Genomic DNA, 57,671 nt, shown 5'->3' with positions numbered 1-57,671 from the left:
GGCCTTGCCGAGGTGCATGCGTTACATCCCGACGTGCTGGTTGTTGTGGTTACTGCGCAGGAAGATTGCGATGTTATGGCTAAGTCGTTTGCGCTAGGTGCAAGCGGTTTTATTCCTAAGTCAGCTTCTGTCGATTGCATTATTGACGCGGTTAATACCGTACTTGATGGTGAGACTTGGGTTCCTGCCACATCACAAATGTCATCAGGCGGGCTGAATACGTCCGCGGGTCTTGATGATAATAGTAGTAGCGGCGACGATGATTTTACTCGACGATTGAAGCAACTCACGCCTCATCAGCTTAAAGTACTTCGCATGGTTTCAGACGGTTTGCTTAATAAGCAGATTGCCTACGAGCTAGCAATTTCAGAGTCCACTGTTAAACAACACGTGTCAGCCGTGTTAAGAAAGCTTGGCGTGATCAATAGAACCAAGGCTGGCATAGCGTTTAAAAATGCAATGCATTTGAATTAAGAGTGTGTGGCTTTCACGTAGTTAAAGCCTCGATAAAATGAGGTGTTAGCTGAATGTACTATAACCGCTTTAGCTAAGCTTATTTTCGAGAGCCTCTTTCTCGATGATTCTCAAAATTTAAAAATGGGGACAGTGTAAATTCGACCTATTTTTATTCTTGTGATAACGTAATGACGAAGGAATAAAATATAAAAATACAAAGGGATATTATGAAGCATTTTCTATTCTTTATTACTTTTCTCGTTACCTCTCACAATGCATTCAGTGCTGTTACGCAGTGGACTGATTTTACGTTAGACAACGGCCATGTATTTCTTCCAATTACCATTGAGGGTATAGAATCGCGGGTAATGCTGGATTCTGGAGCGCAAATAAATAGCATTAATCGCGCGTTTATTGGAAAGCACAATTTAGACTTACATAAAGGCCGACCTGTAAATGTAAGAGGTGTTTACGGCGTTGAAAAAAGAACAGCCTATAACAATGTCGATGTTGAAATTTTTGGTACTACTTTTGAGTTAGATTCATTAGTGGAAACAAACCTTGGCCATCATTCAAATGGTTTACTTCTAGGGGCCGGCTTTTTCAATAGTTTCGTTGTTCAACTAGACTACCCACAAAGAAAAATTCGCCTTGTGACCCGAGATTCGGTCGATATGAGTGAGGTAGCAAACGTGCCTGCAACCACACAAAAAGGGTCAGGTATGCCCATTGCGCAGGTGGATATTAACGGTGTATCCCTATGGCTTCTAATAGATACAGGAAACGCTGGTACGATCCTTATTGACCGTCGCGCTGCATCAAAAGCGGGGTTGCTTGAAAAAGTAGAAGGGGCGAGTACATCATTTGGTGCAAATAGCTCAGGCGTGAACGAATTTGCTATGTCTGATGTAGTAAAATTTGGACCGTTTGAAATTAGTGACGTTAAAGTAAGCTTTCCCGCAGAAGGGCAAACCACTAACTTAGAAAGTCAGTACGAGAGAACGGGCAGTCGAATCGGTGGCAAGCGAGTGGTTGGGCTAATTGGTTATGACCTGCTAAAAGATTTTATTGTGACATTGGATTATCGCTACGGAAAACTTCACATTGACTTGCCTCAATAGCTAAAGCTAAAGCTAAAGCTAAAGCTAAAGCTAAAGCTAAAGCTAAAGACAAACGTTTGGCTACTTATAAAAACTACGGCAAACGACATCGTTTAGTAAACCCTTTTATTGAGTAGCCAATGTCTCTAGACATAATCAACCCCATCGCTCTGCGTTTTTAGCCCGGTAATCTACCAGTGCTCACGAGTAAGAGACTGTTTTAGTAGTCGCTTCAGTGCCGCTGGCTTTAAGGGTTTAGGCAGATAGTTAAATTGATGAGCTGTTGCTTCTTCTCTTATTTCGTTGCTTCTATTTGCGGTAACCAATACCTTTAATGCAAAGCTCACTTCGGCGCGAGACAATGATGTTGCCACATCAAAACCGGTTTCCCCAAAGTTCAGATGATAGTCGGCAATAAGTGCGTCATAGTGTTTTTGTGCAAGGTTCAAGACATCTTTTCTGCAAGTGATTAATGTTGTTCTTGCTCCCCAATCCTTAAGGAGTGTGCACATTGCATTTGCTACTTGCTCATCATTTTCAACAAGAAGAAAGTGGGTGTCAGCTAAAAATAGTTCAGAACTTCTTTTCACGGTACTAAAAGAATATGGCTGAACTAGGCCCGCATGATCAACGCGCGGGTGCGCGTCTATCGTTTTAGCTTTAACGTCCGCTAGGCTACTTTCCTCATTTTCTGCACCAGAAACTACGTGCGTATTATCTTCAGTGCTACTTGCTAAGCCATGGTTGTTAGCATTAATCGAAAAGTTACGAAGGCAAGGCGTTTGCGCTCCACCGGGAGATGGGTTCTTCTGGGGGTGATGCACTCTAGGTACAGTAACGCTAAAACAACTACCTTTATTTGGCGATGATAAAAGCGCCACTTCATGTTCTAGCAATCTGCATATCTTATCGACAATGGTGAGGCCCAACCCGATCCCTTCACCTTTATTATTGCTATCGAGTTGGTGAAACTCACTGAAAATCTCTTGCTGATGATGCTCAGCGATCCCTGAACCCGTATCGTAAACACAAAGCTTTATTGCACGTTTTGTATATGCTAAGTCACTGCGCCTGACCCCAACTAAAACAGAGCCCTTCGTAGTATACCGTACAGCATTAGACAGCAAGTTTTGTATTACTCGACGCAGCAAAGTTTTATCTGAGTACACATACACGTCGCTTTTAACATACCTGAGCGCAACACTTTTTTGATTAGCAATCACGCTAAACTCCTGAACTAACGAAGACAGCATGTCGTCGATAGGGAATATGGTCTTTTGCGGTGTTAATACACCAGCATCTAACTTGGTAATATCAAGCAGCATCGAAAGTAAACATTGCGCATTATCCAGCGAATTTACGACGCCCTCTGATAGCACAGCCAGCTCGCTGCCTTGCGTTTTTTTACTTAGCATACTGGCAAACAGTGTTGCGGCATTGAAGGGCTGCATGAGGTCGTGCCCGGCCGCTGCCAAAAATTTGGTTTTACTCTCATTAGCTTTATCAGCTTGGCTTTTTGCGTCTTCTAATTCGGCAGTGCGTAGCGCAACCCTTTCTTCTAAGTCTTCTTTTGCGCTTTCTAGTTCTTTTTGTATTGCCATGTACTCAGTAATATCGCTATAAGTGGTTACATAGCCGCCGCCAGGAAGCGGGGCACCATTTAGCTCTATAACTTTTCCGTCAGGCTGCTTGCGAATATGCTTGTGGCGGGTACCCTCACGCATATAGCTCACCCGTTTATTAATAGATGAGGGGCTGAATAACCCTCGCTTGGCGTTGAAGTTGAGTATTTCAGTGATAGACATGCCTGCTTTGAGAAATCCCTTGGGATAGGCAAAAAGCTCTACGTATCTGTCATTCCATGCCAGCAACTGTAGTTTGTCATCAAGTACACTTATACCTTGCTCGATATTTTGCACAGACGATTGAAGTACTTCATGGTTGAATTGAAACGATTGGGACGCTTCTTCTACCCAATCAACCAGTTCAGGCAAGCTATCACTGCCGGTATCAGCTATCGCGCCCAATAATATTCGCGCACTCGGTGCTCCTACCTGGGCGGCAAGGAGTTTGTTCACTCTGTTAATAAGAGCCTGACTGGCATATCCGCTGCTTGCGGCGCGGTTAACATCCACAGAAAGTTGCTGCACAAGTTGACTGTGAGTACCGGTATCGAGAACACGCTCGGTAAGCGCTATTAAGTCACGGACTTTTACCAGTAGATGAGGAGCACCGTCATGTGGTGTTTCTACATTATTCTCGTTAGCGCCTCGTTTTGATGTGATCAGCGCTACTGCAATAAAGGTTATGCAGTTGGCCATTAATGAATAAGCAAATCCAAGGCCTAAAGCTTGGTCAGTAGGTACTGGGTTAAAATAGTAGCTAGACATTAAACTGGGGTAGAGCAGAAATACAGCCCAACAAATAAAGCCTACTACCAATGCGCAAATAGCTGCAGCTTTCGTACTCCGTTGCCAGTAAATACCAAACATAAGTGCAGGCATAGATTGCCCCAATAAAGCAATGGCAATTACGCCGCTTTTCACCAAAGGCGCAGCTTGGCTAATATTTAAGTGATACCACAGTGCGATGCTAAGTACGATTAAAACGGTAAGCCGCCGGATTGAAAGAATGTTGCTCGGCTCCATAGAGCGGTTAGGTGATGTTTTCAGTCGCGCCTTTAGCCAAAGTGGCGTGACCACATTATTGGAAATCATGATCCCTAGGGCTAAGGTAGCTACAATTACCATGCTGGTGGTAGCCGATAACCCCCCAATAAAAGCAAAGCCGGAAAGAGCAATGTTGTCGGTCGATAGGGGCAGGGCAAGTACGTAGGCATCTGAACTTGTTGTTGATGGAAGCAGCATTTTGCCGGCAAGGGCGATGGGGATAACAAACAACGTCATACCGAGTAGATAGAGTGGGAACAACCACCTTGCAGTACGAAGCTCGCTCTCACCGTTTTGCTCGACAAAATTCATATGAAACTGCCTAGGTAGTACGAACATGGAACAAACGCCAAGAACTACATGTGATGCATAAACCCAGGGTGCGCTATCAGCGTAAATGACATCCCTGGCACTGTCATTTGACGAGGCGTTAGAAACTAAATCTAAGACGCCATCGAATAAAAAGAAGCAAACAAAAACGCCTACTGCCAAAAGCGCCACAAGCTTTATCACCGACTCGAAAGCAATGGTTAGAAGTAATCCAGGATGCTTTTCCGTCAAGTTTAGCGTACGCGTACCAAAAGTTATGGCAAATATGGCCAGTAAACTTGCTACGTAAATACTCAACCAAGGTGTGCTTGATTGTGGCTCTGCGGTAAGCAAATTTATTGATTTCGTAATGGCGTCTAACTGCAATGCTATATAGGGCACAACACCAAAAAAGCATAGCAACGTGATAAGTGCGGCGATTAGATGAGAGTGTTGGTACTTGAGTGAGATGAGGTCTGCTAGCGAACTAATGTTGTGCTGCTGACATAATCGACTTATATGAAGCACTACAGGAAAGGCAAATGCCATGGTGAGCATAATGCCTAAATAGGTGGGAATAACTGCCCAGCCATATTGGGCAGCCTGCGACGTGGTGCCGAAAAAAGCCCAAGATGTACAGTGTACGCCAAGTCCTAGGCTATAAAGCACAGGGTGCTGCCGATTATCGCGTAAATGCCTGTCGCCCCAAAATGCTAAAGCGAAAAGCGCGAGAAGGTAAAAACCGACAATAGTGCCAACCGTCCAGATACTCAGCATAGGTATTCCGTGTAATAGATAGTCCGTGTAGCTGCACGCATTTATTATCGTGCGATAAAGGGCGTTTTTTTAATAGTTTACATTAACATGGAATTTACAGGCGTCACATCTTCATTTATGAATCACGATTTACTAGACCTAAAGCGTCACTTTCAAAGATTTTAAAAAATCATCCACAAAAAATGTGTGGATACCCTTGATCACCTTAAAACTAGCCCCATAACTAAGCGCAACAAAGTTATTCCCAGTAATTTTAGTGTTATTGGGCATCGCCTAATTTAGAAAAACGTTTGGAGGTAGGCATGAGCGATAATCGCGACGTGCAGGCAGAACAAGAAAATACAGTAGATGAAACTGTAATTAATGCTGATGAAGCGCAGGTAGAAGCATCAGAAACAGAAGGTTTGGAGCTAGACGAAAATGCGCAGCGCATTTACGAACTAGAAACCGCACTTTCTGAGGCGCAAGCAACCATTAAAGAACAGCAGGATGGTGTACTTCGAGCGCGCGCAGATGCTGATAACGCACGTCGTCGCGCTGAAGGCGAAGTAGAAAAAGCTCGTAAATTTGCGCTTGAACGTTTTGCTGGCGAACTGCTTCCGGTTATCGATAACTTAGAGCGCGCCATCGAAATGACCGATGGTGACAATGAAGCTGTGAAGCCGCTATTAGAAGGTGTGGAAATGACCCACAAAACTTTCTTAAGCACTATTGAGAAATTTGGATTAAGCCTTATTAATCCGCAGGGCGAAACCTTTAACCCTGATTTACATCAGGCCATGTCTATGCAAGAAAGTGCAGATCACGAGCCAAATACAGTAATGGCGGTTATGCAGAAAGGTTATCAAATTAATGGTCGTTTGCTACGTCCTGCCATGGTTATGGTATCGCGTGCGCCAAGCGGCGGTGTGGATACGCAGGCCTAAAACGCTTTTTGCGACGAACACACAAAAATGCCAGTTTTTTTACTGGCATCTATTGAAAATACGGGGAATAACCCCACTAAAAGTACAGTATTAAGAAAATCATTCGGAGACACGAAATGGGTAGAATCATTGGTATCGATTTAGGTACAACGAATTCATGTGTCGCAGTTCTAGACGGCGACAAACCTCGCGTAATTGAAAACGCGGAAGGCGATCGTACAACCCCTTCAATCATCGCTTACACAAACGATGGTGAAACACTTGTAGGTCAATCAGCGAAGCGTCAGGCGGTAACTAACCCGACCAACACTTTATTCGCAATTAAGCGTCTAATTGGTCGTCGCTTCCAAGACAAAGAAGTACAGCGCGACATCGACATCATGCCTTTCAAAATTGTAGGTGCTGATAATGGTGATGCGTGGGTAGAAGCAAAAGGCGAAAAAATGGCGCCTCCTCAGATTTCTGCTGAAGTACTTAAGAAAATGAAAAAGACCGCTGAAGACTACCTTGGCGAAGAAGTAACTGGCGCAGTTATTACTGTTCCTGCTTACTTCAACGATTCTCAGCGTCAAGCAACAAAAGACGCGGGCCGCATCGCAGGTCTGGAAGTTAAGCGTATCATCAACGAGCCTACTGCTGCTGCTCTTGCCTATGGTATGGACAAGAAGCAAGGCGACAACGTTGTTGCAGTTTACGATTTAGGTGGTGGTACCTTCGATATCTCTATCATCGAAATCGATGAAGTAGACGGCGAGCACACGTTTGAAGTATTAGCGACTAACGGTGACACACACCTTGGTGGTGAAGACTTCGACAACCGTGTTATTAATTACTTGGTTGAAGAGTTTAAGAAAGACCAAGGCATCGATCTTCGTAAAGACCCGCTTGCTATGCAGCGTCTTAAAGAAGCCGGTGAAAAAGCGAAGATTGAACTTTCTTCTTCACAACAGACTGAAGTTAACCTGCCTTACATCACTGCTGATGCAACAGGTCCTAAGCACTTAGCGATTAAGCTTACTCGTGCAAAACTTGAGTCATTAGTTGAAGATCTAGTTAAGAACTCGCTTAACCCACTTAAGCAAGCACTAGCTGACTCAGATCTATCTGTAGGCGACATCAACGACATCATCCTTGTTGGTGGTCAAACGCGTATGCCGCTTGTACAGAAGTATGTAACTGAGTTCTTCGGCAAAGAGCCACGCAAAGACGTTAACCCTGATGAAGCGGTAGCAGTAGGTGCAGCAATCCAAGGTGGTGTACTTTCTGGAGATGTTAAAGATGTACTACTTCTGGACGTTACGCCTCTGTCTCTAGGTATCGAGACAATGGGTGGCGTAATGACTGCGCTAATCGAGAAAAACACGACGATTCCAACGAAGAAGTCACAAACCTTCTCGACGGCAGAAGACAATCAGTCTGCGGTGACAGTACACGTACTACAGGGTGAGCGTAAACAGTCAAGCGGTAACAAGTCTCTTGGTCAGTTCAACCTTGAAGGAATTCGTCCAGCAGCGCGCGGTGTACCGCAAATCGAAGTAACCTTCGACCTAGATGCTGACGGTATCCTACACGTGTCTGCGAAAGATAAAGACACAGGTAAAGAGCAGAAGATCACTATCAAAGCTTCTTCAGGCCTAAGCGATGAAGAAGTAGAAAAAATGGTAGCTGACGCGGAAGCGAATAAAGAAGCTGATAAGAAGTTTGAAGAGCTAATTCAAGCGCGTAACCAAGCTGATGGTATGGTTCATGCCACACGTAAACAGCTTGAAGAAGTTGGCGATGCACTAAGTGCAGAAGATAAAGCTCCAATTGAAGAAGCACTTACTGCACTTGAAACTGCAGTTAAAGGCGAAGACAAAGCAGAAATCGAAGCAAAAACGCAAGAACTTATTCAAGCGTCTAGCAAGCTGATGGAAGCGGCGCAAGCTCAACAAGCAGCAACTGGTGGCGCGGAAGGTGCTGAGCAGCAAGCTTCTGGTAAAGCTGACGACGACGTTGTTGACGCAGAATTTGAAGAAGTGAAAGACGACGATAAAAAATAAACTGTTGTGATTAGCCCGGCGCGCCGGGCTGTGTAAGCAGTTCAGGCGCAACAGGACATTCTTGTTGCGCCTTTGTTGTGTAAATAACTTGGTGTAAATAGCCTAGGGTTATTGAGAACTTAATCAGGTTATTTTCACAACAGTCAGATGTAGATTCGACAAGCATTATAAGCTTGTCGACAAAAAGTAGGATATGTAAACGATATGTCGAAACGAGACTACTACGAAGTACTCGGGGTAGATAAAAGCGCAGGCGAACGCGAAATTAAAAAAGCGTACAAAAAGCTCGCGATGAAGTATCACCCTGACCGTACGCAAGGCGATAAAGGCCTGGAAGATAAATTTAAAGAAATCCAGGAAGCCTACGAAATTCTGTCAGATTCGCAGAAGCGTGCTGCATACGACCAATACGGCCACGCGGGTGTTGATCCAAACCGCGGTGGTGGCGGCTTCGGTGGTGGTGCCGACTTCGGCGATATTTTTGGTGATGTATTTGGCGACATTTTTGGCGGTGGCGGTCGCGGTGGACGTCAGTCTCGCGCGCGTCAAGGTTCAGACCTTCGCTATAACTTAGAACTAAGTCTTGAAGAAGCGGTTCGCGGTAAGAGCGTAGATATTCGCGTACCGACTTTGGTTGAGTGTGACGTGTGCGATGGCTCTGGTGCGAAAAAAGGCTCTTCACCTAAGACCTGTCCAACCTGTCATGGCAACGGCCAAGTTCAAATGCGCCAAGGTTTCTTTGCTGTGCAGCAAACCTGTCCGACATGTTCGGGCAAGGGCAAGATTATTGAAGACCCTTGTAACAGCTGTCACGGTCATGGTCGTAAAGAAAAGACCAAAACCCTTAACGTTAAGATTCCAGCAGGCGTAGACACAGGCGACCGTATCCGTCTTTCTGGTGAAGGCGAAGCGGGTGAAAACGGTGCGCCGGCAGGCGACTTGTACGTTCAGGTTCACGTGCGTGAGCATGAGATCTTTAAGCGCGACGGCAACAACCTATACTGCGAAGTTCCTTTAAGCTTTACGACAGCTGCACTAGGCGGTGAGCTAGAAGTACCAACGTTAGATGGTAAGGTGAAGCTGAAGATTAGCGCCGAAACGCAGACTGGCCGTATGTTCCGTTTACGCGGCAAAGGCGTTAAGTCTGTTCGAAGCGGCGCCATGGGCGACTTAATGTGTAAAGTTGTGGTTGAAACGCCAGTAAACTTGTCATCGCGCCAAAAAGAGCTATTGCAAGAGTTAGAAGAGTCTATGGGCAAAGCGTCAAGCAAGCACAGCCCTAAAGCGCAAGGCTTCTTCGACGGCGTCAAAAAATTCTTTGATGACTTAACTAACTAATTAGATATGCGATTATCATTGGTTCTATTTTAAAGCCCTCATTCAGAGGGCTTTTTTATGCCTACAAAGTCGTTCACCAAGCTAAAATTTTGTTGCGAGCAAATACGAATGACTGTCCGAAACTGCCCTTCGATTTGATGGGTAAGTGTCTGTCCAGAACTGCGCTGCACCAAGCTAAAACTTTGTTGCGAGCAAATTTGAATGACTGTCCGAAACTGTCTGAATGACTGTCCGAAACTGTCCTTCGATTTAATGGGGAAGTGTCTGTCCGAAACTTCGCTGTGGTGGGACTTTGCAGATGTTCTTTATGTGTCTTAGATTGGGATTAATCTCTCCACTACGTCAATTCACCGTTATATTTCTTGCGCTGGCACAAACTATTCGTCACGATAGACTTATAAGTAAAAGATTAGATATTTGCATACGAATTTTGTAGATATAACCAACTCAAACAAAGGGAACAGGCATGAAATTTTTCAATAAAGCGATTATCGCTGTGGCAACGGCGGGTGTGGTAGTGTCAACATCAGTAGCAGCTGATGTGACAGAGGCGTCTTCAGAAAAACACGCTAAAGCGGCTACGCAGTACCGTCAAGCAGTGTTTCAGCTGGTACGCAGCAATATGGGGCCGCTTGGTGGAATGGCAAAAGGCGCGCTACCGTTTGATGAAAGCGTTATGGAAACCAACGCAGTACGTCTAGAGCAGCTTGCTGATATGATGGGTGATTACCTTTCCGTTGATACACGTAAGTTTGACGTTGAAACCGGTGCGAAAGATACAATTTGGGACAATTTCTCAGATGTTGAAACAAAAGTGATGGCGCTTAAAACTGCAGCACAAGGCTTACAAGCGGCAGTTAAAGCGGGCGATGAAAGTGCGTATCGCGGTGCTATTGGAAAAATAGGCGCAAGCTGTAAATCGTGTCACGACGATTATAAAAAAGATTAAGCAATCAAATATCTTAAAGGCGCTTCTTTTTTCCATTTCATTTTTTCTCTTATAGCGTGGAACAGTGGAGCGCCTTTTCAGTAAATAGTCCTTACTTCTTCTCTTAATAACTTCGCCTAATGTCTGAGCATTTATTTACGTGAAATTGCTGGAATAATATACGGTAGTTGGCTATATTTCAGAACATGTCAACACTTCGCTTGTCACTAAAAACAGTTAATGTAGCAATTAGAATTTTGATAAAACCTTTCATAAAGGTGAATTAAAACATACGCTACACAGGTAAATAGAAGGTACACAAGGAATGCTGCCTTTACTCTACTAACATCATGTGATGTCACTATTTTTAAATTAATGGATTATTAAAAGGCTTGCTTAGATGGATTTACGCAGTGAACGCATGTTATCGACAGTACGAACCACGCAGCACAACTTCGCTGCGCTTCTCACTGAGAACAAAACCAAAGCGCATGCCCTTTGCATTTTATTAGCTTCAATAAATCAAAATAGCGGTCGAGCTACGATTGTCGCAAGCGATACAAATCATTCATTAGATGATGCCCAAAGCATTGTGTTTCCCTCTCACGTTTTGCTTATGCTTCCACTTACGCACTTGAGTGCGCCTATTCCATGCAGCGAATTTGAGTTACCAGACTCCCTTAAGCAATATTGCAACCACCATATTGTGGTGGCAATGATACGTGATGTTCAAGGTGAGGTGATAGGCGTTTTACTTACCTTTGTGCAGCACAATGTGCTGAATGCCCGACAACACGCGCTTATTGATATCACGCGGCAAAAAGTAGAGGTGAGTTATCAGTATGAGCTAGTAAGACACCCTTACTCCGATAAACTGTCTGAGCAGCTGTCCCTTTTAGAAAAAGTGAGTTCAATCTCTAAGGTGGGCGCGTGGGAGATTGATAGGTTTGCAGGGAATTTTTCCTCAACTGCGGTCATGAAACAGTTCTTGGGCTTGCCACAGATTAGAAATGTCAGCCTCCGTGAAGTCCTTTCGATGATAGCGCCGAGCGATAAGGTAACGCTAAAGCGTAAAATAATAAAAGCGTTGAAGGGTGACCGTCAGTTTTCCATGCACTTTAACTTCCGAGATAACCAAGGCCAAACAAAAAGTATTAAGCTTTCTGTATTTCTACAAATTGAAAAAAGTAAACGCCAAGGCTTAAAGATAGCACGCATCTATGGCACGGCCCAGGATGAAACTGATATTCAACGACTTTCGGAGTCGCAACATAACTATACGAATTACCTGGCCACATTGTTAAACAGTGTTGATAGCGTAGTGTTATGTATAGATGAAAATGGGACTATTTTGTCAGCCAATGATCATCTTTCTAGCGTTTTAGGTTTCGAACCTGACGAGTTGATAGGGCAAGACGTAAGATTGATTTCCACAAAAGTGCAAAATAGCGATAGCCTCTCTTTGTTTTCGAATCTTAGTGCAGTTTTTAAAACCTGTGCTGAAAAACGAGATGTAAGGGAATGCTTGCGGCATAAGAGTGGCAAGCGCGTTTCATGTGAGGTGAGCTTAAAGCCTTGTATCATTGATGGGCAGCGGCTTATGGTGGCTTCCATTAGAGATGTGTCATCCCATTACCTCGAGTTGGAGCACTTTAAGCAACTTGCGCTAACAGACGCGGTAACAGGTCTTCCTAATCAACATCAATTTGAGCGTTATCTTGGCGAGAAAGGGCGCCTAACTAGTTCATCTGAGCCTCTTTCGTTGTTTATGTGCGTAAATATTTGCAACTTTAACGAGTATGAAGAAGCATTTGGAGAGCCAACTATTGATTACATATCACGTATTTTAGCCAGCCGTTTCGTTCGAGTATTCGAAGATAAAGGCTGTTATAAAGCGCGTGTATTCAAATGCAGTAGGGGCGCATTTTTTCTTCACATCGACCAGTGTTTCAGCGAAGAAGCAGATGCGATAAGGGTTGCAAAAAGCTACGCCAACCAGCTGCAAGAGCACGTTCTGCTGCCAATCACGCTTCACAACAGCCTTCTAACAATAGAAACTCAAACAATTAGCTGTACTTTGCCTACTACGCATTTTTCGTTTAAAAAAATACGTGAGACGTTGGCGCATAAACCTCGGCGCGTAATTAGCGACCAACCACCGAGTGCAAATGATTATATTCATATCAAAGCAAGCGATGTCGAACGTTACAGCTACGTGAAGCGTTCATTGGGAAGAGCGATCTCCAATGACGAGCTATTTATCGAGTTACAACCTCAATATGATGGGCTAAATAATGTTATCAGCTCTGAAGTACTATTAAGGTGGAACCACCCACATCTCGGCGTAGTTAACCCCGCTGAATTCATTCCAATTGCAGAAGAGAATGAATACATTGCTGAATTTGGCTTATGGGTTTGCAATGAAGCATGTAAGTTATTAAAAGATTGTCAATCCCAGCACATCGACACCAAGTTATCCATTAATATCAGCGCTAAGCATTTGGCGAGAGCTGATTTCGTCGGCAAGTTTTTAGCGATCGTAAACAAATGGCAAGTACCGCACGAAAGTTTAACGCTGGAATTGACAGAAGGCGCGCTAATAAGGGGGGTAAGTATCATTCAGTATCGTGTAAGAGAGCTTGCTGAACAAGGTTTTTCCCTATCAATCGACGATTTTGGAATAGGAGAATCAAACCTTAATTATCTTCAAGATTTACCTATTAAAGAGTTGAAGGTTGATAAGGTGTTTATTGAAGCGATGGAAGGTTCAGAACAGAAAACACTTTTAGTAACAAGTATTTGCAATATGGCCAAAGCACTCCATTTAAATACAGTAGCAGAGGGCATTGAAACTACTCAGCAACTCGACCAAGCTAAAGCGTGCGGTTGCAGTGCTTTTCAAGGTTTTTATCTTGACAAGCCCATGAGCATTAGCGATTGGCGTGACAAGTTAGGGCATAATTCGCAATAGCGTTATATGTAAATATTTCGCGCTCAGTTTGAAAGTAAAATTTTAATATTATGTAAATCATGTGGTTATGAAGTCTACGCCTGAAGTCTTATAACCATATTGTCGTGAACTGAAGTAGGTTGAACATAAACCCTACTCAGGACATGGTTATGACTTATAAAAATGAATACATTGCCTCTACACAGCATCCCGATGAGTTTTGGTTACAACAGGCTAGCAACATTGCTTGGTTCGAGCCTCCCTCAAAAGGCTGCCAAGCGACAGATAATGGCTATTATGACTGGTTTCGGGGAGGTCAACTCAACACATCGTACCTAGCGCTAGATCATCATGTAAAAAATGGGCGAGGTGAAAAGACGGCCCTGATATATGATTCGCCGGTCACACAGACAACGCAATACTTTACTTACAATGAATTACTTTCACAGGTTACTGCATTCGCGGGCGGACTTTCGACCTTGGGTGTGTCAAAGGGAGATAGGGTCATTATTTATATGCCTATGATCCCTCAAGCAGCAATTGCCATGCTAGCTTGTGCCCGTCTTGGTGCAATTCACTCGGTTGTCTTTGGCGGTTTTGCCGCGAATGAACTTGCCGTGCGAATTGATGATGCAAAACCCAAAGTCATTGTAACCGCATCTTGTGGCATCGAAGGAACTAAAATACTTCCTTACAAACCTCTTGTTGATGAAGCCGTATCGTTAGCCAGCCATAAGCCTAGCGCTTGTGTTTTGTTTCAGCGAGAGCAGCTAACGGCAAAAGTAGACGAGGAGACCGACCATGACTGGAATACATTGGTAGAAAATAGTACACCAGCCGCGCCCGTCGCGGTTGACGCCACCGACCCACTTTATGTGCTTTATACCTCGGGAACTACCGGCAAGCCAAAAGGTGTGGTGAGGGATAATGGCGGGCATGCTGTCGCGCTTCACTATTCTATGGGATCTATCTACGGCATTAGTGAGGACGATGTATTTTGGGCAGCGTCAGATGTAGGCTGGGTTGTGGGCCATTCCTACATTGTTTACGCACCGCTGATTAAAGGCGCTACTACTGTGCTTTATGAGGGAAAACCTGTGGGCACACCTGATGCTGGTGCGTTTTGGCGTATGATTGAAAACCATAAAATCAATGTGCTTTTTGCTGCCCCCACAGCGTTTAGAGCAATCAGGAAAGTAGATCCAGATGCTGAGTTTTTTTCCAAATATGATACATCTAGCCTACGAACATTGTTTATGGCAGGTGAGCGACTAGATCCTCCTACCTATTATTGGGCACTTGAAAAAATAGGTGTACCAGTCATCGATCACTGGTGGCAGACAGAAACCGGTTGGCCCATTTGTTCTAACCCAATGGGGTTGGAACCCATGGACACCAAGCCCGGTTCTTCAAGTGTTCCTACGCCTGGCTTTAATGTAAAAGTTTTAAAAGGCCCCAATGAAGAACAAACAACGGGAGAAAAGGGGGCGATAGCAATCAAATTACCGCTACCTCCGGGCTGCTTATCAACAATCTGGCAAGATCATCAGCGTTTTAAGGACGGCTATTTACGTGAGTTTGATGGGTACTACAGCACTGGCGATAATGGCTATGTGGACGAAGATGGTTATGTGTTCATAATGGGGCGCACTGATGACGTCATTAACGTCGCAGGGCACCGGCTTTCAACAGGAGAGATGGAAGAGGTGTTAGCTGCACACCCTGCCGTCGCCGAGTGCAGTGTGATTGGTGTTAACGATGCACTCAAAGGTCAACTACCAGTTGGGTTAGTATTGTTAAAAGATGGGGTTTCAGTTGATGAAAAAGAATTGGAGAAAGCCCTAGTTCAGCGTGTACGTGACGCCATTGGCCCTGTAGCGTGCTTTAAACGAGCTATTGTTGTGGAGCGACTACCTAAAACTCGCTCAGGTAAAATTCTACGAAAATTGCTCCGTCAAATTGCAGCGAACGAGACAGTATCTGTGCCATCGACGATTGATGATCCCGCCAGCGTAAAAGAAATTGAATCCTTAATGCGTCAAAAAGGTTTGGTTGAAGTACCAAACTCACTTAATTGTGAAGCTTAGTTTTTAACTGCTGAAGTGGGGATGGCTTGGGCCTGTGGACGCTATGTCTGAGGCCCTTGAACGCCAAGCTAATAATATTCTTCTATTTCTGGAGTTGGCGGATAAACTTCAATTGCTACATATACAATAGCTGCGGCGAGTAATGCGACGACAAGTGCGCTAATTAATCGAGAGCCAGTAATGCCCACTGTTTTTGATACCTTTTTCCCATGTACCATAGCAGGCACTAATTTTTGCTTTTTATAAATGCCGTAAAAAACGACTGCAGCAATGTGCAGAGTAATAACATAAAGCAATAAGTCGAAAGTAAGGTGGTGAAGAGAATTCATCAGCGCTAGTGTTTGTTCATCTGCCAGCGGTCGATAGGGGCCATCTAGAAATATATCGTCCGTCATAAACAAGCCAGAAATTGCTTGAACCGCTACTAAAACGAGCATTATGACAACAAACCAGCCTCCTAGTGGATTGTGCCCGATTGAAGGCATTGAGTCTTTATCAAACAAGGTTTTCATGTAGCGGATTACTTTTCGCGGACCTGTAACAAAGCTGCTGAATCTAGCGTACTGCGTTCCTACAAAACCCCATATAATCCTGAAGATAACCAGGAATAGGGTGAAATATCCAATATAGAAATGCCACTGGATTGCATTTTCTAACCACTCGGCTGTTGCATACTGGGCCAAGAGACTTGAAACAAGAAGCCAATGAAAAACGCGGGTGGGAATATCCCAAACGAGTACTTTCTGCATAGTATTTTTATTTACGTTGAAAATAGTAATAAGTGACTACAGCGTCACTCAACTAGGCTAAGAAAACAAGCCTGATGAGCGTTGAAGCGAGTAGGTTTATCGAAAGTATCTATCGAGTCTGGGGAGAATGAGTTTTAGTGTGTGAAGAGTGCAAACAGTGCATAAACTTCATCGAATTGTCTTTAGAACGATGTTATCTGAGCCTATACCCACGCTTTTCCGTGAATTAACACTGGACTGTATAAAAGCCAAGGGTTTACTACGTTTGTTGTTATGCGTATTTATTATGAAACTCGCATTGCAATAGTGGGGGTATTTGGCAAAATGCGTGCTAGTTGAAGGCAAATAAAAGTGTAATACAAATAATGAAAGTAGGATTGTTTGGCGCCAATGGGCGCATGGGGCGTGTTCTTATTGAAGCACTTGATTTAATTGATGATGCAGAACTTAGTGTTGCAACAGTGCGTGACGATTCTCCATGGGTCGGTTTAAACGTAGGCGAGCTCGCAGGTATTGGTAAGAAAAACATCGATTGCTCGGCGCTATCTGACTTAAGCGGAAATGACGCCGACGTGATGATCGATTTCACATTACCTTCTGTTATTGAAAGCAATTTAGCGTGGTGTGTCGACAACAACATGCCTGTCGTTATTGGGACCACTGGTCTCAACGACAGTCAACTTAATGCGTTAGATGAGGCGGCTAAACATATCCCAATTGTTTTTGCGGCAAATTATAGCGTTGGCGTAAATCTTATGTTGTCACTCGTTCGACAGGCGGCGAGCGTACTGGGTGAAACCGCAGATATCGAAATTACTGAAGCGCATCACCGATTTAAACAAGATGCGCCATCAGGTACGGCAATGGCAATAGGCGAAGCAATTGCCGATGAATTGGGCAGAGATTTAAAGTCATGTGCAGTTTATGGACGTGAAGGCAAAGAGCCAGAGCGAGACCAGGGGACCATTGGTTTTGCGACAATTAGAGCTGGTGACATTGTAGGTGAGCATACCGCGCTATTTGCAGACATAGGTGAGCGATTAGAGATAACGCATAAAGCGTCAAGCCGCTTAACCTTCGCTAAAGGTGCAGTGCATGCAGCAAAATGGTTGTATGGTAAGCAACCTGGTCTATACTCCATGGTTGATGTACTAGAATTGAAGCTTTAGATGGCCCTCTGTTACCTTGTAAAAAGCAAGCTAACGTTAGGGCGTTACTAAAGTGTTAAACTAAAGTTGCATTATAAATGAGCAATAAGCCGTACTTTCGGTGGTTCTGCGCAAAAAAGGTGGTATAAGCGTTATTTTAGTAAATTATTACAAATAAATTTGCCATTTTCGGTCAGTAATGTATACTCGCCGGAATTTGCCAGAATTTCGTATTCTGAAGCTGTCAAACCGGCTGAAGAGTGCGGTTTTATTAGCTGCAAAGATCGTAAAACGGGATGTATTGTTATCAATAACTCCCGTTTTTTGTGGGGTTTGTGCAAAAAAATGCGCAAACACATAGTTATCCTTAATCTGGAGGTTGACTTGGCTAATTCTGCCCTTTTGGTGTTAGAGGATGGTTCTGTTTTTAAAGGTACGGCGATAGGCGCTACTGGCTCCGCCGTCGGGGAAGTTGTTTTCAATACTTCCATGACCGGCTATCAAGAAATTCTCACCGACCCATCCTACGCTGAACAACTCATCACCCTTACTTATCCACATATTGGCAACACCGGAACTAACGAAGAAGACGTCGAAGCAGATAAAATCTGGTCGAAGGGTTTGATAATTCGTGATTTACCTCTTGTTGCTAGCAACTTTCGTCAACAGCAAACACTGTCTGAATACCTTAAAGCGAAAGGCGTTGTGGGTATTGCTGACATTGATACACGTCGCTTGACGCGTATCTTGCGAGACAAAGGTGCACAAAACGGCTGCATTATTTGCTCTGATGAATTAGACGAGTCTAGCGCCTTAGCGCAAGCAAAAGCTTTCCCAGGTCTTAAAGGCATGGATTTAGCAAAAGTCGTAAGCATCACTGAACCAAAAACATGGACAGAAGGTAGTTGGGAACTTGGCAAAGGTTACGTAACGCCAAGTGAAACTAAGTACCATGTCGTAGCATACGATTACGGTGTGAAAAACAATATTCTTCGCATGCTAGCTGACCGCGGTTGTAAAGTGACTTTGGTTCCAGCGCAAACGCCTGCCGAAGACGTGCTAGCCATGAATCCTGACGGTGTATTTTTGTCAAATGGACCAGGCGATCCCGAGCCATGTGACTACGCAGTTAGCGCAATTAAAACCATCGTCGAAACCGGTACGCCAGTATTCGGTATTTGTTTAGGTCACCAGTTACTTGCTATTGCAAGCGGTGCTAAAACAGTGAAGATGAAGTTTGGTCACCACGGCGCAAATCACCCGGTTAAAGACCTAAAGCGCAATGTAGTTATGATCACCAGCCAAAACCACGGTTTTGCTGTGGATGAGTCTAGCTTGCCAGATAACCTAGAAGTAACTCACATTTCGTTGTTCGACAAGTCGTTGCAAGGTATCCATCGCACCGACAAGCCTGCGTTTAGTTTCCAGGGTCACCCTGAAGCCAGCCCAGGTCCTCATGAAGCGGCGCCGTTATTCGACCACTTCATTGAACTTATTGAACAACACAAGCAGTAGGAATTAGCCCGCTATGCCAAAACGTACCGACATAAAAAGTATTCTTATCATTGGTGCTGGCCCTATTGTTATCGGCCAGGCTTGTGAATTCGACTATTCAGGCGCGCAAGCGTGTAAAGCCCTTCGCGAAGAAGGCTACCGTGTTATTTTGGTTAACTCTAACCCAGCAACCATCATGACCGACCCAGAAATGGCAGATGCAACCTACATCGAGCCTATCCACTGGGAAGTAGTTCGCAAGATCATCGAAAAAGAACGCCCAGATGCCATCTTACCTACAATGGGTGGTCAAACTGCACTTAACTGCGCACTGGAGCTCGATAAGCACGGCGTACTTGACGAGTTCGGCTGCGAGCTTATCGGTGCAACGGCAGACGCTATCGATAAAGCGGAAAACCGCGAACGCTTTGACAAAGCAATGAAAAACATTGGCCTTGAATGTCCACGTGCAGAAATTGCGCACACTATGGATGAAGCGCACGATGTGTTAAGCCGTATCGGCTTTCCTTGTATTATTCGTCCGTCTTTCACCATGGGTGGAACCGGTGGCGGTATCGCGTACAACATTGACGAGTTCAATGAAATTTGTACCCGCGGTCTCGACCTTTCTCCAACCAACGAACTACTCATCGATGAATCGTTACTAGGTTGGAAAGAATACGAAATGGAAGTAGTACGCGATAAAGCAGACAACTGCATCATCGTATGTACTATCGAAAACTTCGACCCTATGGGTGTTCACACCGGCGACTCAATCACTGTTGCACCGGCACAAACGTTGACCGATAAAGAATTCCAAATAATGCGTAATGCAGCCATGGCTGTACTTCGTGAAATTGGCGTTGAAACCGGTGGTTCAAATGTACAGTTCGGTGTAGATCCGAAAACGGGCCGTATGGTCATCATCGAGATGAACCCACGTGTATCTCGTTCTTCTGCGCTTGCTTCAAAAGCAACGGGTTTCCCTATTGCGAAAGTAGCGGCGAAACTTGCGGTAGGTTACACGTTAGATGAATTAGCGAATGACATTACAGGTGGCTTAACGCCAGCGTCGTTCGAGCCGTCTATCGACTACGTCGTGACTAAGATCCCACGCTTTAATTTTGAAAAGTTTGCCGGTGCTAACGACCGCCTGACTACCCAAATGAAGTCAGTGGGGGAAGTAATGGCGATTGGTCGTAACCAGCAGGAATCACTGCAAAAAGCCCTTCGCGGTCTTGAAGTTGGTGCGACAGGCCTTAATCCAATGGTTGATCTTGAAGACCCTGAATCACGCAATAAAGTGGTTTATGAACTTCGCCAACCGGGTGCAGAGCGTATTTGGTACATCGGTGATGCATTCCGTATGGGTATGTCTGTTGATGAGGTATTTAACCTTACGAATATCGACCGCTGGTATCTTGTTCAGCTTGAAGATCTTATTCTTCTTGAAGCAAAAGTAGCTGAGCTTGGCTTACCTGGTATTGATGCTGACTTTATGCGTGCCCTTAAGCGTAAAGGCTTCTCAGATGCGCGTCTTGCTGAATTAACAAAAGTGGCTGAGAGCGATATTCGTGAAACCCGTCGTGATTTTGGTATCTCTCCAGTCTACAAGCGTGTAGATACCTGCGCCGCAGAATTTTCTACCAGTACAGCCTACATGTACTCTACGTATGACGAAGAGTGTGAGGCTGCGCCAACTGATAGAGATAAGATTATGGTATTGGGCGGTGGCCCTAACCGTATCGGTCAAGGTATTGAATTCGATTATTGCTGCGTTCACGCTGCGCTTTCAATGCGTGAAGACGGTTACGAAACTATTATGGTTAACTGTAACCCTGAGACGGTGTCCACCGACTATGACACGTCAGATCGCCTATACTTCGAACCTGTAACTCTTGAAGATGTGCTTGAAATCGTTGCTAAGGAGCAGCCAAAAGGCGTTATCGTGCAGTATGGTGGTCAAACGCCACTTAAGCTTGCCCGTGCTCTCGAAGCCGCTGGCGTTCCAATCATGGGTACATCGCCAGAGGCGATTGACCGTGCGGAAGACCGCGAGCGTTTCCAGCAAATGGTTAACAAGCTTAATCTTAAGCAGCCAGCGAATGCTACGGTAACTAACGTTGAGCAAGCGCTAACTATGGCCGAAGAGATTGGCTTCCCGCTGGTTGTTCGTCCAAGTTACGTGCTTGGTGGTCGCGCGATGGAAATCGTTTACGACATCAAAGACCTTAAGCGTTACTTGAACGAAGCGGTAAAAGTGTCTAACGACGCGCCAGTATTGCTAGACCGATTCCTTGACGATGCTATCGAAGTTGATATCGACGCTATCTGCGATGGCAAAGAGGTTGTGATTGGCGGCATCATGGAACACATTGAACAAGCGGGTGTTCACTCTGGTGACTCTGCCTGTTCATTACCTCCGCACTCGCTTTCAAAAGAAATTCAGGATGTAATGCGCGAACAGGTAAAAGCCATGGCCCTTGAACTTGGCGTTGTGGGCTTGATGAATACCCAGTTTGCGATTAAAGACGGTGAAGTATACCTTATCGAGGTTAACCCTCGTGCAGCGCGTACGGTGCCATTCGTGTCTAAGGCAACGGGTGTTCCATTAGCGAAAGTCGCAGCACGCGCCATGGCTGGCGTTAGCCTTGCTGAACAGGGTGTAACGGAAGAAATTATTCCTCCTTTTTACTCTGTGAAAGAAGTTGTACTTCCGTTTGCTAAGTTCCAAGGTGTTGACCCACTGTTAGGCCCAGAAATGCGCTCTACTGGTGAAGTTATGGGGGTTGGTGATACTTTCGAAGAGGCATATGCTAAAGCGAATTTAGGCGCCGGTGCACCTTTGCCTAAAGAAGGTAAAGCGCTTATCTCGGTGCGTGAAACCGACAAGCCTAAAATCATTGAACTTGCTAAGGCCCTGGTTGCCGCTGGCTTCAGCATTGAAGCAACGCGCGGTACGGCAACTACTTTGTACGATGCAGGTATAATGAGCACGGTGGTTAATAAACTATCGGAAGGCCGTCCTAACATTGTTGACGCCATTAAGAACGGCGAATACGCCTACTTGATTAATACAACAGAAGGTCGTCAAGCTATTACCGATTCGGTTTATATTCGTCGTGAAGCCTTGGTGAATAAGGTAACTTACACCACCACGATGAATGCAGCATTCGCTACTATTCGAGCTAAGTCTGCCGATGACCGTAATAAAGTAGCTTCAGTTCAAGAACTGCACGCTAGACTTAAACACTAATGACATAAGCTAGGATACGAGGTATCCTAGCAATATTACATTTGTGTGAACGAATAAAAAGTGCGCCTTCGCGGCGCACTTTTCTGTTTAAATTACTAGCTAAGTGAGACAGTATTCATGAGTCAGTATCCAATGACAGCGCGCGGCGCTCAAATGCTGCGTGACGAATTAAATGAGCTAAAAACTAAAACACGCCCACGTATTATCGAGTCTATCGCCGAAGCGCGTGAGCATGGTGATTTGAAGGAAAATGCGGAATATCACGCGGCCCGTGAACAGCAAAGCTTCTGTGAAGGTCGTATCCAAGATATCGAAGGCAAACTTTCAAATGCACAAATCATCGACGTCACAAAAATGGAAAACACCGGAAAAGTGATTTTCGGTACTACGGTTACAATTCTTAATATTGCTAGTGATGAAGAAACGACCTATCGCATTGTGGGTGACGACGAAGCTGATATCAAGAACAACCTGATTTCGGTGAACTCACCTATCGCTCGAGGGCTAATAGGTAAAGAGCTTGATGACACAGTGACTATTCAAACGCCAGCGGGCGCAGTTGAAGTGGAAATCATAGAAGTCGAGTACATTTAGATTATTTCGCAATTTAAGTGAAAAACTAAAAAAATAGCAATTCGAAGTACCCCCAAATAATTGGATATTCCAATATTTGGGGTTTTTTCATACTTAAAAATAACAAAGTCTCTTAATCACTTTCCCACATCATTTCTCGAATGGTTTATAGACCTCAGTTTTTCAAAGGCGCGTGCTCCACGTTAAATTTGCAAAAATAGTGACAATCACTCGAAGTTTCTGCTTCGACCTACTATATTATTTATTAAACAATTTTAATAAGTGTGCTTTCAACTAGCACCACCGCTGCTTCGTGGCCCTGATGCTTTGAAATTTAAACTTCGTTGAATGTAGTCAAGGTGAAGTCATGAAGTCGATTCCTTATATTCAAAATGTATTGATACTCACTAGTGTTATTACCATATCGGGTTGTGGGGCGGATAAAGCGGTTACTGTCGAAGAAAGTTCGTTGTCTACGCAATTAATGACAACATTGAACGAGCAATTAGATGGCGGCGCGGTAGGGCTACTATTGCCTCAGTCTACAGATTTCTCAAGTATTCCCGCTGATCCAAATAACACCCTTACTGAAGAGAAGGTTTTTCTCGGTATGATGCTCTTTCATGAAACCGCCGTTGCAACGGAAGGTGTTCATGAGCAACTGGTCAACACTTGGTCATGCGCAAGTTGTCACCATGCCGCTGCTGGCTTTAAATCTGGTGTTGTGCAGGGAATTGGAGAAGGCGGAACAGGTTTTGGTGTTGCTGGAAAAATGCGTGTCTTAGCCGAGGGCTTTGATAAATCGAGCACCGATCCTAGTCTAGTTCCCGATGTTCAACCGCTAACTTCACCCAGTATTCTAAATACGGCTTATCAAGAAGTAATGCTTTGGAACGGTCAGTTTGGTAATCAGCATGGAGGGCTAGTTAATGCTAAATTACCTGATGAGATATTAGCTACGCCTGGTACGCCAAAAGCTGAAAATACTCGTGGTTTAGGAGGCTTAGAAACCCAAGCAATTGCTGGTACAAAAGTACATAGACTCAACACCTTCAACAACTCACTCGTCCAGCAAAATATGGAATATCAATTGTTGTATGAAGCTGCATTTCCAGAGGGGGGCGACGATATTCTTGAAAATATGGGTAAGGCAATTGCCGCATATGAGAGAACGGTACTAGCAAATCGAGCGCCTTTCCAGCGTTGGTTACAAGGCGAAGACGCAGCGCTCACTGACCAAGAAAAGCGAGGCGCTTTACTTTTCTTTGGCAAAGCGGGTTGCGCAAGCTGTCATACTGGCCCCGCGTTGAGCTCGAAAATAGGGGCTGCTAACGAAGAAATGTTTATGGCCATTGGCTTTGCCGACCTCGATACATCAAGCCCCACAATAACTGGTGTAGTAACTGAAAATGATGCCAAGGGTAGGGGCGGTTTTACTGGCAGAACAGAAGATAACTATAAGTTTAAGGTACCACAACTCTACAACTTAAAAGATTCAAATGTGTTTGGTCACGGTGGAAGTTTCACGAGTGTTAAACAGGTGGTGTTATACAAGAACGCCGGTGTGCCACAAAAAAGACTGGCGGATGGCATTATAGATGATCGTTTTGTGCCTTTGAATCTCAGTGACGACGAAATTGATGATTTAGTCACATTTTTGGAAGAAGGACTTTATGACCCGCATCTGGAAAGATATATACCCGATGCTTTGCCATCAGGAGCATGTTTTCCTGTAGCAGATGAGCAATCTAAGATAGACCTAAACTGCGCACTCTAGATAGAAATAGGCGCCAACCGGCGACGCAAAGCAAAGGAAAACAAACTAAGAACTTAGGTTCGTTACTTTTTGTCTTTTCATTACGATTTTTTGTGTAAGTCATATTCCCCATGACTGCATTAGATTTGTCTTTATTTGCCGCATAAAACACCGGTTAGATAATGGATTTGCGCTTATTCTAATGTTTCCTATACTGAGATGAACTGCCTATTTTTACGGCAATTGTAGGAGATATATCTTTCCTTATCCATCTTGTTGAGCAGTACTGTTTTACATGGAGTCTTTATTAGTGCGCTTGCTACAACGATTTTCTATTCTTCGGCTGTCTGTATTGGGTGCGGGCATACTATTAATTAGTGTTGCATACTTAGCTTTCAAAGATATCAAACGGTCGTTAGACGACACTCGAGCGGCTTCAGCCGATATTGAAATGATAGCGCTAATTGCCACTGTGGAGTCTGTGGCGCACCATCATGCAGTTGAACGAGGGTTAACGGCCGGCTACTTGGGTAACCCAACCCCTAAAGGGCGAGATAACGTTGAGGCTCAGCGAAAACAGGCGGATCACGCAGCAGCGCTGTTAACCTCATTACTGCAAAATGATAGTGCGTACGGCGATAGGGTAACCAAAATTCTTAACCCACTACTTGGTTACTTAGGTGATAAACAGGCGCTCAGACGAGAGGTGGATAGTCAACAAGGTACGCGGGCATTTAGGTTCTACAGTTCTCTTAACGCATCGGCGCTGAATGCCGCCACGGCATTAACGATGTACGTTAACAACTTAGCGTCAAAAGAACAGTTGTCCAGCGCCATTCTTTTAGCGCAGTTAAAAGAGCGATTGGGGCAACAACGGGGGAAAGTGAATGGCGCAATAGCGCGACAAGAGGCCAGCGATACCGTAATTAGTGAGCTAAAGCGTTATCAACAAGAAGTACAATATATTTCAGGAAAACTGGAAAACAGTTTACCTAACGACAGTGTTGAGATGTTCACGAGATCAATGACATCAGATGAAGCAACGTTGATAAACCGAACACTTAAAAACCTCAATTCAGGGAAAGTCGACGTTACTGTGCTTCCTACTAACAGCGAATGGTTTGGGGCAGCGACATCACAAATCAATGATGTTAAGTCGATACTTGACAATATTTGGGTACAAGTAAACAAAAATGCAAAAGACATGCACAGTGAAGCCTCGTTTGCACTGATACTTACACTCATCATTATTTTTGTTGGCATTGTGGTTATTACCCTCATCTATCGCGCGCTCTTATACATACTCAACACGCAACTCACCCGCCTTACACAAAATCTTTCAAAGATTGCCGAGAAAGGAGATTTGACGGTTGACGTAAAAATGCAGGTACAGAATGAACTTGGCACCGTGTCTATTGCGATTAATAAAACGATATTGGCACTTAAAGATTTAATCAGAGGGCTAGAGCAGTCTATTGACGCGAGTTCTCGCTTATCATCAGAATTAGAAGCCTCCTGTACGGAAATGGTACAGGATGCGGGAAAAACGCAACAACGCTCCCTTAATATCGCATCAGCGTTAGAAGAAATATCGGTAACGAGTACCGACATTGCTAAATCGGCCTTTGATACCCTAGCTGCGAGTAAATCACTGGATCAACTGGCAATCGAAGCTTTCGATATTAACGAGTCGGTCAGAACAGCGATGAAACAGTTAGAAGACGACATGAAAGATGTTAAGGATAATGCTGCGGCTATGGAAAAGCAGGTGACCGATATCAGCAGCATACTTGAAACAATCAACACTCTCTCAGATCAGACAAACTTATTGGCGCTTAATGCAGCTATAGAGGCTGCCCGCGCAGGAGAGCACGGCAGAGGATTTGCCGTTGTTGCCGATGAGGTGCGCAAACTCGCACAGAGCAGTCGAGATGCTTCAGCTCAAATAGCCACGCTGCTTACGGCGCTTCAGCAAGCAAGTTTGGTGGTTGTGCAGGACGTTAATAAAAATGCGTTGGCAGTGAATAAGTCAGTTGAAATTACCGGAAGGGGGCGAGAAACAGCTAGAAAGGTAAAAGACGCCGCATCTAACGTTGAGCTAATGGCCAACAGCATGTCTGCGGCGGCAGAACAACAGTCAGTTACCACACAAGAAGTAGCAAAAGACATTGTTGACGTTGAAGCTGCAGCAAAGCATGAAGTCGAGTTAGCCCAAGCGTTATCAAAACTATCTCATTCAATGAAAGAGAACAATTTAGTACTCAGTCGAACTATCGCTAATTTCACAATTGACTGAGTAATCTCCATCGCCCACTATGTCAGTCGAGTAACGTTATTAAAGCACTTGAGTGCACTGATAAGGACGACAATGGCAGACATTGAAACACTTCATTCACAAATAGTATATGAGAACAAATGGCTTCGGGTAAGGGAAGACAAGATACGTCGAGCTAGCGGGAATGAAGGTATATACGGTGTGGTGGAGAAGCCAGATTTCGCCATTATCTTACCTATCCAAGGCGATACGGTTTTCATGGTTGAGCAATACCGCTATACCATTAAACAGCGTCAGCTTGAGCTACCGCAGGGCGCTTGGGAGGCGAATCCGGACGCCGATCCTATTGAACTCGCAAAGGGTGAACTTGAGGAAGAGACTGGGTTAATCGCAGATTCAATGGAATACGTAGGCTTCCAATACTTAGCTTATGGGTTTTGCGACCAAGGTTATCATATTTATGTAGCGAGGGGACTCACTCAAGGTAAACAGAAACTCGACGAAGAGGAAGAAGACCTGCGAGTTGTGCCTATTACGTTTACCGAGCTAAAAGAAAAAATAATCAGCGGTGATATTAAAGATGCGAGCACTTGCAACGCAGTGGGTTTAGCAATGCTTAAAGGGCTTATATAAACACTCTGTTACAATTTGCTGGCTGTTTTATTGTGACTGACAAGCTAGGGTTTACCGACTTAAGTTTACTAACAATTATAAAGAGAACGCCATGGCCTTCGAGGGAAGCTTTTCCATTTTAAAATGGAATGAAGAAACACTTAAAGAAAAGTCAGAAGGGATAAAAACATCTCATGCAAGCATCGAGCAGTCGTATACAGGCGGCATGGTTGGAGAATCAACCATTGAGTTTTTGATGTCTTATCAGGCGCCTACGTCTGCACAATTCACAGGCTTTGAAAGTTTTATTGGTGTTATAAATGGTTTAAGAGGAACTGTAACTTTTCAACATATTGGTAGGTTCGACAATGGTGTTGCGAGTAGTGAATTCGCTTCCATAGACGGCTCGGCTACCGGTGAGTTAGTTGGGAAATCAATTACGGGTCACTTTAAGTCGGGAGAGTCTGGTAAAGCAGAATATGTCATCGAACTGAATGAAACGTAGGTTCTTAAAAGCGATATTAAATGAATACCCATGCTGACTTCTTAGTTGGCCAATCCTATCGATGTGAAAACAACGAAATGTATCAATTTCAAACACAAAAAAACGGCGCCGTAAGGCGCCGCTAAAAGTTGGGAAACAAACCAAGAAGTTAATTACTGATTTTCAAGTAGGCGAGAGCCAATCTCTATTTGACGCGGCTTCTTGGCTTCAGGTATGACTCGCTCCATATCGATATGAAGTAGGCCGTTTTCCATGTCTGCAGCTAACACTTTCACGTGATCACCAAGCTGGAATTTACGCTCAAAGTTACGCTCTGAAATGCCTTTGTGTAAGAACTTACGTTCTTTGCTTTCTTTGTCTTCCGTTTCCGCTTTCTTCGTGCCAGTAATGGTTAACGTATTCTCTTCAACTTGAATTGAAACGTCATCTTTACTGAAACCTGCAATTGCCATGGTTACGCGGTATTTATCATCACCGAGCAACTCGATATTGTATGGCGGATAAGTGCTCTGTTTCTCTGCTCGAGATGCTGCATCGATAAGTGATGCTAAGTGGTCAGAGCCAATGAATGAACGGTAAAGTGGAGATAGATCGATAGTACGCATAGTCATATCCTCAAAATTAAGCAATATGTTTAAAGTTTAAATGCCCCGACTTTGCGGCGGCGGTTTTGTCGACCTGACCTTTCAGCGCCGACAAAACATACATAGGAATGGCCGAAATACTTTTCAAGCAAAAAATTTAAAAAAATTTCAAATTAACTTCTTTTCAATGGTTAAGTTTCAGATTTTATTGACTAATTTTTTGGCTTTTATTAATGGGCGCATCGGTAAACCTGTTTTTAGCTTTAATCAAGCGAAAGTCGCGTAGGTAAAACAAATATTCGAAAGTTTTTATAAAACATTTAGCATTACTTTAACTAACTAAAATGTTTATAAATGCTACAGTTAGCGCTAATAGAAGTTTACCACTTACATTTGTAAAATTTGAACATGAAGAAAGAAGTTATAGTTTTAAATTGCGGAAGTTCATCCGTTAAGTTTGCAATTATTGACGCTGAAACTGGCGAAGCAGGACTGTCGGGTATTGCCGAAGCACTGGGCAACAGCGACGCAAGTTTGTCATATAAGCTAAACGGTAAAAAAGAAAAGCAGGCGCTGCCAGAAAAAGCGGGCCATACCGAAGCGCTTGATGCAATTTCTAAAGTTATCGCTAGTACTGGCGTTCAGCCTATAGCCATTGGGCATAGGGTGGTACATGGCGGTGAAAAATTCAAGCAAGCAGCACTGGTTGATGACAGCGTCCTCGAGGCAATCGAAGACTATGCGAGCATGGCGCCGCTTCACAATATGGCGAATTTAAAAGGTATCTTCACTGCACAAGCGGCATACCCAGATTTACCTCACGTGGTTGTGTTTGATACTTCTTTCTTTCAAACCTTGCCGAAGAAAGCCTTTATTTATGCTTTACCTATGTCGCTTTATCGCGAATATGGCATCAGGCGCTATGGCTTCCACGGCACGAGTCATAAGTTTATCCTCGATAGCATGGCGAAAATTCTTGATAAGCCTGTGTCAGACACCAGCATCATCAGTGCGCACTTAGGTAATGGTTGCAGTGTGTCGGCTATCGAAAAAGGTCAAGCAGTAGATACAAGTCTTGGCTTTATCCCACTTGAAGGTTTAGTCATGGGGACTCGCTGTGGCGATCTCGATCCAAGTTTACCTGGCACGTTACAGAAAAAGTTAGGTAAAACGGCAGATGAGATCAGCGATCTTCTTAATAAGCAGTCAGGATTGTTGGGTATTTCAGAGCTAAGTAATGATTGCAGAACGCTAGAAGATGCAGCGTTAGAAGGGCATGAGGGCGCACAGTTAGCAATAGAAATCTTTTGTTATCGTCTAGCAAAATATATTGCGGGTTATATGGTTGCAGTACCAACATTAGATGCCATTGTATTTACAGGCGGTATAGGCGAAAACTCTTCGCTTATTAGAGAAACGACCATGGGATATTTTGCTCACTTTGGCATTACTTTAGATGAGCAAAAAAATACCGTTGCGCGATTTGGTCAGGGCGGCAAAATATCAACAGAAAATGCATCTACAGCCGTTTACGTAGTACCTACTAACGAAGAGTGGGTTATCGCCGCAGAAGCTGCAACCTTCGCCTAAACTAAATGCGCTAGCGCATTGAATAAGTAAAACCAGGAGTAACTATGTCTCGCAGAATTATGTTGATCCCCGTAGGCACTAGTGTGGGCCTCACTACGGTCAGCATGGGCCTTGTTCGAGCAATTGAAGAGCAGGGTATAAAGCTAAATTTCTTCAAGCCTGTGGCTCAGCCACGAAGAGGCGATAACGGTGAAGAGCGTTCAACCGCCATCATCGCTCATCACGCTAGCGTGTCGCCTATTACGCCATTTGAGCTTGACTACGTTGAACGTATGATAAGTAATGACAGTATCGATGAATTACTTGAAGAAATCATTGAACGCTTCGAAGAAAATAGCGAGCAAGAGGCGGTAACCGTCATTGAAGGTTTAGTGACAACGCGACACCATCCTTACGCCGAGCGTTTGAATCTAGAAATAAGCCGTGCTCTTGATGCTGACATTGTATTTGTCGCCGTACCTGGAAACGATACCATCACTGATATCAATCATCGTTTGGAAATCGTGGTCGACACTTACGGCGGTCATAAAGGGCAGAAGGTAGTGGGTTGTATCTTCAATAAAGTCAATGCACCGTTTGATGAGCATGGAAGGCTTCGTGCCGATATCGGCGCAATAGAAGCGCCCGAACATGACGAAGAGCGTACGCAAGCACTTCGCAAACTCCCCATCTTCAGAAAAGGCTTAAGTTTACTCGGTACCATCGATTGGAGCGCTGATTTAGTATCTCCTCGTGCGACTGATGTAGCTAAACACCTCAAAGCGACACTGCTTAATGAAGGTGAGCTTTCTGAGCGTCGTTTAAGCAGTGTAACCTTTTGCGCGCGCGAAATTCACAACATGACCCATACCCTCAAACCAGGTGCGTTATTGGTGATGTCGGGTGATCGCGGTGACGTGTTTGTATCCTGTTGTCTTGCGGCGCTAAACGGTACCAAGTTAGGCGCACTACTGCTTACGGGTGGCTACCAGCCGGATGAAAATATTATGGCCTTATGCAGCCAAGCCATGGAGACGGGCCTGCCTGTAATGCTAGTAAACTCTAATACGTGGCAAACAGCACAAGCGCTTCACGCTTTTAACCAAGAAGTGCCAGTTGATGACAGTCAACGCATAGAAAAGGTAATGGTTCACACAGCGGAAAGTCTGGACGCTAGTTGGGTAAATTCGCTTACCCAAAAAGTATCTCGTCAGAAAAAGCTTTCTCCCTCGGCGTTTCGCTTTTATCTCACCAACCGTGCAAGACAGGTTAACAAGCGCATTGTACTGCCTGAGGGAAATGAACCGAGAACCGTTGTTGCAGCGTCTATTTGCGCAAAGCGTGGGTTGGCTAGACCTGTTTTACTTGGTGATGAAACTGAGATAAGGCGCGTAGCTGAACAGCAAGGTGTTGTACTTAGCGATGGCGTGGAAATTTTGTCGCCTAGCGCCATTAAGAACGATTATGTGAATGGTTTGGTTGCGCTGCGTGGTCACAAAGGGGTGACTGAGGTGGTTGCGCAAGAGCTTCTAGAAGACAACGTGACTTTAGGCACGATGATGCTTCAGCAAGACGATGTAGACGGTTTGGTTTCTGGAGCGGTTAATACTACGGCCAATACGATTCGCCCGGCGCTTCAGCTAATTAAGACTGCTGAAAACGCGTCTTTGGTGTCGTCAGTATTTTTCATGCTATTGCCTGATCAAGTTTTGGTTTACGGTGATTGTGCGATTAATCCTGATCCTGATGCAAAACAACTTGCAGACATTGCTATACAGTCTGCTGAATCAGCGCAGATGTTTGGCATAGAGCCAAGGGTTGCTATGATTAGCTACAGTACAGGCTCGTCAGGTGCAGGTAGTGACGTAGAGAAAGTGCGTGAGGCAACCAAAATTGCGCAAGAACTGCGCCCTGATTTACTGATTGATGGTCCGCTTCAATACGATGCGGCGGCCATTGAAAGCGTAGGTAAGAGTAAAGCGCCAAATAGCCCGGTTGCCGGTAAAGCAAACGTGTTTGTTTTCCCAGACCTAAACACGGGTAACACCACGTATAAAGCGGTACAGCGTAGCTTCGACTTGGTGTGTATTGGCCCAATGCTGCAGGGCATGAGAAAGCCAGTCAACGATTTAAGCCGAGGTGCGTTAGTGGATGACATTGTATTTACCATAGCTCTTACCGCTATTCAGGCGGCGGGTAATCAACGGTAATTTGTGTATCTAATCCATATATATAAAATGATAGCGGCGCCCTATGTCAGGCGCCGTTTTTTTGACAGCAATATAACCACTACAAATGCTTATTCAACCGTTGGTACGAGTTAGGCAAATTTATGTCGTATTCTAATGTATGGAGCTTGAATTGATGTTTGTTGCGTTGACCACATTGCAACGATTGCAAGTTGTTATTGAACAAAATAGCTAATTTGGCTATTTTGTCTTATCCAAATCTAAAGTGGGGAATCAGGTCTATGAAAGTCATTTCAGCAACTGAAGCTAAAAATTCATTCGGGGAGCTCCTAATGAGTGCGCAATCTGAGCCTGTCTCAATTACCAGAAACGGTAAAGAGCAAGGCGTATTATTGTCCAGTAGAGAATACGCAGCGCTAAAGCGTCAAGCGCTAGTATTGGCTGTCCAAGAAGGTAGGAAGAGCGGTAGCGCAGGGGCTTTAGACATCGAGGTGATAAAAAATGAGGCCAAGCAACGAGCTGATTGTTGATGCAAATTACGATATCAAATCTTGCAAAAGAGGATTTAATCGATATCTGGCTTTATGGTCATAAAGTGTGGGGTGAGTCATTAGCCGATAGATACCTAGATGACCTATACGGTGCAATTTCTTCACTTTCCTCAAGTCCTTTCCGTTACCCAGAATATAAAGATGAAAATGTTGCTCCGTTTAGACTTATGCCGATATAAAATCACTTGGTAGCCTATGAAGTGAGTGGTTCAAATATCTTCATCGTGCGCATATTACACGAAAGTATGGATACGGTTTCCAGATTGTCGGTGAGCCCTCAGTCATCAAAGTGACTAGAAATAAGTCATTGTTTAACCACATCGCACTTTATTAGCGGACACGTCTGTTCACTAAATAACAATTCTCCAACTCAGAGCAGCAAATGCTTTAGCTCATATGTTTTCAGTTTTCCGTAACCCCTTCATATCATGCTGTATAGCTCTAGTTTCGGTTTATATGTGACCTCTTAAGTATTATCGCAGAAGCTAAAAGAAGTAACGTCAATAGCCAAACACCCAACTCCTGTAAATGGTAATAGGGAGTGAAACCGCGAGTTACAACAACTGGCGCTGAAATATTACCTGCTATGAATTGTGGCAACCGCGCCGTAATGTGACCTTTATGATCGATAAAAGCAGTAATACCATTGTTGGTCGCTCTCACAACCGGTCGCCCCAGCTCAAGTGCGCGCATTTGCGCAATTTGTAAATGCTGAGCGGGGCCATGGGAGTGCCCAAACCACGCGTCGTTACTTACGGTAATGATCATGTCTGTATCTTCATATACATTTGCCATCACTTGGTGAGGAAACGCAATTTCAAAACAGATAGCGGGCGCTAAGTGAATGCCGTTAGCTTCGAGGTTGGCTTGCTGATAATCACCGCGAGAGAATGATGACATGGGTAAATCAAACAGCGGGGCGAGGGGGCGCAGCCAGTCTTCAAAAGGTACAAACTCACCAACCGGTAGAAGATGGTGTTTTGAAAAGCGGTTATTGTGAAAATACTGGTAATCGGGGTAGGCGGCATCGGGTGTTCGCTTGCCCAATACAATTAGGTTGTTCCAAGCCTCGTCGGTTTCCCAATTATAATTTACGATGCCGCTGATAAGCGCTGTGTTTTCCTGAAATGCTCTTTCGTTAACTTTAGCAAGATAGGGCTGTGCTAATGGTTCTAGTTTCGGTACGGCAGCTTCGGGCCAAATTATAAGGTCGTTATCCCATAGACTTTCGGTTAGCTTCCAGTATGTATCCATAGTAGGACCATCTTGCTCAGGCACCCATCGTAAGCTTTGTGCAATATTGCCCTGGGCCATGCCTACCGAGTAGGTCTTTTCTGGCGTAACCCAAGTGTGCTGCTTTAAAATGTAACCGCTTATAAACAGGCAAAGTACAACAAGTGTAGCGTTTGCAAGGCTTCGCTTATTGTTTATTAATGCAAATAAGGTGGCGCTAATAATGATAAGCGCACTTATTCCCGTTTCCCCGATAATGGGTGCAAAGCCAGACAATGGGCTTTCTAGCTGGCTATAGCCCAGCGATAACCATGGAAACCCGCTTAACATCCAGCTTCTAAGCCACTCGGCTACAACCCAGAAAAAGGGAAGTGCCATCGGCCATAATCGGGGCGAAAAATATTTTGCGGTGAGTTTAGTGGCAAGGGCAGGGTACAAGGCTAAATAACCGCAAAGCAGCGCCATTAAACCAATTGAAGCAACAAGCGGTAAGCCACCAAAATCAGCAATGCTTACGTGAACCCAACTTATGCCTGCGCCAAACCATCCCGCGCCAAATAGCCAACCAGCAAGAAATGGGCGGTGCCTAAGCTTTATGACCTGGCGAATAGCAAGTGCAAATGCAGGAATAGTCAAAAGCCACATGTTAAAGGGAGCAAATGCCAGCGTTAAGCTCGCACCGCTTAGAACAAGAATAAGGTGGGGGAAAAACCGTTTCAGCATAGGTGTCATCTGATTGTGGTTAATGGGTTCGTAGCTTCAGCACAAGAATACGGGTTTGAAGCTGCGTAGCCTTGTGCTGAAACAAGATGGGTCTCGCTGATTTACTATTCCAGCGAAGGTACTGAAACCTTTAGTTGAATAAGACGGCGTTTATCAGAGTTAGTGACTTTAAACAGAATATCGCCAATGGTGATCTCATCATTAGTTTCAGGCATATGACCAAACGCTTTTAGCACAATACCACCAATGGTGTCGGCTTCTTCTTCGCTAAACTTTGTTTCAAAAAATTCATTAAAGTCATCTACAGGAGTCAGCGCTTTTACTGTGTAGGTCGACTTATTTAACGGGCGAATATCGTCAGTACCATCTTCTTCGGTATCGTATTCATCTTCAATTTCACCCACGATAATTTCGAGAATGTCTTCAATAGTAACTAGGCCAGACACACCGCCGTATTCGTCCACAACAATGGCCATGTGATAGCGCTGCTGACGAAACTCTTTTAATAGAACATCAACACGTTTGCTTTCAGGCACGATAACTGCCGGGCGTAAAATATCTTTTAAATTGAATTCTTTCTCTGCGTTAAAGGCAAACGCGAGTAGGTCTTTAGCAAGTAAAATACCTTCAATGTGGTCTTTATCTTCGCTAATTACGGGAAAACGGGAGTGGGCAGATTCAAGCATGAGAGGTAGAAACTCTTCTACCTTTTTCTCAACATCTATGGTGGTCATTTGAGCGCGGGGGATCATAATATCCCTCACTCGCATTTCATTTACCCCAATTACCCCTTCAATCATTTCGCGGGTTTGTGGGTCTATGATTTCGTTATGTTCTGCATCAGTTATAACCGATACTAACTCTTCTTTACTTCTCGGCTCGCCAGAAATTGAATTTTTTAGTTTATCTAACCAACTCTTGCCTGAGGAGCCGTTGGTAGAGTGAGGATTATCGTCGCTCATAATGTCCGTTTAATTGTTAGTTCAACGCCAACGTTAAAATGGTTCGTGCTGGTCGTCAATGGTTTATTATTGTTAACTGTAAAATTTCATATTTAACAACCGCTTGTGATAGAAATTAATTGTTAATTTCGTAGGGGTTATCTATGCCAAGGCTCGCAAGAATATCTATCTCTTTGCCTTCCATTTCCTCGGCATCAGCATCATCAATATGGTCATAACCCATTAAATGCAATAGCCCATGAACAGTCATATGCGCATAGTGATCGCTCACTGCTTTTTGCTGCTCTTCTGCCTCGCGGCTTATAACGGGGGCACAAATTACCAAGTCGCCTAACAAATTAATTTCTATACCAGGAGGCGCTTCAAAAGGAAAAGATAACACATTGGTAGGTTTATCCTTTCCTCTGTACTCATGATTAAGACTTTGGCTTTCTGCTTCATCCGTGAAGCGAATAGTCACTTCCTGCTCATCTAAGCCTTCGTAATCGAGCACGGCATTAGCCCAAAGCTCAAGTTGTGAAGGTGAGGGGATGGCTGATAAAATCGTCTCGTCACCTTCAAATGCTTGTTGTACATCAATTATGGCAGTCACGATGCGTTGTCGTCTCTCGTTTGCGTTGCGTTATCGATGTTTGCTCGCTCAGGGCTGTTATTTACTCGCTCAGGGCTGTTGTCTTGAGCGGCTTGATCACGCTGAAGTTGCAATGCTTCTTCTTTACGCGCTTTGCGTAAACGCTCTTGTTCTGCGTCGTGCACCTCATAGGCTCTTACAATGCGCGCCACTACTGGGTGTCGAACTACATCTTCTGCATGAAAGAAGTTAAATGAAATATCATCCACTTCACTTAGTACTTCAATAGCGTGGCGAAGACCTGATTTTGCACCACGGGGCAAATCGACCTGCGTAATGTCACCGGTAATTACCGCCTTTGAATTAAAGCCAATACGGGTTAGGAACATTTTCATTTGCTCTACCGTGGTATTTTGGCTTTCGTCCAAAATAATAAACGCGTCGTTAAGCGTTCTTCCGCGCATGTAGGCTAGCGGCGCAACTTCAATGACGTTGCGCTCCATTAGTTTTTCAACTTTTTCGAAGCCCAGCATTTCAAAAAGAGCGTCGTAAAGAGGGCGCAAATATGGGTCGACTTTTTGTGAAAGGTCGCCAGGCAAGAAGCCTAGTTTTTCACCTGCTTCTACAGCAGGGCGAGTAAGCAATATACGGCGTATTTCTTGACGCTCAAGTGCGTCAACAGCCGCAGCAACAGCGAGGTAGGTTTTACCTGTGCCTGCAGGGCCTATACCAAACGTAATATCGTGGTTGATGATATTGGCCACGTATTGCGCTTGGTTCGGGTTACGCGGCTTAATTACACCGCGTTTAGTTTTAATATTCACTTCTTTGCCATAACCGCCCGTCGCATCTTTTTCGATAACGCGGGCTTCTTGTATAGCAAGGTGAACCTGTTCGGCTTCTAGATCAGGAATACGGCCCTTAATAGGCTGTGTTTCTATGTAAAGAAGCTTAAGTAATTCGCTAGCGCTTTTTATTTGCTGCGGTTCACCCAACACCTTGAACGCATTATTTCGGTAGGTAATTTCTACACCCAGCCTACGCTCAATTTGCTTAATGTTGTCATCAAAGGGGCCACATAAACTCGACAAACGTTTGCTATCTGCCGGTTCTAAATCAAATTCGTTACTAACCAATGTACTCAAGCTACTTTTTTCCTCGCTTTAAAATGTATTTAGGCTGGGTTAAATTGACCCACGCCAAGTTCATCAGGCAGATCTGCCTGATGCTTTGCCATGATAGATTGGGGCGAAACGGCAACACGCAAGCCCATTTCACTTTCTCTGCGCACAACTTCACCACGAAGTGAGTTCGTAAACACGTCTGTGATATTTACATCAACGAACTCGCCAATCATATCTGGGGTACCCTCAAAATTCACCACACGGTTATTTTCAGTACGCCCTGAAAGTTCCATTGGGTTTTTCTTTGATGGGCCTTCAACCAAAATTCGTTGCTCTGTACCGACCATGTGGCGAGCAATACGAAGTGCTTGCTGCGTAATACGCTGTTGGAGTAGGTGAAGGCGTTGTTTTTTGGTTTCTTCACTTACATCATCTACCGCATCAGCAGCTGGTGTACCCGGGCGAGCACTATAAATGAAGCTGAAGCTTAAGTCGTAATCTACGGCCTGAATCAAATCCATTGTGGCTTCAAAGTCAGCATCGGTTTCACCCGGAAAGCCAATGATAAAGTCGCTAGACAAACTAATGTTAGGGCGAATCTTTTTCAGCTTACGCATTTTAGATTTGTACTCTAACGCCGTATGACCACGCTTCATTAGATTCAAGATACGATCAGAGCCACTTTGAACAGGTAAATGCAGGTGGTCTACCAACTCAGGGATAGATGCGTACGCATCTATGATGTCGTCAGTGAATTCAACTGGGTGTGATGTAGTGTAGCGAATGCGGTCAATACCATCTATTGCTGCAACGAGTTCAAGCAACTCAGAAAAACGACATACTGTACCGTCGTAATTTTCACCGCGGTATGCATTTACGTTCTGACCGAGCAGGTTTACTTCTCGTACACCTTGACCTGCAAGTTGCGCAATTTCAAGCAGCACGTCGTCAACAGGGCGGCTTACTTCTTCACCACGGGTGTAAGGTACTACGCAGAACGTACAATATTTTGAACAGCCTTCCATAATTGAAACGAACGCCGTTGGACCTTCCGCACGTGGCTCTGGCAAGCGATCAAACTTTTCAATTTCAGGGAAGCTTACGTCAATCACTGACTTTGCACCGCCTTGAAGTTGATTAATCATTTCAGGCAAACGATGCAGTGTTTGCGGGCCGAAAACCAAGTCAACAAATGGCGCGCGCTGACGAATAGTATCGCCTTCTTGAGAGGCCACACAGCCTCCAACGCCAATAATAAGTTCAGGTTTATCTTGCTTAAGGTTTTTCCACCGACCAAGCTGGTGGAAGACTTTTTCTTGTGCTTTTTCGCGAATAGAGCACGTGTTAAGCAAAATAATATCGGCTTCTTCAGCGCTTTCTGCAGCACTGTAGCCATGCGTTGAGTCTAGTAAGTCTGCCATTTTCTCCGAGTCATACTCGTTCATTTGGCAGCCCCAGGTTTTGATATACAGCTTTTTAGTCATAACAACTATTCGATAACCTGTTAGTGTTCCTGTAAGTGAAAGTAGACTCGCCTCGGTGTAATTAAGGTGTCTACCGTAAAGTGAATTTACATGCTGCGTTTAAACCGCCCACATGTAGAAACACGGGAAATGTCAGTTACAAGAAGATGTTCAAAATAGCCGCATATTTTACCTGTTATACAACCATATTCCCAGTGTATTACGACGATTCATTTATATTTGATCTAGCGCTATGTATTTATACGTTTCACTTCACATGACTTTGCATTTTGCGACATAATGCAAATGCGTGTTTTAAGGAAAGTAAATGATTGATTTTTGTATAAACGGTGGCGGAATGGTGGGTGCTGCGCTGGCATTAGGGCTAGCACAGCAGCAATACAAAGTAGTAGTTGTAGAGCCGCATTTGCCAAAACCTTTTAGCCAGACAGATGGTCCGGATTTAAGGGTTTCCGCAATAAGCGATGCCTCAGTTACTCTTTTGAAAGCACTTGGCGCGTGGGAATACATTGCTGCTATGCGCGCTAAACCTTATACCGGGCTTAGCGTGTGGGACGACCCAGCTCATAGAACAGACTTTACTGCACAAAGCATCGGTATGCCGCAACTGGGTTTTTTTGTGGAAAATCGACTACTACAGCTGGGATGTCATCAGGCACTAATGCAGTTTGACAATGTAGAGCTTATCAGTGGTCAAACGGTGCAGGGCATCAATCTGGATACTACTGCTACGGTTACACTATCGAACGGCAGAGCAATAAAGGCAAAGTGGCTAATTGGCGCAGATGGTGCGAACTCTCAGGTAAGAAACGCTATTGGTATTGGCACCACAGGTTGGCAGTATGCACAACAGGCAATGGGTATCACCATTAAAATGGACGAGCCCGTCGATCCTGTAACCTGGCAGCAGTTTACCTCAAGCGGCCCAAAAGCGTTTTTGCCTATGTTCGACGATTACGCGTCGCTTGTGTGGTACGACTCGCCTGACGAACTTAAACGTCTGAAAAGTTTAAAAGCGAGCCAACTTGAAAGTGAAATCCTTAAAACGTTCCCAGATGAACTGACTAAAAATAACAATAGCTTTTCGATTATTGATAAAGCAATTTTCCCACTCACGCGTTCTCATGCTAACCATTATGTAAAAGGCTGTTGCGCGCTAGTTGGTGATGCCGCACACACTATAAATCCGCTTGCCGGGCAGGGCGTTAACTTGGGTTTTAAAGACGTAGAAACGTTTCTTTCTGTAAGTGCAGCATTCAAGCCTAGTGGTAACGACAGCCCATTGTCGATAACCGATAAAGTATTTTCGCAAAAGCTTATCAGCAGCTATGAAAGGCCGCGAAAGCGAGACAATTTGATGATGATGACGGCAATGGACGGGTTTTATACCTTGTTTAGCAATGACGTTGCCCCCATAAAATGGATAAGAAATCAGCTACTTTCTGTGGCGCAGCGCATAGAGCCTGCCAAACAAGAAGTACTTAAATATGCGATAGGGATACGGTAATGGAAGTGTTAATTTTGCTTGCGGTGTTGTTCGGTGCTCTGGCACTGATAGTGCCGCTAATCGAGCGCTCTAAAATGCGTATAAGTAATGAAGATGCGGCCAAATGGGCCAAGTGGATTTGGCCGTTAATGGGTATTTTACTCATAGCGCAATTGTTGCGGTTGCTGTTCTCTTAACCGCAACGCATCAATGTGTTTCTTGCGGCCATTGCCCTTTTAAATCGGCCATTACTTTGCCGATCATTTGAATGGTTGCTGTGTTTTCATCTTGCATAAGGGCGAACGCTCGTAAACCCACGAACTGGTTTTGAAGCCACTCTGCGGCCAGTTTCGTTGGCGTATGTTCAGGCAGCTCACCTTTTTCTATACAAGCTTCTATTATGTCTTTAAAACCAGCCTTGAGAGTTTGCATACTTTCGATCACTGCTTTTCTGGCAATATCACCAATAAGTTCTAATTCAGCAATAGACTTTACCAGTAAGCACTGACGCATATAGCGCTGTTCATCAGGGCCAGTTAATGCCGTTTCAAAAAAGTTGTAAAGCGCATTTAAAGGCGATTCGGCCTCTGCTACTTGCTTTAAACGGACTGCGCTATTTTGTGCATAGTGTTCTACAACAAGCTTGAATAAACCTTCTTTACTTTGAAAGCGAGCATAGATACTGCCTGGGCGCATATCCAATGCTTGTTGGATATCACGCATACCCGCTGCATGAAAGCCTCGTTGCCAAAAAAGTGTGGTGGCTTTTTCAATAATGTCATCATGGTCATATTTCATCGCAGCATACCTTATACGTGAATGTTTTGAACACACGTTCAATTATCACTTGAACGATCGTTCAAGTAAACCTATTATTGTTCACACACTACAGAGATAAGGGTAATCAAAGGGGTTACTTGAATTTCTAGTCACATCAACAGGAGAGTGATATGAGCGATTTCAAATTACATACAAAAAACACAGCACCAGAAGCCGCAAAGCCTTTGCTTGACAATTCTCAAGCAGCGTTTGGCATGATACCTAACCTACACGCGGTAATGGCAGAAGCGCCAACATTACTTGACGGCTATCAAGTACTTCACAAGCTGGCTCAAGAAACTTCGTTCAATGCGGAAGAGTTAACGGTGGTCTGGCAAGCGGTGAACGTCGAACACGCCTGCCACTATTGTGTACCAGCCCACACCGGTATAGCGAAAAGTATGAAGGTGCGTGATGATTTGATTGAAGAATTGCGCAATGATGAAACATTGTCTGACAGTAAATTAAATACGCTGAAAGAAACAGTACTAGCGATTACCCGTGGTCGAGGCAATATTGAACAAGTTCAGCTAGATGCTTTCTACGAAGCTGGATATAAGCATCAGCAACTTTTGGAGATCATACTAATTCTGGCGCAAAAGGTGATGAGTAATTACACCAACCATCTCGCTGATACACCGGTGGATGAGCCTTTCAAAAAATTTGAGTGGTCACCCAAATAAAAAGAATTAATGATAAAGAAACAAGAGTACGCCTCTTGTTTCTTTTTATGCGTGTACGAACACTACTTTTTATACAAGTACAGGCATTGCAAGGCAGCGAGTAACCCTGCACTAAAAAATATATAAATTAGAATTGCAGACAGCATCGTTTTTTCCTCTACTGCATTTTTCCAAGTTTGACTGCGCTAGCTGAATGGTGTTGATTAACCAACGTTTTGCTGCAATTGTGTCGTTAAACACTTCAACGTTATCTCCAGCTTGTTGATAAATACTGCTGAAATGTTGCGTAGCGAAACTGGGCGAGTTTGACTTTTCGACAATGAGCGACGTGCCGACTCTACCGTTTTCTATATCTTTTTTCACAAGCTGAATCAGATGTGCCTCTGCATCGGGCACATGAATGGGTTCACCATAAATGCTTGCCATCACTCCCCAAGGGCCGCTAAGTTCTTGTAGTATAGGTTGTGCCTTGTCAGTTGAATGTTGAAGTGCCTCAACATTCCAAGGGCCATGTCCTTCCAGAACGAGTATGCGACCTTCCCGGTGAACACGCACTTCACCATGGGGTATAAAACGGGTCATTTTAACCAGCTGTTTTATGAAGCGATTGGCAACTGTGGCTCTAACTCTTCAGCAGTATTAAGAGCAACTATTTCTTCATAACCTTTTTGTTGAAGCAGGGCTTGTAAGTCATCGCGTGATACACATTTGGTGTACTTAGCAAGCGCGATGGCTTCAATGAAACAAGAAAGGTGAGTTGTTGATTGTGCTTGTGTCATATACTTCTCATTGTGTTACGTTGACAGTGAAACTTTGTCGAATACTCAAGTCACTCGTGTGACGTTTATGTGACTTTTTTATGAAAAAAATCAATAAAAGTTCACTATCACCCTTGAAATGTATATACATTGGATATACTTTAATTGTTCGGATTGGTGTTTCTTACCTTTTAAAGCAGTCGAGATGTCTGAAAATAACAACAAAAAGAAGAAAAAGAATAGTCAGATGATTATTCGAATTAATGACGAAGAAAGAGCGCAGTTTATTGCGCTTTGCGATTCTTTGGATACGTCTGCGGCTCGTGAAGTAAGGCGCTTTATTCGTGAATTCATTGAAGAACACAATGAAAAATAGATGCTGGCAGACAGCAAAACACTACAGAAAATATTAAGGATATAAAAAATGGCTAAGAAAAAAGAAATCAAAAAAGAGATGAAAGTAGCTAAAGCAAAAATCGCTAAGCAAGAAAGCAAACTAAAAAAGCTTAAGAAAAAGCTTAAAAAAGCATAACGCTATGTAATGCTTGAGAAGGTGGCTACGGCCACCTTTTTTCATTGCAAAAGCAGAAAACCTTGTTCAATATTTTGTCCCTTAAAACCCACCTGTCATCGATATTTCTAAATTATTACAACTTTAGTATTGTGCGGTGGAATATTTTTGTGATTTACTCACCCCACAGCATATTTGCTTACCACTTCTAATAATTATAAGTCTAGTCAGACAATTCGGCGCTTAGCAGTACCCCAACAACAGAAAAAGAAAATGTATCTGTAAGTCTTTTTTCTACTCGGTAGAGTAAGAAGCACAGTTTTCAATGCATTAAACACATAAAATTCAGGAACACCACAATGCAACAGGCAAAATTTAACGCTTCTGTTTTTAAGCTTTCCTTAATCGCTTCTGCAATAGCAGGCATGCAATTTTCTACTTCAACACTTGCACAAGAACAAACTACAGTTGATGAGCAGGATGTTGAACAAATTCAAATCGTAGGTTCTCGCCGTGTAGGCCGGACTATCAATGATTCTCCAGTACCTATCGATATTATCGACGCTTCTTCTATTGAAGCGACGGGCCTTACTGAAACCAACATGATTTTAAATCAGTTACTGCCTAGCTTTAACTTCCCGCAGCCTTCGATTACTGACGGTACAGATCACGTTCGTCCGGCCCAACTTCGCGGTTTAGCGCCAGATCACACGCTGGTGCTGGTAAACGGTAAGCGTCGTCATACTTCGGCGCTACTTAATCTTAACGGCTCAGTGGGGCGCGGTTCTTCTGCAGTAGATTTAAATGCAATTCCAGCAAACGCTATAAAAAGAATTGAAGTATTGCGTGACGGTGCAGCGGCTCAATACGGTTCTGACGCTATTGCCGGTGTGATTAACATTGTTCTTAAAGATGCCGCAGAAGGCGGTGAAGTATCGGCAACGTACGGTGCCAACGTTACCACCATGGACGGTGTGCCGAATCTTGAGAGCGTAGGCATTGGTACCGATGGTAATTTAGCATTTGAAGAGGGCAGTGACAGAGAGTTAACCGATGGTCAAACTCTTACCCTTCGAGGCAACGTGGGTTTTGAATGGGGCGACGATGGCTTTATAAATGTTTCTGGTGAATATCGCGACCGCGGTCAAGCAAATCGTGCAGACTACGACCAGCGTGAAAACTATGCACGGGACGCCGACGGTAACTTAGATCCTCGTGAACTTACCGTTAACCGTTACAACCACGTTTACGGCAACGGTGAAGTAGAAGACTACGCATTATTTATAAATGCAGGTAAAGCGCTTACCGATAGCGTAGAGTTTTACACTACAGCAGGCTATAGCACGCGAGACTCTCTGGGTAGTGGCTTCTATCGCCGTGCACAAGACTCGCGCAACATTGTCGAAATATACCCAGATGGTTTCTTACCTGCCATTCAAACCGATATAACAGATATGTCGCTTATCGCTGGCATTAAAGGCTACGGCGATGTCTGGAATTACGACCTATCGTTAACTCACGGTGGTAACGAACTAGAATACGGCGTAGTTAACACACTAAATACGTCACTTGGCCCAACAAGCCAGACCGAATTCGACGCGGGTACCCTTGAATACGACACGACTATAATCAACGCAGACGCGTCTCGTCTTGTCGATACAGGGTTGTTTTACAGCGAAATGAACTTTGCAATGGGCGCAGAATATCGCCACGAGGGATATGAAATTACTGCGGGTGAAGAGAATTCTTATATCCAAGGTTCCTTTGGTCCAGGTGGTGTTGTGACTGATCCGGTTAACGGCCCGTTTGGCGCCGCTGGATCACAAGTGTTCCCAGGTTTTACACCAGAATCTGCAGGTGACAATAGCCGTCACAACTACAGCTTTTATGTTGATTTAGAAGCTGATGTCGTTGAAAACTGGAACGTGGCTGTTGCTGGGCGCTTTGAGGATTATTCTGACTTTGGCAGCACGTTTAACTGGAAAATGTCGCACCGTGTAACGCTAAGTGATACTTTTGCACTTCGTGCGTCGGTATCAACAGGCTTTAGAGCGCCGTCATTGCAGCAGCAGTTCTTTACGTCTATTGCCACTGTTTTTGTTGATGGAGAACCGACAGAAACCGGTACGTTCGCACCATCAAGCGATGTAGCGCAAGCCTTAGGTAGCCCAGGGCTAGATGCGGAAGAGTCTAATAACTACAGCGCAGGTTTCACTTACTCACCAAATGCCGACTTCAACTTGACCGTAGATTTCTACCGCATTGATATCGACGATCGTATTGTGTTGTCAAATAACCTATCTGGTGACGCGATTGAAACCTTGCTAGAGGGCACCGGGGCTAACCAAGCACGTTTCTTCTTAAATGCGATTGATTCACGTACACAGGGTGTGGATATTGTTTCTACCTATACGCTAAATACTGCAGATTACGGTGCGTTTAACTTTAACGCTGGCGCTAACTTTAATGATAACGAAGTAACAAATATCATTGATGCTCCTGACGTGCTGCAAAACGCTGGGTTCGACCAAGACAACCTGTTCAGTGATGTGGAGCTTCGTCGTTTTGAAACAGCTTCACCTGACAGCAAACTGAACTTAGGTGTTACGTGGAATTACGACCGTTACACAACAACATTACGTACCACGCGTTACGGTGAAGTGGAAGACCCGTCATCTATTGAAGCACGCAACGAAATTATTCCTTCAGAATGGATCACAGATCTGGACGTTCGCATTGCGCTAACAGAAGGGCTTACTGTTTCTGTAGGTGCTAACAATATCTTTGATGTATACCCAGAACCAACCCGAGATTTGGTGGATGATGTAACTACATTCTCTCGCTTATTCTCATATTCTGGCTTCTCGCCTTACGGTTTTACTGGCCGTTTTGTTTACGGAAAAGTGTCTTATAGCTTTTAATTAAGGCGTAACAATACGGCTTAAAAAAGAAGTAAACTGCAATGAAAAAGCCCCTGATAGGTGGATACATCATCTATCAGGGGCTTGTTGTATCAATACTTAAAACGTTTATTTTTCAGACAACGCAACATAGTCAAAATCAAAACCGAAGGCCCTGGGCGAAACCGCCGCAAGGGCTCGTTCCGATTTGTAAAACGCTGGGCATTCTACGGCAATAATTGCTACCCGTTGTCCGTATTTTATGCGTTCAGCATTAATAGGTTCGCTAGTTTCAATATCTACAAGTACGATCAAGTCGGGTACACTTGCTAACACCTTGTCGCTTTGTTTTGCAATCAGATATTCATTTTTGATGTTTACGGTCACGGGAGGTTCGCCATTAAAGCCCGCTACAGTAAGCTCACCAACGTCGTACCCTCCAACAATAGCTACGCTTTTATCGGTTATTTTACCTTCAAATAGCAGTTCGCACTGTCCGTAAACTGAGTTCTTAAAACACGCTTTTAAATGTGGCATCATTTGTCGAACGTGACCGCGGTGTTGCATAAGCACCTTACCTAAACTAATGGCGAACGACACCGTATGTGGGATGATAGCGGTTTTAATGAAGTCTCCCGACATTGGGTGTTCCGCTGTCGTAATCATGCCGCCAGCCGCCATAGCAAAACTTCTTATATGTCGCTCATAAGTTGTTGTATCTGATGTCGAAAACGCAGCTGTGTTTCCTGCGTAATCTCGTGCTACCGCGGGGGTCGGCTTTGCGCCAGCAATAGCATAGGTCATCATTTGCGCTTCGGGTAAAGCGCGGCCCATGCCATCGCCATCTATCATGGGTATACCAGCACCGGCAGCGGCCACTAAAGGTAAAAGCGAGTTACCACCGCCAATTTCAAACGATGCAATGGCATCTACTTTTTTGCCCGTGTGTTTTTCAAATGCTAGAAGTGTATCGCCAGCCTCATCAATAGAGGGTAGAAGCTCTAGACTGACCGTGGGCGCACCAACGGCGCCAAGTGCTACCACGTAGTCTTCGCTGTTTAACTTATCAGGCGCGACAAGGGCCACCGGGCCGTATTCTAATAAAGCTTGCTTAGCTAAGAGCATGGGCAAGTAGGGGTCACCACCGCCACCCGTTGCCAGAAAAACTGAGCCCATACTTAGCGCCTCTAAATCGTCTATCGTTACGTATGAATTGCGCTGCATGTTAGTAGGCTCCTGTCTGTCGTTCAGAGGTTTTGGCACTTGGTTTAACAGTGGCGATGTCACCCACCACTTTCACTCTTACACGTCGCATATCACCTTCCATGTAAGGCACCTCTATTTCTTCTATATCGATAGTACGTACTGTGGTTTTGTCGGCACCAGCGGTAACGGCTTTGTCTATGGCAAGCTGAGTTACACCTTTTATCGCGTCGTCGCGTGACATCGCGCGGTACGACAACATGCTTTCAGCTTCCCCGCCAATTTGCGCAATAGCAGCGCCGATGGCATTAGCTACACCAGCGTTTACGGGCCGAATAACGTCGCTGGCAGCAGGTAAGTCGCCTTGTATCAACACGGCTCCTCCACCCACTAAAATTACCGGTACTGGTTTGTCGTCGGGCTTCATCATTTCAATGTGGTAATTCAAGGTATCACGCATGGTTGTTATGGCGCTTTGGATGACGTCACTGGATACATGCTTCACTTTCTCACTATCACCAATGTCTGCATGGCCACTGGCAACAATAATGTCTGTGGTAGTTAAGGTGTTGCCGTTAAATATCAATGCCTCGTCTACCAACTTGTGCCCACAGGAATCTGGCCCAATGCGCTTGCCTTCATCACGTACAATACTCCCACCACCAAGTCCAACAGCATTAATATCAGGCATGCGAAAATTCGTTCGCACCCCGCCTACTTTTATAATTCGGTTTGACTCCCTCGGGAACCCGTTTTGTAGAACACCAATATCTGATGTGGTGCCGCCAATATCTACGACGATAGCGTTTTCTTTGCCGGTAAGTTTGTAGGCGCCTCTGAGTGAGTTTGTGGGCCCAGATGCAAAAGTAAGGGCCGGATACGCTCGCACGAAGTCGGCATTCATGAGTGTTCCGTCGTTCTGGCTAATAAAAAATGGGCAGTTAAAGGCATGCTTCGTCAACGCGTTTTCAAATGCATTAACCACAGATTGAGCAAATGGGCGTAACGTCGCATTTAAGATGGCGGCATTTTCTCGTTCAAGCAGGCCAATGCTACCAATTTGGTGAGACAAAGTGATTTCACAGTCGGGAATTACCGTGCGTATAAGGTTGGCTACCAGCAATTCCGGCTCAGCATTCATGGTTGAAAATGCGGAGGCAATCGCAACCGACTTAATCTCTTTTTGTTTAATATCAGCAATGACGGCTTCTATTTCTTGAATATTGATATCCGCAACAGGGTAGCCGTCGTACAAGTAGCCACCATGACATTCGTAAATACTGGGGTTTATGACGTTGACCAAATCTTCAGGCCACTCAATCATAGGAGGGCAGCCTTTTCCGCTAGGAAGGGCTAAGCGAATAACAGCAATGTTAGATAACTGGCGACGTTCTACGATAGCGTTAGTAAATTGCGTTGTACCAATCATTACCGCATTAATATTGTTTGCAGATACCGATGCCTTGTTAAGAAGGGCGTTAAGGCTATCTATAATTCCGCTTGCCACGTCTGCAGTCGTTAATGACTTGTTAGTGGCTAAAATCGTCTCATTGTCGAGTAGTACAGCATCAGTATGTGTACCGCCAACATCAATGCCTATACGCATAAGTGTGCCTCAAAATGGTAAGATGAAGTAGTAAGAAAGCAGATAATTACAGGTTGTGTTATGTCATCTAAATTCATATTTGAACTCGTCTAACTGCAAGCAAGCGTAAGCCTGAACAAACGGCAAAGTGTAATATCGCACTGACTAAAATTGTGTCTAACGCGGCAATCCCTGTAACAAGGGAGATCGGCTCTAACAAGTCATAGCCGGCAATTCCCGCACCTACTGCCCAAGCTATTAACGCGCTTTTGTGGCTGGAATGGTTAAGGTTTTGCGCATCGGATGACATTTGTTCAGAAGAAAGAGAGGTAGAATGGTGTGACTCAGAATTTAGTTTCACAAAATACGCGCTTTTATTTAGCACAAAAAAGTCTACGGCGATTATACCGGCCACAGGAATAAACACGGCTGTTAGAACGGATAAGAACAACACGAATATTTCGAGAATATTAGCAAAAGCGGCGAACATGCCCACCACACCTAAACCAATAGCCACAAGATTTTGTTTTAAGCGGGGCAAGCTTGCATTGACTGCAAGCTCCGCGCTGTAAAGGTTCAGCGCATTTAAAATCCAGCTGCCTGCGACAATGATAAGCAGTGACCAGCTGCCTATTCCTAGAGCCAGCAATACATCAAGTATATTGTTCGCTTCAAGCGCATAAGCGGCGAAGCCGGCAATAACAATTACGGCGCTTTGAGCAATTAAATATGACCAAAATGCGGTATAAACACCGCCTCTACGCTGACGACTAAAGCGAGTAATATCAGGCAATATAATGGCACCAATAATAATCACTCCGACAATAAGGCTGACCCCTTGACTAATAGAGCTTTGGGCTTGGCTCATATCATTGGTAAAGTGCTCAAAAGAGGTAATTGTAAGAGACTGATACAAAAGAATGGCACTTACGGCCATCATGATAGGCACCAGAACTACCGACAAACGGTTGATGACGTTAAATCCATACATGGTGGTAAGTATCATCAGTATGCCAACAATAGCTTCCGTGCCTATGGTAAGGGGGAGCTCTGAAGTGTCGTACTTTAAAATGGCGGCAACAGACGATGAAAATAAGTCTAAATTTAAGCCAAACCAGCCCACCAGTGAAACGGCAAAAAGTAAATTGAGGATTTGAGCCCCCAAACTGCCAAAGGCTACCCGAACAAGCATGTAAGAGTTTTTACGCGTTATAGCGCCGATAGAACCCATTAACCCGCCAACAAGGGTGAGCAGCAAACCTCCTATAAGCAGTGTTATTATAGTTTGTTGCCAAGAAAGTAATGCGAATAACTCTATGCCAGTCATAAATGTCGGTATTGAAAATGACACCATAGCTGACACGGCAGCAACTCTTGGCCATGAAACTAATGCGTCGCCTTCAATGTCTTGTTGTGATGTGTCGTATGGTGGTTCCATATCTTCTGCTCAGATGAAAAGAAAACCTAGTGTAAGTGAGTTAACAGTGAATTTCTGACGGATGTTTAGCGCTTTTCAAAAACTTTCTTTTTAAGTACAGTCGCAAAACAAAAGATAAATTTGGTAGGAGACATCGCATCGCCAAAAAGACCATTAAGCTAGATGAGTACAATAAAAAAATTCTAGCTACCATTCATAAATACGCAGATATTTCTAATCAAGAATTAGCAGATCGTGTTGGCTTGTCGGCAAGCGCATGCTTTCAACGAAAGAAAGCACTGCAGGAAGCAGGGTACTTTTTTAATTTTCATACTGAGATGGATTTAGATCGTATCTGTGAGCATGTGTTGGCATACGTAGAGTTTTATCTTAAAAGCAATACAGCGCAGCAGCGGCGACAGTTTGAAAACGCATTGCAAGGCATTCCTGAATTTATGGACTGCTTAAGAATGAGCGGTGATGTTGATTATATTTCATTCACCTGTTTCCCTAACTACAACGCACTTAAGCAAATGTGTGACAGTTTATCTGACGATCCAAATTTGGGGATAAACCGAATTGTTATCCGTCCAGTGCTAGAGCGTACTAAGTGGTACTTAGGGTACCCTCTGGAAAAACTGAAATGGATTGACTAACGATTTCCGCCCGCAAGATATAACGCTATTAATGCCTAAGTAGTAACTCGCCCGTGTTCTTATATGCCTTTTAACGGCTATGTAACTTACCTAAACGGGCGCCCGAGTTATCTCTTTACTTTCCTTCATATTGAGAATTGGTTTTATCAAAAGCGCTATCTCTTTCAAAACTAATTGTACATCGGTGGGCATCTACAAGCGCAAAATCCTCTTTGGGAATGAAAGCGTCGTAATCACGTTGAAGCTTGACCTGTGCTTCTTTGCGGATTTTACTTCGGCGAATAGCGGTCACAAAGTTTCGCATCTCGTGGTGGTTCGTGAGCTCTAGTTCAGGCACAGTAACCGGCGTGCCGCTGTCATCTTTGGCTACCATGGTAAAAAAGCTATTGTTGGTGTGCTTAACTTCATTCGTTTTAATGTTTTCCGTTGTGACTTTTATTCCCACAACCAACGATGTATTACCCACGTAATGAACCGTTGCATCTAGATGAAGTAAATCGCCAACCTCAACAGGCTGTAAGAACTCAACCCCATCAACCGTGACGGTCACGCAATAAGCGCCAGCGTGCTTACTTGCACACGCGTACGCAACTTTATCCATTAGGGATAAAATAACACCACCATGCACCTTGCCGCCAAAGTTAGCGAAAGAAGGCACCATTAACTCAGTGAGTCTTGTTCTTGAAAACGCAACACTACGTGCAGTCATAAACAACCTTTAATTTTTAGCACTTGAAAAGAGCCATTTAAGCGTTCATATCAGTATTAGTTTCACCCTACCATAAAAAATAAGGAATGGTTTTGTCACAAACGCATTTTTATCAACCAAAAGAAGGTCATGGTCTGGCTCACGACCCGTTTAACGCCATTATTGCGCCTCGACCAATTGGATGGATATCTACTCAGTCGAAAGCGGGCGTGTTAAACCTTGCTCCTTACAGCTTCTTTAACGCGTTGAACTATACACCGCCTATTATTGGCTTTTCTGTAGTGGGCAGTAAAAAAGATTCTTTGGTAAACGTGCAGCAAACCGGAGAGTTTTGCTGGAATCTGGTATCGGAAGATTTGGTTGACGCAATGAATTCAACAAGTAAGCCTCTAGCACCAGAGGAAAGCGAGTTCGACCATGCTGGGCTGCAGACTGTAGACAGTGAGATAGTTCGGGTTCCCCGTGTAAAAGCGAGTAAGGTGAGCATGGAGTGTAAGCTTACCGACGTTGTGCAGCTAAAGTCAGCCTCAGGCGATGAGGTGAATAGCTGGTTTATCATGGGCGAAGTGGTAGGTGTGCACATCGATAAATCGCTGATTGAAAATGGCGTTTACAGTACGCTAAAAAGCGCACCTGTAAGTCGTGGGGGCGGGAGAGGCGATTACTACACCATCTCTCAGCAAAACTTCTTTGAAATGCTAAGACCTGAGTAACGGTCTATTGCAAAATAGCGATAAAGCTCGAATATCAATCGGTGATCAGAATGTTAAATATGAACTTTGATGAACGCTTAGCCATTAATACACAAACACAAGAATGGCAGCCGTCGCCGTCTGCCACGGTTTGGCGCAAGCCATTGGAGCGAGAAGCAAAGGAGTCGGGACACACAACTAGCGTTGTGAGGTACGAGCCGGGCGCCAGCTTTAAAGAGCACGGCCACCCTTATGGTGAAGAAATCTTTGTGTTAGAGGGCGTTTTTTCCGACGAGCACGGAGACTATCCGGCAGGGACATACCTGCGTAATCCACCAGGCAGTAAACACAGCCCGTTCAGTAAAGAAGGTTGTGTGATCTTGGTCAAACTGAATCAGTTTGATAAGCGCGATTTGGCTGAGGTGAGGGTAAATACAAATACAGCAGAATGGCTACAAGGGCAGGGTGGTTTAAAAGTGATGCCCTTACATAATTTTGAACACGAACACGTAGCCCTAGTGAAATGGCCAGTTGGAGAAGTTTTTAAACCTCACAGGCATTTTGGCGGAGAAGAAATTTTCGTACTGTCGGGTACGTTCAAAGACGAACACGGCGAATACCCTAAAGGTACATGGATAAGAAGCCCACACATGAGTCAGCATCATCCCTACGTTGATGAAGAAACAATAATTTGGGTTAAGACAGGGCATTTGCCAGTGGCGTTGTAAATACAATGATAAAATAGGACTTGAAAAGAGGGGGATTACTGTTTAACTTTTCGCGTTGATTATCAGCAGAAAATTCGAGCATTCTTACCGTTTAAAAACATGGATAGTTTTAGTTGTCGCGTTTTGGATAAAGTTAAATAAGTTTACCACTCTAAAGCATTGCCTCTTCTATTTTTTCCGATGTTCTTATAAAGCATGCTCATAATTACGAGTGTAATATGAACAGCATAGTTAACCTTATCAAACATAGTGCGGCTGCCGTCGTCACTTTATCGGTATTATCAGCATGCGGAGGGGGAGGCGGAGGTTCCTCATCCCCTTCACCTACCCCTGTAACACCTACTACACCTGCGCCCGCCCCAAGCGGACTTTTTAGCAAGTATGAGGGGCTTAAGAATGAAGCGGTAGTAGACAGCACGTCGGCCTATGATATTGCTTATTATGTAACATCGGCTCTGGATACATCCGTCATGTTAGTGCATTCAGACGAATTCCCTTATGCCCGCTTCGATCGCGTATTAACCGACCACGAACAACCTACAGGAGAGGATTGTGATTCTGGACAGTTAATTGTTGGTGAGTTAAAGAATGATACCTCTGACGTTGAATACATAAACTGCGCTTTGGGGCCTTATACCTTCAATGGTAAAGGTACGTTGTCTGTATCGTCTGTGTCTTCTAATGGCGAGTCGTTTGAGGGGACTCTGTCATTTGATAGCCTAACCATCGACAATTCACGAATGGTTGCAAACTTCGAGGGTACGATTGAAGCATCTGTTGGTGAACAATACACAGAGTCAGCCATAGTAAACGGACTGCTTACCTACGCGTCATCAGGTGTTACGGTGTTTATTGATGACGTAGACATAGACACCACGATTTCCGAAAATAACCCTGTGTTAGTGCCTGAAGGAAGAATCTACATTTCTCCTTATGGTTATGTTGATATTACAACTATGCGGCCAGGCTCATTCACCTCACCGTCTCTAGCCCTAGCTATCGCGGGTTCAAGCACACTTATAATCAAAGAAAAAGAAGAAGGGCTTGTCTCTGTTGGCCTTTTCAGCGACATCAATAGTGCTGAAGAGCCTATGCTAGTTATTCCTTTTTCTTTTATCGGTAATCAAAACTATTTAGATACTGAAAATACGGCGCCGCTTGTGAGTATGGCTTCTACGTCACTTGAAGCTGACCGCAACGAGTTTGTGTTATTAGATGCAAGCGAAAGTAGTGATGCTGATAACGACCTTCTTACTTTCCAGTGGAGCGTTCTATCGGCCCCTGAAGGTGCTAACGTTACATTTCAAAATAACGGCTTTAACAATACTCGCGTAAGCTTTACTCAGTCTGGCCAATATCAGCTTCAAGTTATCGCTTTTGATGGAAAGGTAGAATCAGACCCTGTAACGGTGTCGGTTTATGTTAAACAAAGCCTGCCACAAATAGAGCTTGCAAGTTTATCGTCTAATCTTCAGGTGGGAGAAGTATATTCAAATAATATTGAGATATTAAATCCAGAGGGCAACGGACCTTTTGAATTTAGGTTAGTTACCTCGCCGTTAGATATGCAAATAACCAATGACGGTAGCATTGAATGGAAAGCCTTTGTGCCTAATTTGGGTTATCCGTTAGATGTTAATTTTGAAATAGAAGTGAGCAATCGCGATTATGCAACAAGGCTCAAACACACCCTTACAGTGGCTACTAACAGCACAGCTGACCCAGTAGTAGAAAATTTAACTTCAGACGCAGACTATTACGAGGTGTTGGGAAACATTGCTGCCACAAGTGACGGCTATGCGGTGGGGAGTTTGAAAGGGGTATTTAGTTTAAATGAAGATAGAAGTTCCTCATTCACTGAAAAAGCGGCTGCTGAACTAGAGCCTACCTTTATTTCTTTGTCGACCACATCTCTTGATACTTACGGTTGGGAAATATTTGACTCTACGTTAGTGAGAAAGAGTTTTAATAGCAATGCAGTGTCAGAATATGTAATTGGTGTAAATGGCGGTCCTCCAGAATTTAAGTTTGTTAACGTGGCTGGTGTTGACTATATCCTTGTAAAGATGAGCCGAGAGCTGTTCATTGTTGAACAAGACAGCATGCAGGAAGAGGCACAATTAACCTTATGGGGCCTTGAGGGGAGCGGACCAGTCCGCGGGCTGAGTAGTTATACTTGGCAAGAGAAACACTATATTGCAATTATTGTCGACGATCATCTCGTTATTTTACAAAAGACACCTGAAGGCTTTGAAGTCTTTAGGAAAGTTAAATACCCAACGGATGAAGAGTTGTATCTTGTGGAAGACGAGCCCGCTATTGTGAACACGACGTTTGATGATACTCCGTTCATATCTATCATGGTTAGGGAAAGAATTAACGTTAACAGTACCAACCCACAAGAGCTTCTTTTTAATCATATTTATAATGTTGTCGATGATAGCTTCGTTTCTGTTTACTCTGATTCAAGCATTGAGACCTCTAGAATTACATCAGCACTTCGCCTTGACTACTGTAGCGAGTTCTCCGATACAAAAGCCCATGGGGTGACATATGTCATTACCCCAGAGTTTAACCTAACGGATGATTTGCAATATGATTCTAGGCAAGCTAAATCAAAAGTATACGCATTAGATATGCGTTCAGGTGAACTTATATGGGAGTCTGACTTTTTAATGGCAGACTCAGAATTAGAAGCTAGTTTGAATAATAATATTTACTGTGACGAAGATAGTGAAGGCAATGTCAGGTTAACCTTTGCTACCGGAAAGGTACTTTATCAAACCCATTAAAATTGCTTTATAGAAACAGGAAGGGGCATCAATGATGCCCCTTTTTTTAAACTTAAAATGTTGGGTTAATCCCACACACCATCTTCAGACTTCCCTTGTATATCACAGTCACCAACCTTGTACTCTACTGTTTGGCCACTGTCTTTTTTCTTAAAGTAATCTTTGCTAATAGACACAATAGTTGGCGTCATCCATACAATAGCGATGATATTAATAACGGTCATTAAACCTAACGCCATATCAGCCATTGCCCAAACTTGAGGTAGTGCTGCCTGAGCGCCCCAATAAATCATGCTTAGATAACCTATGGTATAAGCCGCACGGCCTATTTTGTTATCTAGCTTAAACATGTGCAGGTTACTCTCGCCATAGGCATAGTTTGCTACAACAGACGTAAACGCAAACAAACTGATAGCGGCTGCTACGAAATCGGTACCGCCTTCACCTAAGTGACTGCTCATAGCATCTTGCGTTAAGCGGATGCCTTCCATTTGGTCAGAGCTTGAACCGCCAGCAAGCAGAATGATAAAGGCTGTAGACGTACACAATATTAGAGTGTCTAAGAAAACCCCCAGCATTTGAATATAACCTTGCGATACGGGGTGGTTTGGATTTGGAACCGCACTGGCCGCTGCGTGAGGTACTGAACCGCTGCCCGCTTCGTTTGAGTAAAGCCCACGTTGAATACCGTTTTTAATAGCCGCACCTAGCGCGCCAGCGCCAGCTTCCTGTAAACCGAATGCCGACTTCACTATATCAAGCAGCATAGCAGGCAGTTCTGAAATATTGATAAAGGTAATAGCCAATGCCACAAGCACGTAGCCTATTCCCATAAATGGCACCACAAACTCGGCAAAACGGGCAATGCTCTTAAGGCCGCCCACCACAATCAAGGCTGCTAGTGCAATAATGGCTAAACCTACATACTCACTTGGAAAAGCGTAAGCATTGTTTAATGCATCGGTAATAGTGTTGGCTTGAACGGCGCTAAAGACAAATCCGTAACCAAAAAATAAACACAGTGAGAACGCGACGGCTAGCCAAGTTTTGTTAAGACCTTGTTTGATATAGTAGGCCGGACCACCACGAAACTCGCCGTTTTCGTCGCGTACTTTATAAAGCTGACCCAATACGCTTTCAGCAAAGCCCGTAGCCATACCCAAAAGGGCAATCATCCACATCCAAAAGATAGCACCAGAGCCACCTAACGATATAGCTACTGCAACACCTGCTAAGTTTCCAGTGCCCACACGAGCAGATAAGCTGGTACACAAGGCCTGAAAAGAACTGATGCCATCTTTACTCGCTGTTGTGCTGCCTTTTAGCAAGCTAAACATATGGCCGAAGTGTCGCAGCTGAACGCCACCGAGTTTTACAGTAAACCAAATACCACATGCCAGCAGCATGATAATCAGTACCTGGCCGTCACCCCATAGAATGTTGTTAACTAATGAAACGAATTCGTTTATCACGCACTTTCCTTCGTTATTGTTTTAATAGTGGCTCGACGTGCAAAAATGAACTGAACATGACAGGTGTGTTGTCAGAACGAACGTAAGGTTTATGCAAAACGGGGTTTGCTAAAACGTTGAGTATGCCGAGCTATATCGATAAAGAAACAATACTAGCACGACAATTAAATGATTGGACAATGAAAACGACCTGAAACTATGACGTTTTATGCTCACTTATAGCAAATTTATTCATTTGAAAGAGAAGGCGAGGGAGCTTGATATCGAAAAGACAAATACAAACAAAAAAGCCGCTCAAAAGAGCGGCTTCTTCAAGAATA

The 57,671-nt window shown here is 44.2% G+C and carries 45 protein-coding genes (1 of these 45 running past the window's edge); 29 read left to right on the top strand and 16 right to left on the bottom strand.

Annotated elements, in window-relative coordinates:
• Together GVO62_RS16635 and GVO62_RS16630 are read left to right on the top strand one after the other, a co-directional pair.
• Positions 1 to 474, top strand: partial view of a response regulator transcription factor gene (locus tag GVO62_RS16635; RefSeq protein WP_159120208.1) — the 3' portion only. The gene continues 195 nt to the left of window position 1, outside the view; 474 of the gene's 669 nt are visible here — the last part of the coding sequence; its start codon lies off the left edge, out of view; it ends in the stop codon at positions 472 to 474.
• A 209-nt stretch (positions 475 to 683) separates the two neighbouring features.
• Positions 684 to 1,577, top strand: a complete 894-nt coding sequence (locus tag GVO62_RS16630; RefSeq protein ID WP_159120207.1) for an aspartyl protease family protein — start codon at positions 684 to 686, stop codon at positions 1,575 to 1,577.
• Positions 1,578 to 1,747: 170 nt separating this feature from the next.
• Here the strand turns inward: GVO62_RS16630 and GVO62_RS16625 are convergent, their stop codons facing one another.
• Positions 1,748 to 5,311 (bottom strand): PAS domain-containing hybrid sensor histidine kinase/response regulator, encoded by a 3,564-nt coding sequence (locus tag GVO62_RS16625; RefSeq protein WP_159120206.1) that lies wholly within the window; start codon positions 5,309 to 5,311, stop codon positions 1,748 to 1,750.
• A gap of 302 nt (positions 5,312 to 5,613) precedes the next feature.
• On the opposite strand from GVO62_RS16625, the gene grpE reads away from it, so the two are divergent.
• The 6 genes from grpE to GVO62_RS16595 all read left to right on the top strand — a co-directional run bounded on the left by grpE (position 5,614) and on the right by GVO62_RS16595 (position 15,582).
• Complete coding sequence (grpE, locus tag GVO62_RS16620) at positions 5,614 to 6,237, top strand: nucleotide exchange factor GrpE (protein ID WP_159120205.1); 624 nt, start codon at positions 5,614 to 5,616, stop codon at positions 6,235 to 6,237.
• A 116-nt stretch (positions 6,238 to 6,353) separates the two neighbouring features.
• Positions 6,354 to 8,279, top strand: a complete 1,926-nt coding sequence (gene dnaK / locus GVO62_RS16615) for a molecular chaperone DnaK (protein ID WP_159120204.1) — start codon at positions 6,354 to 6,356, stop codon at positions 8,277 to 8,279.
• Positions 8,280 to 8,483: 204 nt separating this feature from the next.
• Positions 8,484 to 9,617 carry a molecular chaperone DnaJ gene (gene dnaJ / locus GVO62_RS16610; protein WP_159120203.1) on the top strand — a complete coding sequence of 378 codons (1,134 nt, stop codon included), beginning with the start codon at positions 8,484 to 8,486 and terminating at the stop codon, positions 9,615 to 9,617.
• A 466-nt stretch (positions 9,618 to 10,083) separates the two neighbouring features.
• A complete protein-coding gene (locus GVO62_RS16605; RefSeq protein WP_159120202.1) occupies positions 10,084 to 10,566 on the top strand; it encodes a c-type cytochrome in 483 nt (160 codons plus the stop codon).
• Between the two features lie 379 nt (positions 10,567 to 10,945).
• Positions 10,946 to 13,516 carry a GGDEF domain-containing phosphodiesterase gene (locus tag GVO62_RS16600; protein WP_159120201.1) on the top strand — a complete coding sequence of 857 codons (2,571 nt, stop codon included), beginning with the start codon at positions 10,946 to 10,948 and terminating at the stop codon, positions 13,514 to 13,516.
• A 149-nt stretch (positions 13,517 to 13,665) separates the two neighbouring features.
• Positions 13,666 to 15,582 carry a propionyl-CoA synthetase gene (locus GVO62_RS16595; protein ID WP_159120200.1) on the top strand — a complete coding sequence of 639 codons (1,917 nt, stop codon included), beginning with the start codon at positions 13,666 to 13,668 and terminating at the stop codon, positions 15,580 to 15,582.
• 68 nt (positions 15,583 to 15,650) lie between these two features.
• On the opposite strand, the gene GVO62_RS16590 is transcribed toward GVO62_RS16595, so the two are convergent.
• Positions 15,651 to 16,331 carry a cytochrome b/b6 domain-containing protein gene (locus GVO62_RS16590; RefSeq protein ID WP_159120199.1) on the bottom strand — a complete coding sequence of 227 codons (681 nt, stop codon included), beginning with the start codon at positions 16,329 to 16,331 and terminating at the stop codon, positions 15,651 to 15,653.
• 365 nt (positions 16,332 to 16,696) lie between these two features.
• Between GVO62_RS16590 and dapB the strand changes: the two genes are divergently transcribed.
• From dapB to GVO62_RS16550, 8 genes are all read left to right on the top strand, one after another.
• Positions 16,697 to 17,500, top strand: coding sequence for a 4-hydroxy-tetrahydrodipicolinate reductase (gene dapB / locus GVO62_RS16585; RefSeq protein WP_159120198.1), 804 nt, complete (start codon positions 16,697 to 16,699; stop codon positions 17,498 to 17,500).
• 363 nt (positions 17,501 to 17,863) lie between these two features.
• Complete coding sequence (gene carA / locus GVO62_RS16580) at positions 17,864 to 18,994, top strand: glutamine-hydrolyzing carbamoyl-phosphate synthase small subunit (RefSeq protein ID WP_159120197.1); 1,131 nt, start codon at positions 17,864 to 17,866, stop codon at positions 18,992 to 18,994.
• Positions 18,995 to 19,007: 13 nt separating this feature from the next.
• Positions 19,008 to 22,229, top strand: a complete 3,222-nt coding sequence (gene carB, locus GVO62_RS16575; RefSeq protein ID WP_159120196.1) for a carbamoyl-phosphate synthase large subunit — start codon at positions 19,008 to 19,010, stop codon at positions 22,227 to 22,229.
• Between the two features lie 117 nt (positions 22,230 to 22,346).
• Positions 22,347 to 22,823 carry a transcription elongation factor GreA gene (gene greA / locus GVO62_RS16570; RefSeq protein ID WP_159120195.1) on the top strand — a complete coding sequence of 159 codons (477 nt, stop codon included), beginning with the start codon at positions 22,347 to 22,349 and terminating at the stop codon, positions 22,821 to 22,823.
• Positions 22,824 to 23,169: 346 nt separating this feature from the next.
• Positions 23,170 to 24,579, top strand: a complete 1,410-nt coding sequence (locus GVO62_RS16565) for a cytochrome-c peroxidase (RefSeq protein ID WP_159120194.1) — start codon at positions 23,170 to 23,172, stop codon at positions 24,577 to 24,579.
• A 289-nt stretch (positions 24,580 to 24,868) separates the two neighbouring features.
• The gene (locus GVO62_RS16560) at positions 24,869 to 26,854 is read left to right on the top strand and encodes a methyl-accepting chemotaxis protein (protein ID WP_236547212.1); all 1,986 of its coding nucleotides are present in this window, start codon (positions 24,869 to 24,871) and stop codon (positions 26,852 to 26,854) included.
• A gap of 72 nt (positions 26,855 to 26,926) precedes the next feature.
• Positions 26,927 to 27,466: an NUDIX domain-containing protein gene (locus tag GVO62_RS16555; protein WP_159120192.1), complete on the top strand. Its 540-nt coding sequence runs from the start codon at positions 26,927 to 26,929 to the stop codon at positions 27,464 to 27,466.
• Positions 27,467 to 27,557: 91 nt separating this feature from the next.
• Positions 27,558 to 27,950 carry a DUF3224 domain-containing protein gene (locus GVO62_RS16550; RefSeq protein WP_159120191.1) on the top strand — a complete coding sequence of 131 codons (393 nt, stop codon included), beginning with the start codon at positions 27,558 to 27,560 and terminating at the stop codon, positions 27,948 to 27,950.
• Between the two features lie 152 nt (positions 27,951 to 28,102).
• On the opposite strand, the gene GVO62_RS16545 is transcribed toward GVO62_RS16550, so the two are convergent.
• Entirely contained in the window at positions 28,103 to 28,555 is a 453-nt protein-coding gene (locus tag GVO62_RS16545; protein WP_105932012.1) for an Hsp20 family protein, read from the bottom strand.
• Between the two features lie 387 nt (positions 28,556 to 28,942).
• Between GVO62_RS16545 and GVO62_RS16540 the strand changes: the two genes are divergently transcribed.
• From GVO62_RS16540 to GVO62_RS16525, 4 genes are all read left to right on the top strand, one after another.
• A complete protein-coding gene (locus GVO62_RS16540) occupies positions 28,943 to 30,124 on the top strand; it encodes an acetate kinase (protein ID WP_159120190.1) in 1,182 nt (393 codons plus the stop codon).
• A 44-nt stretch (positions 30,125 to 30,168) separates the two neighbouring features.
• Positions 30,169 to 32,313 (top strand): phosphate acetyltransferase, encoded by a 2,145-nt coding sequence (gene pta, locus GVO62_RS16535; RefSeq protein ID WP_159120189.1) that lies wholly within the window; start codon positions 30,169 to 30,171, stop codon positions 32,311 to 32,313.
• 260 nt (positions 32,314 to 32,573) lie between these two features.
• A complete protein-coding gene (locus GVO62_RS16530) occupies positions 32,574 to 32,822 on the top strand; it encodes a type II toxin-antitoxin system Phd/YefM family antitoxin (RefSeq protein WP_159120188.1) in 249 nt (82 codons plus the stop codon).
• Positions 32,822 to 33,022 (top strand): type II toxin-antitoxin system RelE/ParE family toxin, encoded by a 201-nt coding sequence (locus GVO62_RS16525; RefSeq protein ID WP_159120187.1) that lies wholly within the window; start codon positions 32,822 to 32,824, stop codon positions 33,020 to 33,022. The genes GVO62_RS16530 and GVO62_RS16525 overlap by 1 nt, the downstream gene beginning before the upstream one ends.
• 262 nt (positions 33,023 to 33,284) lie before the next feature.
• Here the strand turns inward: GVO62_RS16525 and lnt are convergent, their stop codons facing one another.
• From lnt to miaB, 5 genes are all read right to left on the bottom strand, one after another.
• On the bottom strand, positions 33,285 to 34,799 hold the full coding sequence (gene lnt, locus GVO62_RS16520) for an apolipoprotein N-acyltransferase (RefSeq protein WP_159120186.1): 1,515 nt from the start codon (positions 34,797 to 34,799) through the stop codon (positions 33,285 to 33,287).
• Positions 34,800 to 34,903: 104 nt separating this feature from the next.
• Positions 34,904 to 35,761: a CNNM family magnesium/cobalt transport protein CorC gene (gene corC, locus GVO62_RS16515; RefSeq protein ID WP_105932015.1), complete on the bottom strand. Its 858-nt coding sequence runs from the start codon at positions 35,759 to 35,761 to the stop codon at positions 34,904 to 34,906.
• A 115-nt stretch (positions 35,762 to 35,876) separates the two neighbouring features.
• Positions 35,877 to 36,353 (bottom strand): rRNA maturation RNase YbeY, encoded by a 477-nt coding sequence (gene ybeY / locus GVO62_RS16510; RefSeq protein WP_159120185.1) that lies wholly within the window; start codon positions 36,351 to 36,353, stop codon positions 35,877 to 35,879.
• Positions 36,350 to 37,477: a PhoH family protein gene (locus GVO62_RS16505; protein ID WP_159120184.1), complete on the bottom strand. Its 1,128-nt coding sequence runs from the start codon at positions 37,475 to 37,477 to the stop codon at positions 36,350 to 36,352. Before GVO62_RS16505 ends, ybeY begins: the two co-directional genes overlap by 4 nt.
• A 29-nt stretch (positions 37,478 to 37,506) precedes the next feature.
• On the bottom strand, positions 37,507 to 38,940 hold the full coding sequence (gene miaB / locus GVO62_RS16500) for a tRNA (N6-isopentenyl adenosine(37)-C2)-methylthiotransferase MiaB (RefSeq protein ID WP_159120183.1): 1,434 nt from the start codon (positions 38,938 to 38,940) through the stop codon (positions 37,507 to 37,509).
• Positions 38,941 to 39,247: 307 nt separating this feature from the next.
• Between miaB and GVO62_RS16495 the strand changes: the two genes are divergently transcribed.
• A complete protein-coding gene (locus GVO62_RS16495; protein ID WP_159120182.1) occupies positions 39,248 to 40,447 on the top strand; it encodes an FAD-dependent monooxygenase in 1,200 nt (399 codons plus the stop codon).
• Positions 40,447 to 40,623, top strand: a complete 177-nt coding sequence (locus GVO62_RS19375) for a hypothetical protein (RefSeq protein ID WP_173358796.1) — start codon at positions 40,447 to 40,449, stop codon at positions 40,621 to 40,623. Before GVO62_RS16495 ends, GVO62_RS19375 begins: the two co-directional genes overlap by 1 nt.
• A gap of 10 nt (positions 40,624 to 40,633) precedes the next feature.
• On the opposite strand, the gene GVO62_RS16490 is transcribed toward GVO62_RS19375, so the two are convergent.
• Positions 40,634 to 41,224: a TetR/AcrR family transcriptional regulator gene (locus GVO62_RS16490; protein ID WP_159120181.1), complete on the bottom strand. Its 591-nt coding sequence runs from the start codon at positions 41,222 to 41,224 to the stop codon at positions 40,634 to 40,636.
• Positions 41,225 to 41,376: 152 nt separating this feature from the next.
• Between GVO62_RS16490 and GVO62_RS16485 the strand changes: the two genes are divergently transcribed.
• Positions 41,377 to 41,928 (top strand): carboxymuconolactone decarboxylase family protein, encoded by a 552-nt coding sequence (locus tag GVO62_RS16485; protein ID WP_159120180.1) that lies wholly within the window; start codon positions 41,377 to 41,379, stop codon positions 41,926 to 41,928.
• Positions 41,929 to 42,039: 111 nt separating this feature from the next.
• On the opposite strand, the gene GVO62_RS16480 is transcribed toward GVO62_RS16485, so the two are convergent.
• Together GVO62_RS16480 and GVO62_RS16475 are read right to left on the bottom strand one after the other, a co-directional pair.
• A complete protein-coding gene (locus GVO62_RS16480) occupies positions 42,040 to 42,510 on the bottom strand; it encodes a hypothetical protein (protein WP_159120179.1) in 471 nt (156 codons plus the stop codon).
• A 14-nt stretch (positions 42,511 to 42,524) separates the two neighbouring features.
• Positions 42,525 to 42,707, bottom strand: a complete 183-nt coding sequence (locus GVO62_RS16475; protein ID WP_159120178.1) for a hypothetical protein — start codon at positions 42,705 to 42,707, stop codon at positions 42,525 to 42,527.
• A 184-nt stretch (positions 42,708 to 42,891) separates the two neighbouring features.
• On the opposite strand from GVO62_RS16475, the gene GVO62_RS19370 reads away from it, so the two are divergent.
• Together GVO62_RS19370 and GVO62_RS16470 are read left to right on the top strand one after the other, a co-directional pair.
• Positions 42,892 to 43,062 (top strand): hypothetical protein, encoded by a 171-nt coding sequence (locus tag GVO62_RS19370; RefSeq protein ID WP_173358795.1) that lies wholly within the window; start codon positions 42,892 to 42,894, stop codon positions 43,060 to 43,062.
• Between the two features lie 494 nt (positions 43,063 to 43,556).
• Positions 43,557 to 46,118, top strand: coding sequence for a TonB-dependent receptor plug domain-containing protein (locus GVO62_RS16470; protein WP_159120177.1), 2,562 nt, complete (start codon positions 43,557 to 43,559; stop codon positions 46,116 to 46,118).
• A gap of 108 nt (positions 46,119 to 46,226) precedes the next feature.
• Here GVO62_RS16470 and GVO62_RS16465 read toward each other — a convergent pair whose 3' ends face one another.
• The 3 genes from GVO62_RS16465 to GVO62_RS16455 form a co-directional block, all read right to left on the bottom strand.
• Positions 46,227 to 47,321, bottom strand: coding sequence for a DUF917 domain-containing protein (locus tag GVO62_RS16465; protein ID WP_159120176.1), 1,095 nt, complete (start codon positions 47,319 to 47,321; stop codon positions 46,227 to 46,229).
• Between the two features lies 1 nt (position 47,322).
• Positions 47,323 to 48,906, bottom strand: coding sequence for a hydantoinase/oxoprolinase family protein (locus tag GVO62_RS16460; protein WP_159120175.1), 1,584 nt, complete (start codon positions 48,904 to 48,906; stop codon positions 47,323 to 47,325).
• Positions 48,907 to 48,979: 73 nt separating this feature from the next.
• Positions 48,980 to 50,323 carry a purine-cytosine permease family protein gene (locus GVO62_RS16455; protein WP_159120174.1) on the bottom strand — a complete coding sequence of 448 codons (1,344 nt, stop codon included), beginning with the start codon at positions 50,321 to 50,323 and terminating at the stop codon, positions 48,980 to 48,982.
• A gap of 50 nt (positions 50,324 to 50,373) precedes the next feature.
• On the opposite strand from GVO62_RS16455, the gene GVO62_RS16450 reads away from it, so the two are divergent.
• On the top strand, positions 50,374 to 50,958 hold the full coding sequence (locus GVO62_RS16450; protein WP_308469242.1) for an Lrp/AsnC family transcriptional regulator: 585 nt from the start codon (positions 50,374 to 50,376) through the stop codon (positions 50,956 to 50,958).
• A gap of 115 nt (positions 50,959 to 51,073) precedes the next feature.
• Here GVO62_RS16450 and GVO62_RS16445 read toward each other — a convergent pair whose 3' ends face one another.
• A complete protein-coding gene (locus tag GVO62_RS16445) occupies positions 51,074 to 51,667 on the bottom strand; it encodes an acyl-CoA thioesterase (protein WP_159120173.1) in 594 nt (197 codons plus the stop codon).
• A 92-nt stretch (positions 51,668 to 51,759) separates the two neighbouring features.
• Here GVO62_RS16445 and GVO62_RS16440 point away from each other — a divergent pair, with 92 nt between their 5' ends.
• The 3 genes from GVO62_RS16440 (at position 51,760) to GVO62_RS16430 (ending at position 55,879) form a co-directional block, all read left to right on the top strand.
• Positions 51,760 to 52,380 carry a flavin reductase family protein gene (locus GVO62_RS16440; RefSeq protein WP_159120172.1) on the top strand — a complete coding sequence of 207 codons (621 nt, stop codon included), beginning with the start codon at positions 51,760 to 51,762 and terminating at the stop codon, positions 52,378 to 52,380.
• 50 nt (positions 52,381 to 52,430) lie between these two features.
• Positions 52,431 to 53,087, top strand: coding sequence for a cupin domain-containing protein (locus GVO62_RS16435; protein ID WP_159120171.1), 657 nt, complete (start codon positions 52,431 to 52,433; stop codon positions 53,085 to 53,087).
• A gap of 218 nt (positions 53,088 to 53,305) precedes the next feature.
• A complete protein-coding gene (locus GVO62_RS16430) occupies positions 53,306 to 55,879 on the top strand; it encodes a PKD domain-containing protein (RefSeq protein ID WP_159120170.1) in 2,574 nt (857 codons plus the stop codon).
• A gap of 65 nt (positions 55,880 to 55,944) precedes the next feature.
• Here GVO62_RS16430 and GVO62_RS16425 read toward each other — a convergent pair whose 3' ends face one another.
• Positions 55,945 to 57,351, bottom strand: coding sequence for an alanine/glycine:cation symporter family protein (locus GVO62_RS16425; RefSeq protein WP_159120169.1), 1,407 nt, complete (start codon positions 57,349 to 57,351; stop codon positions 55,945 to 55,947).
• Positions 57,352 to 57,671 lie beyond the last annotated feature (320 nt).

Origin of the sequence: Alteromonas sp. KUL150 (assembly GCF_009811475.1) — a bacterium.
In the GTDB taxonomy this organism is placed as follows: domain Bacteria; phylum Pseudomonadota; class Gammaproteobacteria; order Enterobacterales; family Alteromonadaceae; genus Alteromonas; species Alteromonas gracilis.
The sequence above is the reverse complement of the archived record's forward strand: the minus strand, read 5'-3'. Positions and strand labels throughout refer to the sequence as shown.

Bases quoted from the DNA above. Each gene is read 5' to 3' on its own strand.
- GVO62_RS16470 (WP_159120177.1), top strand. From the start codon at position 43,557: ATGCAACAGGCAAAATTTAACGCTTCTGTTTTTAAGCTTTCCTTAATC.
- dnaK (WP_159120204.1), top strand. From the start codon at position 6,354: ATGGGTAGAATCATTGGTATCGATTTAGGTACAACGAATTCATGTGTC.
- GVO62_RS16625 (WP_159120206.1), bottom strand. From the start codon at position 5,311: ATGCTGAGTATCTGGACGGTTGGCACTATTGTCGGTTTTTACCTTCTC.
- pta (WP_159120189.1), top strand. From the start codon at position 30,169: ATGTCTCGCAGAATTATGTTGATCCCCGTAGGCACTAGTGTGGGCCTC.
- GVO62_RS16600 (WP_159120201.1), top strand. From the start codon at position 10,946: ATGGATTTACGCAGTGAACGCATGTTATCGACAGTACGAACCACGCAG.
- GVO62_RS16490 (WP_159120181.1), bottom strand. From the start codon at position 41,224: ATGAAATATGACCATGATGACATTATTGAAAAAGCCACCACACTTTTT.
- GVO62_RS16455 (WP_159120174.1), bottom strand. From the start codon at position 50,323: ATGGAACCACCATACGACACATCACAACAAGACATTGAAGGCGACGCA.
- GVO62_RS16435 (WP_159120171.1), top strand. From the start codon at position 52,431: ATGTTAAATATGAACTTTGATGAACGCTTAGCCATTAATACACAAACA.
- GVO62_RS16605 (WP_159120202.1), top strand. From the start codon at position 10,084: ATGAAATTTTTCAATAAAGCGATTATCGCTGTGGCAACGGCGGGTGTG.
- GVO62_RS16540 (WP_159120190.1), top strand. From the start codon at position 28,943: ATGAAGAAAGAAGTTATAGTTTTAAATTGCGGAAGTTCATCCGTTAAG.
- GVO62_RS19375 (WP_173358796.1), top strand. From the start codon at position 40,447: ATGGAAGTGTTAATTTTGCTTGCGGTGTTGTTCGGTGCTCTGGCACTG.
- grpE (WP_159120205.1), top strand. From the start codon at position 5,614: ATGAGCGATAATCGCGACGTGCAGGCAGAACAAGAAAATACAGTAGAT.
- GVO62_RS16555 (WP_159120192.1), top strand. From the start codon at position 26,927: ATGGCAGACATTGAAACACTTCATTCACAAATAGTATATGAGAACAAA.
- GVO62_RS16595 (WP_159120200.1), top strand. From the start codon at position 13,666: ATGACTTATAAAAATGAATACATTGCCTCTACACAGCATCCCGATGAG.
- GVO62_RS16495 (WP_159120182.1), top strand. From the start codon at position 39,248: ATGATTGATTTTTGTATAAACGGTGGCGGAATGGTGGGTGCTGCGCTG.
- GVO62_RS16445 (WP_159120173.1), bottom strand. From the start codon at position 51,667: ATGACTGCACGTAGTGTTGCGTTTTCAAGAACAAGACTCACTGAGTTA.
- GVO62_RS16550 (WP_159120191.1), top strand. From the start codon at position 27,558: ATGGCCTTCGAGGGAAGCTTTTCCATTTTAAAATGGAATGAAGAAACA.
- greA (WP_159120195.1), top strand. From the start codon at position 22,347: ATGAGTCAGTATCCAATGACAGCGCGCGGCGCTCAAATGCTGCGTGAC.
- GVO62_RS16485 (WP_159120180.1), top strand. From the start codon at position 41,377: ATGAGCGATTTCAAATTACATACAAAAAACACAGCACCAGAAGCCGCA.
- GVO62_RS16565 (WP_159120194.1), top strand. From the start codon at position 23,170: ATGAAGTCGATTCCTTATATTCAAAATGTATTGATACTCACTAGTGTT.
- GVO62_RS16630 (WP_159120207.1), top strand. From the start codon at position 684: ATGAAGCATTTTCTATTCTTTATTACTTTTCTCGTTACCTCTCACAAT.
- GVO62_RS16530 (WP_159120188.1), top strand. From the start codon at position 32,574: ATGAAAGTCATTTCAGCAACTGAAGCTAAAAATTCATTCGGGGAGCTC.
- GVO62_RS16465 (WP_159120176.1), bottom strand. From the start codon at position 47,321: ATGCAGCGCAATTCATACGTAACGATAGACGATTTAGAGGCGCTAAGT.
- GVO62_RS16460 (WP_159120175.1), bottom strand. From the start codon at position 48,906: ATGCGTATAGGCATTGATGTTGGCGGTACACATACTGATGCTGTACTA.
- corC (WP_105932015.1), bottom strand. From the start codon at position 35,761: ATGAGCGACGATAATCCTCACTCTACCAACGGCTCCTCAGGCAAGAGT.
- GVO62_RS16430 (WP_159120170.1), top strand. From the start codon at position 53,306: ATGAACAGCATAGTTAACCTTATCAAACATAGTGCGGCTGCCGTCGTC.
- dapB (WP_159120198.1), top strand. From the start codon at position 16,697: ATGAAAGTAGGATTGTTTGGCGCCAATGGGCGCATGGGGCGTGTTCTT.
- GVO62_RS16525 (WP_159120187.1), top strand. From the start codon at position 32,822: ATGCAAATTACGATATCAAATCTTGCAAAAGAGGATTTAATCGATATC.
- GVO62_RS16590 (WP_159120199.1), bottom strand. From the start codon at position 16,331: ATGCAGAAAGTACTCGTTTGGGATATTCCCACCCGCGTTTTTCATTGG.
- dnaJ (WP_159120203.1), top strand. From the start codon at position 8,484: ATGTCGAAACGAGACTACTACGAAGTACTCGGGGTAGATAAAAGCGCA.
- GVO62_RS16480 (WP_159120179.1), bottom strand. From the start codon at position 42,510: ATGACCCGTTTTATACCCCATGGTGAAGTGCGTGTTCACCGGGAAGGT.
- miaB (WP_159120183.1), bottom strand. From the start codon at position 38,940: ATGACTAAAAAGCTGTATATCAAAACCTGGGGCTGCCAAATGAACGAG.
- lnt (WP_159120186.1), bottom strand. From the start codon at position 34,799: ATGCTGAAACGGTTTTTCCCCCACCTTATTCTTGTTCTAAGCGGTGCG.
- GVO62_RS16545 (WP_105932012.1), bottom strand. From the start codon at position 28,555: ATGCGTACTATCGATCTATCTCCACTTTACCGTTCATTCATTGGCTCT.
- GVO62_RS19370 (WP_173358795.1), top strand. From the start codon at position 42,892: ATGTCTGAAAATAACAACAAAAAGAAGAAAAAGAATAGTCAGATGATT.
- carB (WP_159120196.1), top strand. From the start codon at position 19,008: ATGCCAAAACGTACCGACATAAAAAGTATTCTTATCATTGGTGCTGGC.
- GVO62_RS16475 (WP_159120178.1), bottom strand. From the start codon at position 42,707: ATGACACAAGCACAATCAACAACTCACCTTTCTTGTTTCATTGAAGCC.